The sequence below is a fragment of the Streptomyces sp. NPDC056161 genome (assembly GCF_042268025.1).
In the GTDB taxonomy this organism is placed as follows: domain Bacteria; phylum Actinomycetota; class Actinomycetes; order Streptomycetales; family Streptomycetaceae; genus Streptomyces.
Window position 1 is genome coordinate 1 of sequence record NZ_JBHJUV010000045.1, and the last position, 57,671, is coordinate 57,671.

The 57,671-nt window shown below is 70.5% G+C and carries 47 protein-coding genes, 2 tRNA genes and 2 pseudogenes (1 of these 51 running past the window's edge); 42 read left to right on the forward strand and 9 right to left on the reverse strand.

Annotation, left to right across the window (positions count from 1 at the left end):
• The first annotated feature begins 328 nt into the window (after positions 1-328).
• The 13 genes from rplU to ACFC09_RS33125 all read left to right on the forward strand — a co-directional run bounded on the left by rplU (position 329) and on the right by ACFC09_RS33125 (position 17,340).
• Complete coding sequence (rplU, locus tag ACFC09_RS33065; RefSeq protein WP_376534340.1) at positions 329-649, forward strand: 50S ribosomal protein L21; 321 nt, start codon at positions 329-331, stop codon at positions 647-649.
• 13 nt (positions 650-662) lie between these two features.
• A complete protein-coding gene (gene rpmA / locus ACFC09_RS33070) occupies positions 663-917 on the forward strand; it encodes a 50S ribosomal protein L27 (protein WP_023550764.1) in 255 nt (84 codons plus the stop codon).
• A gap of 169 nt (positions 918-1,086) precedes the next feature.
• A complete protein-coding gene (gene obgE, locus ACFC09_RS33075; protein ID WP_376534343.1) occupies positions 1,087-2,526 on the forward strand; it encodes a GTPase ObgE in 1,440 nt (479 codons plus the stop codon).
• A 399-nt stretch (positions 2,527-2,925) separates the two neighbouring features.
• Positions 2,926-4,476, forward strand: a complete 1,551-nt coding sequence (locus ACFC09_RS33080; RefSeq protein ID WP_376534345.1) for an alkaline phosphatase D family protein — start codon at positions 2,926-2,928, stop codon at positions 4,474-4,476.
• Between the two features lie 222 nt (positions 4,477-4,698).
• Positions 4,699-5,973 carry a hypothetical protein gene (locus ACFC09_RS33085; RefSeq protein ID WP_376534347.1) on the forward strand — a complete coding sequence of 425 codons (1,275 nt, stop codon included), beginning with the start codon at positions 4,699-4,701 and terminating at the stop codon, positions 5,971-5,973.
• A gap of 224 nt (positions 5,974-6,197) precedes the next feature.
• On the forward strand, positions 6,198-7,697 hold the full coding sequence (locus ACFC09_RS33090) for an SDR family NAD(P)-dependent oxidoreductase (protein ID WP_376534349.1): 1,500 nt from the start codon (positions 6,198-6,200) through the stop codon (positions 7,695-7,697).
• A gap of 166 nt (positions 7,698-7,863) precedes the next feature.
• Positions 7,864-9,945, forward strand: a complete 2,082-nt coding sequence (locus ACFC09_RS33095) for a hypothetical protein (protein WP_376534453.1) — start codon at positions 7,864-7,866, stop codon at positions 9,943-9,945.
• A 641-nt stretch (positions 9,946-10,586) separates the two neighbouring features.
• Positions 10,587-11,744: a glycosyltransferase family 2 protein gene (locus tag ACFC09_RS33100; RefSeq protein ID WP_376534455.1), complete on the forward strand. Its 1,158-nt coding sequence runs from the start codon at positions 10,587-10,589 to the stop codon at positions 11,742-11,744.
• Positions 11,745-12,275: 531 nt separating this feature from the next.
• Positions 12,276-13,382, forward strand: a complete 1,107-nt coding sequence (gene proB / locus ACFC09_RS33105; RefSeq protein ID WP_376534457.1) for a glutamate 5-kinase — start codon at positions 12,276-12,278, stop codon at positions 13,380-13,382.
• 146 nt (positions 13,383-13,528) lie between these two features.
• The gene (locus tag ACFC09_RS33110) at positions 13,529-13,957 is read left to right on the forward strand and encodes a hypothetical protein (RefSeq protein ID WP_376534351.1); all 429 of its coding nucleotides are present in this window, start codon (positions 13,529-13,531) and stop codon (positions 13,955-13,957) included.
• 61 nt (positions 13,958-14,018) lie between these two features.
• Positions 14,019-15,305 (forward strand): glutamate-5-semialdehyde dehydrogenase, encoded by a 1,287-nt coding sequence (locus ACFC09_RS33115; protein ID WP_376534353.1) that lies wholly within the window; start codon positions 14,019-14,021, stop codon positions 15,303-15,305.
• Positions 15,306-15,580: 275 nt separating this feature from the next.
• On the forward strand, positions 15,581-16,180 hold the full coding sequence (locus ACFC09_RS33120) for a hypothetical protein (protein WP_376534355.1): 600 nt from the start codon (positions 15,581-15,583) through the stop codon (positions 16,178-16,180).
• Positions 16,181-16,269: 89 nt separating this feature from the next.
• Positions 16,270-17,340, forward strand: a complete 1,071-nt coding sequence (locus ACFC09_RS33125) for a hypothetical protein (protein ID WP_376534357.1) — start codon at positions 16,270-16,272, stop codon at positions 17,338-17,340.
• Between the two features lie 256 nt (positions 17,341-17,596).
• On the opposite strand, the gene ACFC09_RS33130 is transcribed toward ACFC09_RS33125, so the two are convergent.
• A complete protein-coding gene (locus ACFC09_RS33130; protein ID WP_376534459.1) occupies positions 17,597-18,727 on the reverse strand; it encodes a M48 family metallopeptidase in 1,131 nt (376 codons plus the stop codon).
• A gap of 101 nt (positions 18,728-18,828) precedes the next feature.
• Here ACFC09_RS33130 and ACFC09_RS33135 point away from each other — a divergent pair, with 101 nt between their 5' ends.
• From ACFC09_RS33135 to ACFC09_RS33165, 7 genes are all read left to right on the forward strand, one after another.
• The gene (locus ACFC09_RS33135; protein WP_376534359.1) at positions 18,829-18,990 is read left to right on the forward strand and encodes a hypothetical protein; all 162 of its coding nucleotides are present in this window, start codon (positions 18,829-18,831) and stop codon (positions 18,988-18,990) included.
• A gap of 153 nt (positions 18,991-19,143) precedes the next feature.
• The gene (locus ACFC09_RS33140) at positions 19,144-19,308 is read left to right on the forward strand and encodes a hypothetical protein (RefSeq protein WP_376534361.1); all 165 of its coding nucleotides are present in this window, start codon (positions 19,144-19,146) and stop codon (positions 19,306-19,308) included.
• Between the two features lie 79 nt (positions 19,309-19,387).
• A complete protein-coding gene (nadD, locus tag ACFC09_RS33145) occupies positions 19,388-20,074 on the forward strand; it encodes a nicotinate-nucleotide adenylyltransferase (RefSeq protein WP_376534363.1) in 687 nt (228 codons plus the stop codon).
• A 16-nt stretch (positions 20,075-20,090) separates the two neighbouring features.
• Complete coding sequence (locus tag ACFC09_RS33150; RefSeq protein WP_376534365.1) at positions 20,091-21,800, forward strand: LCP family protein; 1,710 nt, start codon at positions 20,091-20,093, stop codon at positions 21,798-21,800.
• Between the two features lie 165 nt (positions 21,801-21,965).
• Positions 21,966-22,412 (forward strand): ribosome silencing factor, encoded by a 447-nt coding sequence (gene rsfS / locus ACFC09_RS33155; protein ID WP_376534367.1) that lies wholly within the window; start codon positions 21,966-21,968, stop codon positions 22,410-22,412.
• The gene (locus tag ACFC09_RS33160) at positions 22,403-23,077 is read left to right on the forward strand and encodes a histidine phosphatase family protein (protein ID WP_376534369.1); all 675 of its coding nucleotides are present in this window, start codon (positions 22,403-22,405) and stop codon (positions 23,075-23,077) included. The genes rsfS and ACFC09_RS33160 overlap by 10 nt, the downstream gene beginning before the upstream one ends.
• Before the next feature lie 113 nt (positions 23,078-23,190).
• Positions 23,191-23,263: transfer RNA gene (locus ACFC09_RS33165), tRNA-Ala, on the forward strand.
• 271 nt (positions 23,264-23,534) lie between these two features.
• Here ACFC09_RS33165 and ACFC09_RS33170 read toward each other — a convergent pair.
• Positions 23,535-23,630, reverse strand: a pseudogene (locus ACFC09_RS33170) (transcriptional regulator); the annotation flags it as partial.
• Positions 23,631-24,153: 523 nt separating this feature from the next.
• Here ACFC09_RS33170 and ACFC09_RS33175 point away from each other — a divergent pair.
• On the forward strand, positions 24,154-24,327 hold the full coding sequence (locus ACFC09_RS33175) for a hypothetical protein (RefSeq protein ID WP_376534371.1): 174 nt from the start codon (positions 24,154-24,156) through the stop codon (positions 24,325-24,327).
• A 3-nt stretch (positions 24,328-24,330) separates the two neighbouring features.
• Positions 24,331-24,564, forward strand: coding sequence for a hypothetical protein (locus ACFC09_RS33180; protein ID WP_376534373.1), 234 nt, complete (start codon positions 24,331-24,333; stop codon positions 24,562-24,564).
• Here the strand turns inward: ACFC09_RS33180 and ACFC09_RS33185 are convergent.
• Positions 24,543-25,769 (reverse strand): glycosyltransferase 87 family protein, encoded by a 1,227-nt coding sequence (locus tag ACFC09_RS33185; protein WP_376534375.1) that lies wholly within the window; start codon positions 25,767-25,769, stop codon positions 24,543-24,545. The two genes, ACFC09_RS33180 and ACFC09_RS33185, sit on opposite strands and share 22 nt — an antisense overlap.
• A gap of 138 nt (positions 25,770-25,907) precedes the next feature.
• Between ACFC09_RS33185 and ACFC09_RS33190 the strand changes: the two genes are divergently transcribed.
• The 6 genes from ACFC09_RS33190 to ACFC09_RS33215 all read left to right on the forward strand — a co-directional run bounded on the left by ACFC09_RS33190 (position 25,908) and on the right by ACFC09_RS33215 (position 35,958).
• A tRNA-Ala gene (locus ACFC09_RS33190) sits at positions 25,908-25,980 on the forward strand.
• Between the two features lie 607 nt (positions 25,981-26,587).
• A complete protein-coding gene (gene leuS / locus ACFC09_RS33195) occupies positions 26,588-29,518 on the forward strand; it encodes a leucine--tRNA ligase (RefSeq protein ID WP_376534377.1) in 2,931 nt (976 codons plus the stop codon).
• A 154-nt stretch (positions 29,519-29,672) separates the two neighbouring features.
• Positions 29,673-30,458 (forward strand): hypothetical protein, encoded by a 786-nt coding sequence (locus ACFC09_RS33200; RefSeq protein ID WP_376534379.1) that lies wholly within the window; start codon positions 29,673-29,675, stop codon positions 30,456-30,458.
• A gap of 73 nt (positions 30,459-30,531) precedes the next feature.
• Complete coding sequence (locus tag ACFC09_RS33205; protein ID WP_376534381.1) at positions 30,532-31,377, forward strand: DegV family protein; 846 nt, start codon at positions 30,532-30,534, stop codon at positions 31,375-31,377.
• Positions 31,378-32,113: 736 nt separating this feature from the next.
• The gene (locus ACFC09_RS33210) at positions 32,114-33,028 is read left to right on the forward strand and encodes a helix-hairpin-helix domain-containing protein (RefSeq protein ID WP_376534383.1); all 915 of its coding nucleotides are present in this window, start codon (positions 32,114-32,116) and stop codon (positions 33,026-33,028) included.
• A 221-nt stretch (positions 33,029-33,249) separates the two neighbouring features.
• Complete coding sequence (locus ACFC09_RS33215; RefSeq protein ID WP_376534385.1) at positions 33,250-35,958, forward strand: ComEC/Rec2 family competence protein; 2,709 nt, start codon at positions 33,250-33,252, stop codon at positions 35,956-35,958.
• A gap of 45 nt (positions 35,959-36,003) precedes the next feature.
• On the opposite strand, the gene ACFC09_RS33220 is transcribed toward ACFC09_RS33215, so the two are convergent.
• Complete coding sequence (locus ACFC09_RS33220) at positions 36,004-36,354, reverse strand: DoxX family protein (protein WP_376534387.1); 351 nt, start codon at positions 36,352-36,354, stop codon at positions 36,004-36,006.
• A gap of 119 nt (positions 36,355-36,473) precedes the next feature.
• Between ACFC09_RS33220 and ACFC09_RS33225 the strand changes: the two are divergent.
• The 5 genes and pseudogenes from ACFC09_RS33225 to ACFC09_RS33245 form a co-directional block, all read left to right on the forward strand.
• Positions 36,474-37,355 (forward strand): annotated as a pseudogene (locus tag ACFC09_RS33225) (LysR family transcriptional regulator); the annotation flags it as partial.
• A 539-nt stretch (positions 37,356-37,894) separates the two neighbouring features.
• A complete protein-coding gene (locus tag ACFC09_RS33230) occupies positions 37,895-38,776 on the forward strand; it encodes a YceI family protein (RefSeq protein WP_376534389.1) in 882 nt (293 codons plus the stop codon).
• 48 nt (positions 38,777-38,824) lie between these two features.
• Positions 38,825-39,070 carry a hypothetical protein gene (locus ACFC09_RS33235; RefSeq protein WP_376534391.1) on the forward strand — a complete coding sequence of 82 codons (246 nt, stop codon included), beginning with the start codon at positions 38,825-38,827 and terminating at the stop codon, positions 39,068-39,070.
• A 61-nt stretch (positions 39,071-39,131) separates the two neighbouring features.
• Positions 39,132-40,121, forward strand: coding sequence for a DNA polymerase III subunit delta (holA, locus tag ACFC09_RS33240; RefSeq protein ID WP_376534393.1), 990 nt, complete (start codon positions 39,132-39,134; stop codon positions 40,119-40,121).
• Positions 40,122-40,589: 468 nt separating this feature from the next.
• Positions 40,590-40,841, forward strand: a complete 252-nt coding sequence (locus ACFC09_RS33245) for a hypothetical protein (protein ID WP_376534395.1) — start codon at positions 40,590-40,592, stop codon at positions 40,839-40,841.
• A 55-nt stretch (positions 40,842-40,896) separates the two neighbouring features.
• Here ACFC09_RS33245 and ACFC09_RS33250 read toward each other — a convergent pair whose 3' ends face one another.
• Together ACFC09_RS33250 and ACFC09_RS33255 are read right to left on the reverse strand one after the other, a co-directional pair.
• Positions 40,897-41,013 carry a DUF397 domain-containing protein gene (locus ACFC09_RS33250; protein ID WP_376534461.1) on the reverse strand — a complete coding sequence of 39 codons (117 nt, stop codon included), beginning with the start codon at positions 41,011-41,013 and terminating at the stop codon, positions 40,897-40,899.
• Positions 41,014-41,030: 17 nt separating this feature from the next.
• Positions 41,031-42,179 carry a helix-turn-helix domain-containing protein gene (locus ACFC09_RS33255; RefSeq protein WP_376534397.1) on the reverse strand — a complete coding sequence of 383 codons (1,149 nt, stop codon included), beginning with the start codon at positions 42,177-42,179 and terminating at the stop codon, positions 41,031-41,033.
• A gap of 1,063 nt (positions 42,180-43,242) precedes the next feature.
• Here ACFC09_RS33255 and ACFC09_RS33260 point away from each other — a divergent pair.
• Both ACFC09_RS33260 and ACFC09_RS33265 read left to right on the forward strand, forming a co-directional pair.
• A complete protein-coding gene (locus tag ACFC09_RS33260) occupies positions 43,243-44,160 on the forward strand; it encodes a radical SAM protein (protein WP_376534399.1) in 918 nt (305 codons plus the stop codon).
• Between the two features lie 7 nt (positions 44,161-44,167).
• Complete coding sequence (locus ACFC09_RS33265; protein WP_376534401.1) at positions 44,168-44,986, forward strand: protein kinase; 819 nt, start codon at positions 44,168-44,170, stop codon at positions 44,984-44,986.
• Between the two features lie 365 nt (positions 44,987-45,351).
• On the opposite strand, the gene rpsT is transcribed toward ACFC09_RS33265, so the two are convergent.
• A complete protein-coding gene (gene rpsT, locus ACFC09_RS33270) occupies positions 45,352-45,618 on the reverse strand; it encodes a 30S ribosomal protein S20 (RefSeq protein ID WP_015660447.1) in 267 nt (88 codons plus the stop codon).
• A gap of 227 nt (positions 45,619-45,845) precedes the next feature.
• Between rpsT and lepA the strand changes: the two genes are divergently transcribed.
• The 5 genes from lepA (at position 45,846) to ACFC09_RS33295 (ending at position 54,280) form a co-directional block, all read left to right on the forward strand.
• Entirely contained in the window at positions 45,846-47,714 is a 1,869-nt protein-coding gene (gene lepA / locus ACFC09_RS33275; RefSeq protein ID WP_376534403.1) for a translation elongation factor 4, read from the forward strand.
• Positions 47,715-48,022: 308 nt separating this feature from the next.
• The gene (locus tag ACFC09_RS33280) at positions 48,023-49,897 is read left to right on the forward strand and encodes an AMP-dependent synthetase/ligase (protein WP_376534405.1); all 1,875 of its coding nucleotides are present in this window, start codon (positions 48,023-48,025) and stop codon (positions 49,895-49,897) included.
• Between the two features lie 254 nt (positions 49,898-50,151).
• Positions 50,152-52,149, forward strand: coding sequence for a SpoIIE family protein phosphatase (locus ACFC09_RS33285; protein WP_376534407.1), 1,998 nt, complete (start codon positions 50,152-50,154; stop codon positions 52,147-52,149).
• 220 nt (positions 52,150-52,369) lie between these two features.
• The gene (gene hemW / locus ACFC09_RS33290; RefSeq protein WP_376534409.1) at positions 52,370-53,602 is read left to right on the forward strand and encodes a radical SAM family heme chaperone HemW; all 1,233 of its coding nucleotides are present in this window, start codon (positions 52,370-52,372) and stop codon (positions 53,600-53,602) included.
• Between the two features lie 99 nt (positions 53,603-53,701).
• Entirely contained in the window at positions 53,702-54,280 is a 579-nt protein-coding gene (locus ACFC09_RS33295) for a Uma2 family endonuclease (protein WP_376534411.1), read from the forward strand.
• On the opposite strand, the gene ACFC09_RS33300 is transcribed toward ACFC09_RS33295, so the two are convergent.
• Together ACFC09_RS33300 and ACFC09_RS33305 are read right to left on the reverse strand one after the other, a co-directional pair.
• A complete protein-coding gene (locus ACFC09_RS33300) occupies positions 54,258-55,106 on the reverse strand; it encodes a DUF3097 domain-containing protein (protein ID WP_376534412.1) in 849 nt (282 codons plus the stop codon). The genes ACFC09_RS33295 and ACFC09_RS33300 overlap by 23 nt on opposite strands.
• 34 nt (positions 55,107-55,140) lie before the next feature.
• Positions 55,141-55,863, reverse strand: a complete 723-nt coding sequence (locus ACFC09_RS33305; RefSeq protein WP_376534414.1) for an MBL fold metallo-hydrolase — start codon at positions 55,861-55,863, stop codon at positions 55,141-55,143.
• 173 nt (positions 55,864-56,036) lie between these two features.
• Between ACFC09_RS33305 and hrcA the strand changes: the two genes are divergently transcribed.
• Entirely contained in the window at positions 56,037-57,053 is a 1,017-nt protein-coding gene (hrcA, locus tag ACFC09_RS33310) for a heat-inducible transcriptional repressor HrcA (protein ID WP_376534416.1), read from the forward strand.
• Positions 57,053-57,671: the 5' portion of a molecular chaperone DnaJ gene (gene dnaJ / locus ACFC09_RS33315; RefSeq protein ID WP_376534418.1), read on the forward strand. Its footprint extends 518 nt past the window's final position; only the first 619 of its 1,137 coding nucleotides appear in the window; it begins with the start codon at positions 57,053-57,055; its stop codon lies beyond the right edge, outside the window. Before hrcA ends, dnaJ begins: the two co-directional genes overlap by 1 nt.

Genomic DNA, 57,671 nt, shown 5'->3' on the forward strand with positions numbered 1-57,671 from the left:
CGCCGCCGGGGGGGGCGCCCCCCCCGGCGGGGGCCGCCCCCCGGCCCCGGGGCCCCGCGCCCGCCCCCGCCCCCCCCCCGCGGCTCACTCGTATCGGGGGCGGACCGGGGGCGTACCCGGGCCGGGTCAGGGCCCGGACCGGGCCCGGTTTGACCCCCTCGGTCAGCTCCCCGTAACCTTGACCGTCGGCGTGTCCGTTCACAGAGGCACGCCACATCCTCGTAAACCTCTTCCTCCCGGGCACAGGGTTGGCCGGGAGAGGTCGTCCATGGTGTTCCTGGGCGGCTGGCCTGCGAGGGTGCCGTCTCCGAGCGAAAGAGAGATCCGCGTGTACGCCATCGTGCGCAGCGGCGGTCGCCAGCACAAGGTTGCTGTCGGCGACGTCGTCGAGGTTGACAAGATTTCCACCGCCAAGGTTGGCGACACGGTCGAGCTCTCGACCCTGCTCGTTGTCGACGGCGACGCTGTGACCAGCGACCCGTGGGTGCTGGCCGGCATCAAGGTCCAGGCCGAGGTCGTGGACCACCACAAGGGCCAGAAGATCGACATTCTGCGCTACAAGAACAAGACCGGCTACCGTCGTCGCCAGGGCCACCGCCAGCAGTACACGGCGATCAAGGTCACCGCGATCCCCGCGGCTGCGAAGTAAGGACTGAGGAGACATGGCACACAAGAAGGGCGCATCGTCCACCCGGAACGGTCGCGACTCCAACGCCCAGCGGCTCGGCGTGAAGCGCTTCGGCGGTCAGGTCGTCAACGCGGGTGAGATCCTGGTCCGCCAGCGCGGTACCCACTTCCACCCGGGCGCCGGTGTCGGCCGCGGCGGCGACGACACGCTGTTCGCGCTGCAGGCCGGTGCGGTGGAGTTCGGTACCCACCGTGGCCGCAAGGTCGTGAACATCGTCCCGGTCGCCTGACCCAGGCTTCAGAGTCGCCTGACCCAGGCTTCCGACCGTACGTTTCGCGAGGCGGACCTCACTTCCCGGGCGGGAAGGCGGGTCCGCCTTTCGCGTGTTTCACGTGTCACCCAGCAATTCATCCGTACGTCCCCTGCCGCGGCCGGGGTATTACCAGGAGGCACCCACCATGACCACCTTCGTGGACCGCGTCGAGCTGCATGTCGCCGCGGGTAACGGAGGTCACGGCTGTGCCTCCGTCCACCGCGAGAAGTTCAAGCCGCTGGGCGGCCCGGACGGCGGCAACGGAGGGCGCGGCGGAGACGTGACCCTGACCGTCGACCAGTCCGTCACCACGCTGCTCGACTACCACCACTCCCCGCACCGCAAGGCCACCAACGGCAAGCCCGGCGAGGGCGGCAACCGCTCCGGCAAGGACGGCCTGGACCTGGTGCTGCCGGTGCCGGACGGCACCGTCGTGCTGGACAAGGCGGGCAACGTGCTCGCCGACCTGGTCGGGCACGGCACGTCGTACATCGCCGCGCAGGGCGGCCGGGGCGGGCTCGGCAACGCGGCGCTGGCCTCGGCCCGGCGCAAGGCGCCCGGTTTCGCGCTGCTCGGTGAGCCGGGCGACCTCCAGGACATCGTGCTGGAGCTGAAGACGGTCGCCGACGTGGCCCTCGTCGGCTACCCGAGTGCGGGCAAGTCGTCGCTGATCTCGGTGCTGAGCGCGGCCAAGCCGAAGATCGCCGACTACCCCTTCACCACCCTCGTACCGAACCTGGGTGTGGTGACCGCGGGCGCGACCGTCTACACCGTCGCGGACGTGCCGGGGCTGATCCCCGGTGCCAGCCAGGGCAAGGGGCTCGGCCTGGAGTTCCTGCGGCACGTGGAGCGGTGCAGCGTGCTGGTGCACGTGCTGGACACTGCCACCCTGGAGTCCGACCGCGACCCGGTCTCCGACCTCGACGTCATCGAGGAGGAGTTGCAGCAGTACGGCGGACTCGGCGACCGTCCCCGGATCGTCGTCCTCAACAAGGTCGACGTGCCGGACGGCAAGGAGCTGGCCGAACTGGTGCGACCCGACCTGGAGGCGCGCGGCTACCGGGTCTACGAGGTGTCGGCGGTGGCGCACATCGGTCTGAAGGAACTGTCGTACGCGCTGGGCGAGTTGGTCGGCGCGGCGCGGGCCGCGAAGCCGAAGGAGGAGGCGACGCGGATCGTCATCCGGCCGCAGGCCGTCGACGACGCGGGCTTCTCGGTGACGCTTGAGGACGACGGACTGTTCCGGGTGCGCGGCGAGAAGCCGGAACGCTGGGTCCGGCAGACCGACTTCACCAACGACGAGGCCGTCGGCTATCTCGCCGACCGGCTCAACCGGCTCGGTGTGGAAGACGAGTTGATGAAGGCGGGCGCCCGCGCCGGGGACGGCGTCGCCATCGGCCCCGAGGAGAACGCGGTCGTCTTCGACTGGGAGCCGTCGGTGTCGGCGGGCGCGGAGATGCTCGGGCGGCGCGGTGAGGACCACCGGTTCGAGGAGCAGCGGCCCGCCGTCCACCGGCGGCGTGAACGGCAGGTCGAACGCGACGAGGTCACCCGGGAGTTCGACGAGTTCGATCCGTTCGAGTGAGGCGGCTTCCCGGGTCGTTCGAGTGAGGCGGCTTCCCGGGTCCGTTCGCGTGCGGCGGTGGTCCGGGACCGTTCATGTGCGGTGAGGGCCCGGGTCCGTTCGTGTGCGGTGGGGAGTCCGGACCGCCCGGTCGGGGCGTTCCCAGCGGCCGGCCGGCCGGCGGGCTGGCGGGCTGTGTCGCTTGCCGGGAACGGTCGTGTAGGACGTCGTATCGGCCGTCGGACCCGTTGCGGCTCGTGGGGACGGGCCCGTGTGTCTCCCCCGGAGCCGCGGCGGGTCCCTTGTTGTCTGCCTGTTCGTCATGTGCGTGCACACCTCTGTTCAGGGCGCGGTCCGTCCGGCCGTGGGAGCTTCCGAAGGTCCGTGCCCAAGAGGTCACTGTGGCAAGGGAGTCAGCACATGACCGGAGCAGTTCCGCCCGACCGCCGCCGCTTCCTGACCGCCGGTGCCGCCGTGCTCGGCGCCGCGGCCTCCGCCCAACTGTGGCTGCCCACCCAGGCAGGCGCGGTCGGCACCCCGCTGCCCGACGGGGTGTTCGGCCTCGGCGTCTCCTCCGGCGACCCCCTGCCGGACGGCATCGTGCTGTGGACCCGACTCGCCCCGGACCCGCTGAACGGCGGCGGCATGCCCGACGCCACCGTCCCGGTCGAGTGGGAGATCGCCGAGGACGAGCGGTTCCGGCGGACCGTGCGCCGGGGCGTCGCCCTGGCCCGCCCCGCGTACGGGCACAGCGTCCACGTGGACGTGCGGGGCCTGCGCCCGGACCGCGCGTACTGGTACCGCTTCCGCACCGGCGGCCAACTCTCGCCCACCGGGCGCACCCGCACCGCGCCCGACCCGCACCGCGCGGGAGGTTCGCTCCGCGTGGCGCTGGCCTCCTGCCAGAACTGGCAGAACGGCTACTTCACCCCGTACGCCGACATGCTCGCCCAGGATCCCGACGTCGTGCTGTTCGTCGGCGACTACATCTACGAGTCGGCGCCGTCCGCGACGGCGGCGCGCCGGCACGAGGGCCAGGGCGAGCCGTACACCCTGGAGCAGTACCGCAACCGGTACGCCCAGTACCGCTCGGACCCGGATCTGGCCGCGATGCACGCGAACGCCCCCTGGGTGGTCACCTTCGACGACCACGAGGTCGACAACGACTTCGCGGGGGAGGTGCCGCAGGACCCGGACAAGCAGGCGCACGACGCCTTCACGGCCCGGCTGACCGCGGCCTACCAGGCGTACTACGAGCACATGCCGGTCCGCGCGACCGCGATCCCGAACGGCCCGCACATCCAGATGTACCGTCGGCTGGACTTCGGCCGGCTGGCCCGGTTCAACGTCCTGGACACCCGGCAGTTCCGCACCGACCAGGCCACCACCCAGGCCGGCGCCCAGGACCCGTCGGCGACGATGCTCGGCGCCGCCCAGAAGCGGTGGCTGCTCGACGGGCTGCACAGCTCCCCGGCCCGCTGGAACCTGATCGCGTCGCAGATCATGATGGCCGAGACGGATCTGCTGCCCGGCGACGGCAAGCTCTGGTACTACGACGCCTGGGACGGCTACCAGGCCGAACGAAACGCCCTGCTCAAGGAGTTCAGGTCGGTCCGCAACCCGGTGGTGCTCAGCGGCGACCGGCACCTGACGATGATCAGCGATCTGAAGGAGGACTTCGCCGACCCGGACTCGGCCGTCGTCGGCGCCGAGTTCGTCGGCACCTCCGTCTCCAGCAACGGCGACCAGGACCAGGCCGCCTTCCACGCCCAGTGGGACCCGCTGAAGGCGGACAACCCGCACTGGAAGGTGATCGACGCGCACCGCGGCTACCACCTCTTCGACATCGGCCGCGACGGCATCGACGCGCGGGTACGGGTCGTGGACACCGTGCTGGCCCCGCGGGCGAACCCGAGCACGCTGGCCACGCTGCGGGTGGAGGCGGACGAACCGGGCGTGCGTACGGTCTGACGGCCGGAGGGGGCCAGCCGCGTACGCACGGTCCGACGGACTCGGTGTGCGTGCGGTCCGACGGACCCGGTGTGTGTACGGTCCGACGGGCCGGGTGTGCGTATGGGCCGATAGGCCGGGTGTGTGTACGGTCCGACGGTTCACGGCAGCGCCCTGGGACTCACCGCAGTCCCAGCGCGTTCTCAGGTAAGTCTCAGGTAAGGCTCTTACTCTCCCTTGACCATGGAGACGGCCTGTACGAGAGACGACTTCCCGGTGAACGGGACCACCGACCGCGACGCACCGCGCCCGGACCGCGACGCACCGCGCCCGGACCGCGCCGACCGCGCCGGACCGCGCCCCGACCGCGCCCCCGCCCCGCTGCCGGCCGGCACCCGCCTGCTGCACATAGGCCCGCACAAAACCGGGACCACCGCCATCCAGGGCGCGTTGTTCGCCGCGAAGGAGACACTGCCGGACCACGGCGTCGTGTTCCCGGCGCACACCCGGCACCCCATGGAAGCCGCCCTGGCCGCCTGCGCCCGGCCTGGGATGATGGGCGACACCGTGCCCACCGAGCGGCACTGGACCCGGCTGGTCGGCCAGGTGCGGGCGGCCGGCCCGCGCACCTCGGTGGTGAGCAGCGAGTTCTTCGCCGACGCCGTGGACGAGGCGGCCATCGGACGGATCGTGGAGCAACTCGGCGGCGACCGGGTGCACGTCCTGGTCACCTTGCGCCCGCTGGTCAGGATCATGCCCTCGCAGTGGCAGCAGTACGTACAGAACGGCCTGCGCATGGGCTACCCGGACTGGCTGGAGCACATGCTCCGCAAACCGCCGTACGAGAAGCCCAATCCGAGTTTCTGGCGTCGCCACCGGCACGACCGGCTGGTCGAGCGCTGGGCCCGGGTGGTCGGCCCGGAGCGGATGACCGTCGTCGTGGTCGACGACGGTGACCGGGACGGGCTGATGCGCACCTTCGAGGCGCTGCTCGGGCTGCCGCAGAATCTCCTCCGGCCCGTTCCGGACACGGCGAATCGTTCCCTCACCTACGCCGAGACCGAAATGCTGCGGAGCCTCAACGTGGAATTCCGTGGTAATGGTCTGCCCGATGAAATTTATTCGCGACTTGTCCGTAACGGCGCGGTCATGCATATGAAGAACTCGTGCAGCCCCGGGCCGGATGACGTGAAGATCGTCACGCCCCGGTGGGCGGTCGAGGCGGCCGCCGGGGTCGGCGCCGAGATGGTGGAGCGGATCGTCGCGTCCGGCGTGCGCGTCCTCGGCGATCCGGCGCTGCTGTCCGCCGTGCCGACGCCGTCCGGCGATGGCCGGCGGGACGCGTGGATAGCGTCCGAGGTCGCGGCGCGGGCGCTGTACGGGGCGCTCGCCGCGGCCGCCGCGGCGCCGGTGCGGCACGGAGCGCAGGCCAAGGCGCGTACTGTGCATCAGACCACGTCGAAGGAGCTCGTCCGGGTGCTCGGGCACCGCTGTCTGCGGCGGCTGCGCCGACGCTGAGCCGACGGTGTGTCACCTTTACCAAATGCATAACTCTGTGGAGTTACTCACATGAATTCCGCGGGTTTCTTACTCGTTCTTACTCGGCGGGTCGCCCACCGCTGGTATCAGAAGGTGAATGGCAGGTAGCGCGCACATATGCAACGAAGGACGTTCACCTTGCACTTCGGTTACCCGAAGTGGGACCATTTCCGGGTTCCGATACGCCACAAGGTAGGTCACCTGTGTCCCAGCACATAGCCAAGCCCCGTACGACCGCAGTGATCCTGGCCGGCGGCACCGGCCAGCGGGTGGGTCTGTCGATCCCGAAGCAGTTGCTGAAGATCGCCGGCAAGGCGGTCATCGAGCACACCCTGACCACCTTCGAGCAGGCGGACTCGGTCGACGACGTCATCGTGCTGATGGCGCCGGGCTATGTGGCGGACGTGGAGAAGATCGTCGCCAAGGCGGGGTTCCGGAAGATCAAGGCGATCATCGAGGGCGGCTCCTCCCGCAACGAGACCACCGAGCGGGCCATCGCCGCCCTCGGGGCCGGCCTGGCCGAGGGCGAGGACCTCAATGTTCTCTTCCACGACGCGGTACGCCCCCTGCTGTCGCAGCGCGTCATCGACGACTGCGTGACCGCGCTGGAGCGCTACCAGGCCGTGGACGTGGCCATCCCGTCCGCGGACACCATCATCGTCACGCGCACCCACGGCGAGGACGGCGAGTTCATCACCGAGATCCCGGACCGCTCCCGGCTGCGCCGCGGCCAGACCCCGCAAGCCTTCAAGCTGTCCACGATCCGCCGGGCCTACGAGGTCGCCGCCGGGGACCCCAACTTCCAGGCCACCGACGACTGCTCGGTGGTGCTCAAGTACCTGCCCGACGTGCCGATCCACGTCGTGGCCGGTGACGAGTACAACATGAAGGTGACCCAGCCGGTCGACGTGTTCATCGCCGACAAGCTCTTCCAGCTCGGCTCCACCGCCGCCCCCGAACAGAAGGGCGCGGACGCGTACCGCGACCTGCTCACCGGCCGGACCGCCGTGATCTTCGGCGGCTCGTACGGCATCGGCAAGGACATCGCCGAACTCGCCCGGTCCTACGGCGCGCACGTCTACGCCCTGGGCCGGTCCACCACCGGTACGCACGTGGAGAACCCGGAGGACGTCGACGACGCGCTGTCCAAGGCGTACGCGGAGACCGGCCGGATCGACTACGTCGTCAACACCGCGGGCGTGCTGCGCATCGGCAAGCTCGCCGAGACCGACAACGCCACCATCGAGGAGGCGCTGCGGGTCAACTACCTGGCCCCGGTGCAGATCGCCCGCTCCGCCTACAAGTACCTGGCCGAGACCAAGGGCCAGCTGCTGCTGTACACCTCCAGCAGCTACACCCGAGGCCGGGCGGAGTACAGCCTCTACTCCTCGACCAAGGCCGCCATGGTCAACCTCACCCAGGCGCTGTCCGACGAGTGGGCCGGCGACGGGATCCGGGTCAACTGCATCAACCCGGAGCGCACCGCCACCCCGATGCGCACCCGGGCCTTCGGCCAGGAGCCCGCGGGCTCCCTGCTCTCCTCCGAGGCCGTGGCCGGCACCTCCCTCGACGTGCTGCTGTCCGAACTGACCGGCCACGTCATCGACGTCCGCCAGCAGGATCCGACGGCGGGCGCGAGCCGGGCCTCCGGCTTCGAGCAGGCACTGGCCGGCGTCCTGGACCGCCAGGACGGGGTGGCATAAACGACAGCAAATAGCCAACTGTAATTCAGGTCTCTGTGGCCCCGGAATCGCGGGCATATGCAGGGGCCTGAATGTATAAGACCGCAGATCGCCCGTAAGGTCTCATTCCGGCCGTTTTGTCAGTAAAAGGTACTCTGTGATATCCACCGCCATACGCGTCGCCCGGGTGGGCAGCGCGGCCGAGCTGGCCGCGGCGGTCCTCATGCTGCTGGGCTTCCCCTGTCTCATGGTGGCCGCGCTCGTCCCGAACGTGTACGCCTTCGCGGCCGCGGCCGCGGTGACCTACCTCGCGGACCACTACCTGCACCGCAGGGGCAGCTATCTGATCAGCCGTCTCAGCAAGGTCCGCGCCGGACTGTCGATCCGCTTCCTGATCCGGCAGCTCCTCCTGGTCCTGCTGCTGGCCCGGCTGTCCCTCGCGGACAACCTGATCTACTACGGCGCCATCGCCTGCTTCATCGCCTTCTTCGCCCTCCAGGCCCCGCACGGCGCGCTGGTCACCCTGATCCGCAACCGCCGCCGGCTGCCGGTCGCCACCCGCAACGTCGACCTGAAGTCGCGCATCCGCATCCCGGACGCCCCGCCGCAGGGCCTGCTCGACCGCTCCGCCGAGAAGATGCTCCACCTCGACCTCTTCGCGGTCGCCGGCATCCTGGTCGCCGCCGCGCTGGAAACGTCCTGGTACGGCTACGCGGGCATCGGCATCACGGTCCTCCTCGCCCTGCTCTACGTCCTCGCGCTCATGCCCTACGTGCGCGGCGGCAGGATCCCGCCGAACGCCGACAAGGTGCTCGCCGCCGTCGACGACTGGCTGGCCGGCTACAAGCCGCAGACCGTCCTCTACTTCTCCGGCTCCAAGGACTCCGCGTACCAGGTGAACATGTGGCTGGAGACCATGGAGCAACTGGACTCCCGGCCGCTGGTCCTGCTGCGCGAGCGGGTCATCCTGCAGAACCTCGCCCCGACCACGGTCCCCGTCGTCTGCGTGCCCGGCGGCGTCCACCTGATGAACCTCGACCTGTCCACGGTGCGCGTCGCGCTGTACGCCGCGAACGTCGGCAAGAACATCCACCTGCTGCGCGTACCGACCATGAAGCACGTCTTCATCGGCCACGGCGACAGCGACAAGATCGCCAGCGTCAACCCGTTCAGCAAGGTGTACGACGAGGTGTGGACCGCGGGCCGCGCGGGCCGCGACCGGTACGCCATCGCCGACGTCGGGGTCCGCGACGACGACATCGCCGAGGTCGGCCGCCCGCAGCTGGCACCCATCCGGACCCGGCAGGACGCGCCCGAGGACCGGATGCCGACCGTGCTGTACGCGCCCACCTGGGAGGGCTGGGACGACCACCCGGGCAACACCTCGATCCTGCTCGCCGGCGAGAACATCGTGCGCCGGCTGGTGCAGGCCGACCCGCCCGTCCGCGTCCTCTACAAGCCGCACCCCTTCACCGGCACCCGCAGCGCGCAGGCCAAGGCCGCCCACGAGCGGATCACCGCCCTGGTCGAGCAGGCCGCCGCGGAGCGCGCCGCGGACTCCGGGTTCGCCGCGGACCCGGCCGCGCAGGCGCAGGCCGGGGCCGAACTGACCCGTATCGAGGCCCGGCTCGCCGAACTGTCCGGCAGCGGCGGCGACAAGGGCGACGAAGCCGAGCAGTCCCGGGACGGCGTGGTCGACGTGACGGTGCACCAGGAGATCGCGGGGCTGCGGGCCGAGTGGAACACCGCCTACTGGCGTTCGTTCCCCGCGCACGAGCACCGCGTCATCACGGGCGCCGAGCCGCACCTGTACGACTGCTTCAACGTCTCCGACGCGATGGTCTCCGACATCTCCAGCGTGGTCTCCGACTTCATCGCGAGCGGCAAGCCGTACGCGGTCACGGACTCCGCCGGTCTCGGCGCCGAGGAGTTCAAGCGGCAGAACACGGCTGTGCGCGCCGCGGTGATCCTGTCCAACGGCGCCCAGGAGCTGGGCGGTCTGCTGGCCGCCGTGCGCGATCCCGCGGCCGACCCGCTGACCGCGGACCGCGCCGAGCTGAAGCGGTACCTGCTCGGTCCGGACGAGCCGAAGTCCATCGACCAGTTCAACACCGCGGTGGCCGAACTGGCCCGGAAGGCGGAGCGACGCAACCTCGGCCAGGAGACCCGGTCCGCGGCCGGCGGCACGGACGCGGGCGAGCTGGCCGATCTGGTGCCCGGTCAGCGGCTGTCGTCGGCCGGCGAGGCGGACGGTGTGACCGCCGGCTGACCTGAGGCGAAACTCCCACTCCCCGGGGGCGCACCGAGACGGTGCGCCCCCGTCCCGAACCGGTTCAGAGCAGGGCCTTGCAGCCCTTCCAGCCCGTCGCGATCTTCGTGGGCGCACCGAACGAGCCCCGGCCGTCGCCGTTCTGCCGCCACAGGTTCCCCGCGGTGTCCCGCGCCACCAGGCCGGCCTGCCGTCCGACGTGATGTCCCCGACGCCGACGACCGCGGTGTACGAGGCACCGGCCACGGACTGACCGCCCTACCGGCGCGGAAGGCGTCCACCGCCCGGCCGTCCCGATCGAGGGGCTCGTGTCGAGCCGCCCATTCCCGCGCCATTCAAGCGGCTTTCAGGTTTCCCGCCGCCCATTCCCGCCGTCCATTCCCGCCCCCATTCCCGGCATCGCCGAACAATTACTCCTGGCCGCGCATACTGTCCGATGTCGCCCGTCGGCGCCCTTGCCTGTCCCTTCGCTGTGTGACGTCCGCCACGGAATGTGGGCTGCCAGGCAACCGACAAGGCCGGATACCCGTCTAGCAAGTTGCGATTAAGGAGATACGGGGGGAATTTTCCATGGATGAGGGGGAAACGTGACCGTCGTGACGCAGCCTGATGTGAGCGTGGTCATCGGGGCGTACGAAGCGATGCCGTACCTCGTCGAATGTCTGGCGTCCGTCGAGGCGCAGACCATCGACCCGGGACGTATCGAGGTCATCGCGGTCGATGACGGCTCCACCGACGGCACGGGGGAGTATCTGGAGGAGTTCGCCGCCCGTACCGCCATCCCGGTCACGGTCATCCGGCAGGAGAACTCCGGCGGCCCCAGCGGCCCGCGCAACGTCGGCCTCGGCAAGGCGGCCGGCCGCTATGTGTTCTTCCTCGACGCCGACGACCGGCTCGGCCCCGAGGCCCTGGAGCGCATGGTCGCCATGGCCGACGAGAACGGCACCGACGTGGTCCTCGGCCGCGTCGAGGGCATCAACCGCACCCCGCCCAAGTCGATGTGGGGCAAGACGCTCGGCCGTACCGACGTCTACTCCTCCAACATCAAGTTCACGCTCAGCGCGCAGAAGCTGTTCCGCCGCGCGCTCCTCGACCGGCACGGGATGCGCTTCGACGAGTCCCTGTGGACCGGTGAGGACGCGCTGTTCACGATGGAGGCGTACCTGCGGGCCGACGGCGTCTCCGTGCTCGCCGACTACACCTGCTATTACCTGGTGGGCCGCGAGGACGGCAAGCACGTCACCAAGACCGGCGGCTACACGCTCCGCTTCGACTCGGCGCGTGCCCTGATGAACCTGATCGCCGAGATGGTCCCGGCGGGCACCCGGCGCGACACCCTGATGATCCGGCCCTTCCTGGTGACCCTGCTGCCGCAGTTCGGCCCCAAGTACCTGAAGGACAGCGAGGAGGTCAGGCGGCACAAGCTCGAACTGGCCAAGCCGCTGACGGACGCCTACTGGACCCCCGAGGTGGCCCGTCGGCTCAAGGTCCACGAGCGGCTGCGGCTGCACCTGGTGGCCATGGGGCGCTCGGACCTCCTGGCGGACGTCGTGGAGTTCGTCCGGGCGAAGCGGCAGGCCGCAGCCATCCTGGAGAGACGGGGCACCCGCGTCTACCTCGTCTACCCGCACTTCCGCTCCCGCGCGGCCCGCCTCCCCGACACCCTCTACCTCGCCGAGCCCCGCGAGGCCCGCGCCTTCCTGGGCTATCGCGAGGCCGCCGCGAACTCCCCCCTCCGGCGCGCCGTCCGCAAGATCCGCCGCACCTTGCCGCCGAGCGGCTTCGGCACGACGGCCTGAGACCGGTAGACCGGCCGGGCTCGCGGGAAGCGCCGGCCGGCCGGGGGAGGCGGTGGGCGGACCTCGGAAAGCGCCGGTCGGCGGGTCGGTCGGCCGACCGACCGGGCTTCGGGTCGGCGGGTGTCGGTGGCCGGGCGCCAGGTGACCGGGTCGGCCGAGGTCAGGTGGCGGAATGCTGGATGCCGGGTGACCGGGGTCGGCCGAGGTCAGGTGACCGAGTGCTGGATGTCGGATGACCGGCATCGGCCGACGCCAGGTGACCGGGACGGTCGGATGCCGGATGCCGGGCGGCGGGCGGCGGGCGGCGGGCGGTGGGCGGCGGGGTCGGTCGGACGTCGGTTGACGGGGCCGGCCAGCCCGCCCGGTGCGCCCCTTTTCGCCCCGTGCGAAGCGTGTTCGCATGATCACCCTGCGTCTGTCCGGGGAGTGGACCGGTGCGCGGCCCGGGATCCGCCTCGCGTAGATTGCCGGTCAGGGCAGCCGGACCTGAGCGAGGGGACAGAGGGCAAGGTGGCAAGGGCAAGGCAGGCCGTGGGCGAGGCCCGCAGGATCGTCGTCAAGGTGGGCTCCTCCTCGCTGACCACCGCCGAGGGCGGCCTGGACGCCGACCGCGTCGACGCACTCGTCGACGTCCTCGCCCGCAGCCGCAGCGGCGGAGAGCGCGAGGTCGTCCTGGTCTCCTCCGGCGCCATCGCCGCGGGCCTCGCGCCGCTGGGCCTGCGTCGCCGCCCCACCGACCTCGCCCGGCAGCAGGCGGCGGCCAGCGTCGGCCAGGGCCTGCTCGTCGCCCGCTACACCGCCTCCTTCGCCCGCTACGGCGTCCGGGTCGGCCAGGTCCTGCTCACCTCCGACGACATGAGCCGCCGCGTCCACCACCGCAACGCCTCCCGCACCCTCGACAAGCTCCTCGCGATGGGCGCCCTCCCCGTCGTGAACGAGAACGACACCGTCGCCACCGCCGAGATCCGGTTCGGCGACAACGACCGCCTCGCCGCCCTCGTGGCCCACCTCGTCCACGCCGACCTCCTGGTCCTGCTCTCCGACGTGGACGGCGTGTACGACGGCGACCCCGCACGGCCCGGGACCTCCCGGGTGGCGGAGGTACGCGGGCCCGCCGACCTCGAAGGAGTCGAGATCGGCAGCGCTGGCCGGGCCGGCGTCGGCACCGGCGGCATGGTCACCAAGGTCGAGGCCGCCCGGATCGCCGCCGCCGCCGGCATCCCCGTGGTGCTCACCAGCGCGATCCACGCCGCCGTCGCGCTGGCCGGCGGCGACACCGGCACCTACTTCCACCCCACCGGCAAGCGCTCCGCCGACCGGCTGCTGTGGCTCCAGCACGCCTCCACCCCGCAGGGCTCCCTGACCCTGGACGACGGTGCGGTGCAGGCGGTCGTACAGCGCCGCACCTCGCTGCTGCCCGCCGGGATCGCCGCCGTCGAGGGCGAGTTCAGCGCGGGCGATCCCGTGGAACTGCGCGACGGGCAGGGTCACGCGGTGGCCCGCGGACTCGTCAATTTCGACGCCAAGGAGATCCCCCAGTTGCTCGGACGTTCGACCCGGGAGCTGGCGCGCGAACTGGGCCGGGCGTACGAACGCGAGGTCGTACACAGGGACGATCTGGTGATCCTGCGACCGTAAACGGCGGCGATCCGACCGCCCCCGGTGGGGGACGTTCCGTAAAACCGCCACGCAAAGCCGATCGGCCTGCTCAACTTTGTCTCAGGGACCCGCCTGCAAGGCGCGGTCCGCGCGATCCGTACGAGCGCTGGGTGAAGGAGGCCGTCGTGAGTCGAGTGCGCCCTGGGGCCGCGGCGTCCCGTGGTGCTCTGACGAGTGTCGCGGCGGGGGAGTCCTACGAGGAGCCGAAGGACCTGCCGCGCCTGTGGCACGTCACCCTCAGCGTCTGCGGCGACGAGGTGCCCCTGAAGGAGCTGCGCCGCGGCCTCGAACAACTCGCCCATGACCACCCCTTCCTGCTGACCAGCAGATACGCGCCCGATCACGCCGAGATCCGCTACTGGGAGGAAGCCCGCGACCTGCACGACGCGGCGGCCGTGGCGCTGCGCCTGTGGGGCGAGCACCGCCAGACCGCGGGGCTGCCCCCGTGGGAGATCGTCGGCCTGGAGGTCATCGACCGCGAGACCTACCACCAGCGCATCTCGGAGGGCTACGGCCCGGCACCCGCCACCCCCGTAGGGGTTCATCCCTTTTGACCCCGTCTCGCGGTGTGGAACGAGCAGGGTCCGGGCCCGGACCGCGCACTACCCTTCCTTCATGACCACGCTCTCGCCGTACGACGCCATGTCCCCGGTCGTCCAGGCCGCCTACCGGGCCCAGGCCGCCGCCGCCGACCTCGCGCCGCTGCCGCGCGCCGTGAAGGACGACGCGCTGCTCGCCATCGCCGACGCCCTGGAGGTACGGACCAGCGAGATCGTCGAGGCCAACGCCAAGGACGTGGCCAAGGCCCGCGAGGCCGGCACCAGCGAGGCGATCATCGACCGGCTGACCCTCACCCCCGAGCGGGTGCGCGCCATCGCCGCCGACGTCCGGGACGTCGTCGCACTGCCCGACCCGGTCGGCGAGGTCGTGCGCGGCTCCACCCTCCCCAACGGCATCGATCTGCGCCAGGTCCGCGTCCCGCTCGGCGTGGTCGGCATCATCTACGAGGCCCGCCCGAACGTCACCGTCGACGCCGCCGCCCTCTGCCTGAAGTCCGGCAACGCGGTCCTGCTGCGCGGCTCGGCCTCCGCCTACGAGTCGAACACCGCCCTCGTCCGGGTGCTCAGGGACGCCGTCGGCGGGGCCGGACTGCCCGCCGACGCCGTGCAGCTGGTGCCCGGGGAGAGCCGTGAGAGCGTCCGCGAGCTGATGCGCGCCCGCGGCCTGGTCGACGTCCTCATCCCGCGCGGCGGCGCCTCCCTCATCCGGACGGTCGTCTCCGAGTCCACGGTGCCCGTCATCGAGACCGGCACCGGAAACTGCCACGTCTACGTCGATGCCGAGGCCGACCTCGACATGGCCGTCGAGATCCTGATCAACTCCAAGGCCCAGCGGGTCAGCGTCTGCAACGCCGCCGAGACCCTGCTCGTCCACCAGGACATCGCCGCCGCGTTCCTGCCGCGTGCCCTGGACGCCCTCGCCGAGGCCGGGGTCACCGTCCACGCCGACGAGCGCACCCTGGCCTGTGCCAAGGACTCCAAGGCGACCGTCGTCGAGGCCACCCCGGAGGACTGGGAGACCGAGTACCTCTCCCATGACATCGCCGTCGGGATCGTGGACTCGCTGGACCAGGCCGTCGGGCACATCCGGCTGTGGAGCTCCGGCCACACCGAGGCGATCGTCACCACCTCGCAGCAGGCCGCCCGCCGCTTCACCCAACTGGTCGACTCCACCACCGTCACCGTGAACGCCTCCACCCGCTTCACCGACGGCGGCCAGTTCGGCTTCGGCGCGGAGATCGGCATCTCCACGCAGAAGCTGCACGCCCGCGGCCCGATGGGCCTGCCGGAGCTGACCAGCACCAAGTACATCGTGACCGGCGACGGCCACGTACGCCGCTGACCGCGGAACCGGGCCTTGACCCGGCCCCGGCGGGGCCGCACCGGCGGCCCTGCGGGGCCCGGGGCATCGGCGGGCGGGGCCCGAGGCGTCGGGTGCGGCCGGCCCGGGGCATCCGGGGTGCGGCGGCCTCGGGACAGCGGGTCCGGAGCGCGTACTCGCGGGGATGTGCTCACGGAGCGTGAGCGGTCGCGTACCGGCGCCGCGCGGGCCGCGTGGGCCGGGGTGTCCGAGGGGCGTCTCAGCACGTGGATGAATTTCCATACCGTCTGCCCAAATTGACCCCTCAGGTCTACTCTGGATTCGTGCCGGAGGACGTGGGGGGCACGCCGTTCCCTGACGGCTGGGAGCCCGACGACGACCACGACCACGGGGTGTCGGACGAAGAGTTCGCCTCCGTGGTGTTCGACGAGGGCTTCGTACGGTCGGCAGTGGTGCACGAGCCGACCGCCGTCGAGCGCCTCCTTGCCGCCGCGCAGGCCAGAGCCGAGGCATCCGAGGCGGAGGCACGCCGCGCACACGCCAGAGGCGAGCGGTACGACGAGGCATACGGCCCCGACGGGCACGGTTTCGGCCATGACGGCGACCTCGACGACCCGGACGACCTCGACGCCCTGGAGGACCGCTACGGCCACCTGGGGTTCGGCAAGCACATCCGCTGGCACCGACCCGTCGCCTGGGTGCTCGCCGTGGTGATGGGCGTCGGCATGGTCGCCCTGGCCTTCGCGGCGGTCTACCGCGGCGCCTCCTCGGGCAACCGGGAGCACCAGGTGCCGGCACCCGCCTCCACCGGCCTCGAACAGGGCACGTCGGCTGCTCCCTCAGGGGCCGCCGAGTACTCCCCGCCGGCGGTCTCCGCGGTGCCCCGCACGCCCTGAGCGCCCGCGCACACCCCTGGTGAGAACCTGTCAGAACTTGTCGTGTACCAGGGCGTTTACCTGAGCCCCCTGAGACCTACTCTGAAAGTATGGGCGGGCCAGGAGACCCACCTGAGGGGACACCCAAGGGCGCTCCCGGTGGTGGAGAAGACGAATACCGATCCGTCGTGTTCGACGAGTCGTTCGTCCGCGCTGCACGCCTCCAGGAGTTCTCCGCACAGGAGCGCATGGCCGACCACGCACCCGCCGTGCGCCGTCGCCCGCCCCTGCGCCGCGGGCTGTCCCGGCAGGCCCTGATCCTCGTCATGCTGATCGCCGTCGCCTTCGGCACCGCGATCTACATGGGCGTACGCCACCCCTACGGCACACCCGACGCCCAGAAACCCGCCACCCCGCTGCGCATGACCGTCATCCCGCTCTCCCCGCAGGGCAAGGTACCCGGCGCGACCGACGCCGAATATCTGTACGATCACAGCCCCGCGGCGCAGTTCAGCGTCGGCGCCGAGGGGATACCGCTGCCCGTCACCCGGCGTACCGAGCACTTCTCCGACAGCCAGGTGCTGACCGCCCTGACCACGGCCAAGGACTACCTGGTCCACTCCTCGCTCTACCCCGAGGTGCTGGACTCCGGCCAGATCCAGCCCGCCCGCATGCTGGTCGACCCCGGCCAACTCGACCAGTTCGACCAGAGCTTCGAGCACCCCGCCGCGGACGGCAGGCACGCGCCCACCGGATGGCTGGTCCGCTTCGACCCCACCCGCGCCGAGCTGGCCGACCAGAAGATCCGGGTCCAGGGGTCGCTACAGGTCATCGAAGCGGATTCGGCCACCCTGGAGGTCAACGCCGACCACACCTTCGTCTACGCGCTGAGGCCCACCGGCTCCGGCGACAAGGCGCGGGTCTCCCTGTTCACGGTCCGGCGGGAGCTGACCTTCCGCTTCGACCAGGGCGACCTGCGCACCCGCCAGGTGCAGCTGATCACCTCTTCTGTCCAGGCGGGCCCGCTCTCCTGCGCCGAGGACTCCGCCGACCGGTTCCGCCCGCTCCTGGCCGGCCAGACCGCCAAGGCGGGTGGTCCGGCGGGCACGGACCCCTATGCGACGGACGGCACGACAGCCCTGTGCGGAACGCTGGCCACCGGGGCACAGCCGACACCATGACCCCGACGGCGAGGGGGAACCCGGGCCGCGACGGTGACGGGGGCGTCAGCGCGGTGGTTCCGGGGTCGTCAGGGTGGTGGTCACGAGCGCTGTCGGTGTGACGGTGGCGGGAGCCGTCGGCGTGGTGGTCACGCGGGCCGTCAGCGTGGTGGTCACGGGAGCCGTCGCCGTGACGGTGGCGGGAGCCGTTCCCGGGGCGGTGACGAGTGCCGTTGTGGGGGTGGTGGCGAGAGCTGTCGCCGTGGTGGCGGTGGGGTCAGCCGTCGCTCTCGCCGTCTCCGGGCGGTGTGTCCTTGGGCGGCGTGTCCCCGGGCGGAGTGTCCTTGGGCCGCTGGTCCTTCGGAGAGCTGGTGAAGCCGTCGAAGCCCCGCCGGACCCGGCTGCCCAGGTTCCCCGCCCCGCCCGCTATGTCCGAGACCAGCTTCATCAGCGGATCCCTGGAACTCTTCACGTCGTCGGCGTAACTGGCAGCCGACTCCTTGAACGAGTCGCTGACCGAGGCGTCCTTGTCCTCACCGCGTCGCGGATAGTGACCGTCCATGATCCGCTGGTAGTCGCGGGTCTCGGCCCACTTCTTCAGCTCGGCCGCGCGGACCGTGGTGAAGGGGTGGGAGCGCGGCAGCACGTTCAGGATCTTCAGTACCGAGTCGCGCAGGTCGCCGCCCGCCTCGTACTCCTCGGCCTGCTTCAGGAACGCGTCCACGTTCATCTCGTGCAGATGGTTGCCACCGGCTATCTTCATCAGGCCCCGCATCGAGGACCGCAGATCCTGCCCCACCAGGAGACCGGCCCGGTCCGCCGACAGCTCCGACTTGCGGAACCACTCCCGCAGCGCGGTCACGATCGCCATGATCGCGAGATTGCCCAGCGGAATCCAGGCCACCTTGAGCGCGAGGGTGGTCAGGAACAGCAGGATCGTGCGGTACACCGAGTGCCCCGACAGGGCGTGCCCCACCTCGTGGCCGACGACCGCCCGCATCTCCTCCTCGTCGAGCAGCTCGACCAGGCCGGTGGTGACGACGATGATCGGCTCGTCCAGACCGATGCACATCGCGTTCGGCTGCGGGTCCTGGTTCACGTACATCGCCGGGACCTTCTCCAGGTCCAGGATGTAGCAGGCGTCCCGCAGCATGTCGTTCAGATGCGCGAACTGCTGCTCCGAGACGCGCACCGAGTCGGACAGGAACAGCAGGCGCAGACTGCGCTCCGGAAGCAGCCCGCTGAGGGCCTTGAACACCGTGTCGAAGCCGCTCAGCCGCCGCAGCGCCACCAGGGCGCTGCGGTCGGCGGGGTGCTCGTACGCACGCGAGGAGATCCCGGGGAAGCGCCTGCGCTGCCTGCTCGGCACGTGCTCGTGCCCGTTGTGCTCATGGCCGCTGTCGGTCATGTCGTCCCCCATGTGCGTTGTGTGCCGATGAGCCCCCGAGGCAGGGCCCAGCCTAGGCGGAGATACCGTGGACGGGCAGTACAGCCGAAGGAGTCCACGTCATGGAGCACAACCCCGCAACCGCCCGGCTGGCCGAGGCCGCCGTCGCCGCACAACAACATGGGGCGGGGAATCTGCTCCGGATCGTCCTGGTGGTGATGGTTCTGGGCTGTGTGCTGACCGCGTGGTTCCTGCTGCGTGGGTACAAACAGAAGGACGACTGAGTCCCTGGGAAGGTTCCCCCGGCGTTCCCCGGTGAGCATCGGGGGGCGCCCTCCGCCGTGCCCAAGGTGGAGTCGGCGTGAGCGCCACAGCGGCGTCCCTTTACCATGAGCCGACATCTTTATCCCGCCCACACCGGATAGGTCCTGCCGAAGATGAGCTTCCACACCACTGCCGTCCAGTTGGTCACCGTCGCCGCCGAGGGCGAGGAGCGCGGCGGCAACCACCCCAGCCTCGACCCGCTCGTGACCGGTGGCAGCGCCTTCCTCGTCCTGCTTCTGCTGCTGTGGATCACCACCCGCTTCAACCGCGACCGCTGAGCCCGCCGGCCGGCCCCACGGCCGTATCCGGGGGTCTGGCGGGCGGGGCCCGGGGACCGGGCCGGTAGGGTCTGCACGCATGGGAGAGCAGGACATGCCTACCGGTCCGGCGTGCGACGCGGAGAACAGCACGGTGCGGACCCCGCAGCACAGGCCGGGCGGCGGCCCCGCGCACACCGGCAAGCGCCGTCTCGGTGTGATGGGCGGGACCTTCGACCCGATCCACCATGGGCACCTCGTGGCGGCCAGCGAGGTCGTCGCGCAGTTCCAGCTCGACGAGGTGGTGTTCGTGCCCACCGGCCAACCCTGGCAGAAGTCGCACCGGAAGGTCTCCCCGGCCGAGGACCGCTACCTGATGACGGTCATCGCGACCGCCGAGAACCCGCAGTTCTCGGTGAGCCGCATCGACATCGACCGCGGCGGCCCCACGTACACGGTGGACACCCTGCGCGACCTGCGCGCGCTCAATCCGGACACCGACCTCTTCTTCATCACCGGCGCCGACGCCCTCGCCCAACTGCTGACCTGGCGCGACACCGAGGAACTGTTCTCCCTCGCGCACTTCATCGGGGTGACCCGCCCCGGCCACCACCTGACCGACGCCGGGCTCCCGGAGGGCGGTGTCTCGCTCGTCGAAGTTCCCGCACTGGCCATCTCCTCCACAGACTGCCGTGGCAGAGTCGCCAAGGGGGATCCCATCTGGTACATGGTGCCGGACGGAGTCGTGCGCTACATCGCCAAGCGCGAGCTGTACCGCGGCGAGTGAGCCGAGAGGGGCACCGGTGAACGACCGAAACGACCCGGGGTACGGGAGCGACCAGTACGAACTCGTCGGCTATGACGAGTACGGACGGCCCGTGTACCGCCAGATCCCGGCCCAGCAGCCCCAGCAGCCGGCGTACGACCCGTACGCGCAGCAGGGCTACGGCTACGACCCGTACGCGACCGGACAGCAGCAGCGGCCCACGCCGACGTACGACCCGTACGACACCGGCCCGCAGCCCCAGGCCCCCTCCTACGGCTCCCAGGCCGGCTACGACCCGTACGGCACCGGCACGCACGCCACCGGCGGCACGGCGTCCCACGACGCCTACGGCTACGGGCAGGCGGCGAGCACCCAGCAGCCCCTGGTCGCCGAGCAGACCGCCCACATCCCGCAGCAGCCCGGCCCGGCCCAGGTGCCGGACGACGACGGCCCGGCCGCCCGTGAACGGGACTACCACACCGAGCAGTTCGCCTTCGTGGAGGAGCCGGACGGCGACTCCGAGGACGTCATCGACTGGCTGAAGTTCACGGAGAACCGCACCGAGCGCCGCGAGGAGGCCCGCCGCCGCGCCCGCAGCCGTGTCCTCGCCCTGGTCGTCGTCCTCGCCCTGGTCGTGGCCGGCGGCGTCGGTTACCTCTGGTACGCCGGAAAGCTGCCCGGCCTGCCCTCGTCGGGCGCCAAGGACGGCACCTCGACGGCGGTCGGCGACCAGAAGCGCGAGGTGATCGTCGTCCACCTGCACAACACCGCGAAGGGCGGCACCTCCACGGCGCTGCTCGTCGACAACAGCACCACCAAACAGGGCACCACCGTCCTGTTGCCCAACTCGCTCTCCCTGTCCGACGACTCCGGCGGCGTGACGACCCTCGCCAAATCGGTCGACGACGACGGCTCCGCCGGTACCCGCGACCAGCTCGACACCGTCCTCGGCACGAGCATCGAGGGCAGTTGGCGGCTCGACACCCCCTACCTGCAGAACCTCGTCGAACTCGTCGGCAACATCGACGTCGACACCAACGCCGACGTCCCCGACCCGGACAGCAAGAAGAAGGGCACCGCTCCCCTCGTCCACAAGGGCAAGGACCAGACCCTCAGCGGCAAGGCGGCCGTCGCCTACGCCACTTACCGCGCCACGGGCGAGTCCGACAACGCCCAGCTGGAGCGGTTCGGCCAGGTGCTCCAGGGCGTGCTGCGCAAGATGTCGTCCGACGCCGACGGCGCGACCGTCACCGTGCAGACGCTGGGGCAGATCATCGAGCCGCCGCTGTCCGACAAGAACCTCGGCGCCTTCCTCGCCAGGCTCGCCGACCTCGCCAAGGGCGGCGACTACAAGACGGCGCTGCTGCCCGTGCAGTCGGACGGCACACTGAGCGCCCAGACCAGCTCCGACGTCATCAAGAACATCCTCGGCGGCACCGCGAAAAGCCCCGACCAGGGTTCCGCCGTCCGGGTCTCCGTGCAGGACGCGACCGGCGTCAAGGGCGACTCGGACAAGGCCCGCGTGGTCCTCCTCAACGGCGGCTTCACCTTCCAGGACGGCGGCACCGACAGCACCGCCCAGGCCACGTCGAAGGTGCTCTACTCGGACACCTCCCACAAGGACGACGCCTCCGAGGTCGCCAAGACCCTGGGGCTGCCCGACAGCGCCGTGGCGAAGGGCACGGTCGGCTCGAACACCGACGTCTCGGTGGTCCTCGGCCAGGACTACAAGCCGTCGTCCTCCTGACGGACGGCACCGGAAGGCGGTGCGGGCACCCCAGGTGATCCGATAATCACGTGGGGTGCCCCGGACGGTCCGTGAGACCCTTGATGGCGAGTGACCGCCGACGAACTGTGCCGTGCGGGGGTCGCCCCACACTCCCGATCTCCGCCCCCGACCGAAAGCTACGTAGTGACCGCCACCGACCGTTCCCTCGAACTCGTCAACACCGCTGCCCAGGCAGCCGCCGACAAGCTCGCCCACGACGTCATCGCCTACGACGTGAGCGATGTCCTGTCGATCACGGACGCCTTCCTGTTGGCCTCCGCGCCCAACGACCGCCAGGTCAAGTCGATCGTCGACGAGATCGAGGAGCGGCTCCAGAAGGAGCTCGGCGTCAAACCGGTGCGCCGCGAAGGAGACCGTGAGGCCCGCTGGATCCTGCTGGACTACGTCGACATCGTCGTCCACGTCCAGCACAGCGAGGAGCGCATCTTCTACGCCCTGGAGCGGCTGTGGAAGGACTGCCCCGAGATCGAGCTGCCGGCCGACGCCAAGGCCACCCGGGGCAAGGCCGAGGAGTACGCCCGGCAGCAGGCCGCCGAGGACACGGCCGAAACACAGGGCGAATGGCGATGAGCGCCACCGGCGAGGTGACCGACCGTGTCGGCCGGGGGCGGCGCGTCATCCTGTGGCGGCACGGTCAGACCGCCTGGAACGTGGAGCGCCGCTTCCAGGGCACCACAGACGTCGAGCTGACCGCGGTCGGTATCGGCCAGGCCCGCCGCGCCGCCCGGCTGCTCGCCTCCCTGCGGCCCGACGCGATCGTCGCCTCGGACCTTCAACGGGCCACGGACACCGCCGCCGAGCTGTCCGCGCTCACCGGCCTCCACGTCACCCGGGACGAGGCGCTGCGCGAGACCTACGCGGGCGTCTGGCAGGGGCTGACGCACGAGGAGATCATCGCCCGCCACGGCGAGGAGTACGCCGCCTGGAAGCGCGGCGAGCCGGTCCGCCGCGGCGGCGGCGAACTGGAGACCGAGGTCGCCGACCGGGCGGCCCCGGTCGTGCTGCGGCACGCCGAGAAGCTGCCCGAGGACGGCACCCTCGTGGTGGTCAGCCACGGCGGCACCATCCGCACCACCATCGGGCGCCTCCTCGGCCTGGAGGCCCAGCACTGGGAGAGTCTCGGCGGTCTCTCCAACTGCTGCTGGTCCGTCCTCGGCGAGGGCGCCCGCGGCTGGCGCCTCCTGGAGCACAACGCGGGCACCCTCCCGGAGGCCGTCCTCGGCGACGACGACTGAGCCTGTCGGAGGGGGGACGTGGATTTCACTTTCCGGCAGGTCACAGGCTAAAGTTCTTCTTGTTCGCCCCGCCAAACGGGGCGGGACACCATGCGGCTCACTGCGTGGAACAAGGGGCTATAGCTCAGTTGGTAGAGCGCCTGCATGGCATGCAGGAGGTCAGGAGTTCAATTCTCCTTAGCTCCACTGATCGACACTCTGTTGAGTTGTCAAAGATCGGTGATGAGGATCCCGTCCCCTTCAGTGGGCGGGATTTTCTTCGTTCCATGGACAGATGATTTCGGCGCCCCCCCTCGTCCGTCGGCGGCACAGCCGCTGTCCGCACTCGCTCAGCGACGCTCTCCTCCCGCGCGCCTCGCCGCTCTCCGTACGCGGGCCACGATCCGGCACTCCGGCACTCCGGCATCCCGTCGAGCGACAGCGACTGCGACGTCATCCGCAGCTCACCGACCGCCCTGTGACGGAACGTCTTCACCCGTGGCCCCGGCGATGCCACGGCGGCGCTCGCCCACAACTCGGCGAGGTGCGGACCGGCCGCCGCGGGCGCGCCCATGAAAACGCGGCAAGCCCGGACCGGCGGCGTGCTCCCGCCCGCCCCGCCATCACCTCACGCGTCGTCATGCGCCGCGTCATTCCTTCCCCCGCCATCGCTCCCCGCCCTTCCTCGTCCTTCCGCCGTCGTACCCCACATCACATCGCCGGCGCCCGACTTGTCCGCTGCCGGCTGCCGACAGCACCGGCATCGGCGGCCTCTCGGCACCCGCACCGGCGTGTCACCAGGCTCGACGGCATGACGACGGCATCCCGGCTGAACCAGGTCCCGCATCCGTTTCGAGCCCTGAGGACAGTGAACTACCCGCCACTGACAATGGGCCCCGGCTGCCGCTCGCGCTCGTGCTCACAGCCCTTTTCGTGACGGTCTTCGACATCGTCATCACGAACGTCGTCCGCCGGCCAGGACGGCCGCGCCCGCTGCCGTGTCCGGACTGGTACTGAGGCGTCGCTGACCGTATTGGCCTGGCCGTGGCAGAATCAAACCGCCGGTAGGGGGCGCGGCCCGACGGGAGGGAGTAGCGATGCCTGCGAGCATCCTTGAGGAGGTCGGCCACCTCCTCGACGCGGCGTTGATACGGGACACGGCCACCCGGCTCGACTGCCCCTCCTGTGGTTCCGCGCATGTGGCCCAAGTCCTGGGCGACAACGGCGGAATCTCGTACGTGTGCACGGCCTGCGGCCACAGCTGGAGCTGATCGATGGGTGCACACCGGCGAAAGTGCGATTGGTGCGGGCACGGCACGCCGATCGTCCGAGACATGGAGCCGATCAACCCGGATTACCAGTACTGGTGCGAGGAATGCGCGCGGGCGCTGATCATAAAGGGCGACCCCATCGAGACGTACCGCGAACTGGAGGGTGAACCGATCTACGGCCGCCTCCTGGAGGAGCACTGCACCCTCAAGCGGTTCTACTCGTTCGTCACTGCCTGACCGGCGCCGGGCGTAGGCGACGATGTCCGCCCCAGGCGGTGTCCGGCGAGGACGAGGAACAGCAGACCGCACGCCCCGTAGAGGGCCGACAGCATCAACTCGGCGCCCCCTTGGTGCAGTTCGGGCCGTCCACTGCCGTGCGGCACCCACCACAGACCGTACGAACAGAACACGGCCGCGCAGGCCACGGCCGTCACTCGGTGGCCGTCGCACCACAGCACCACCACCAGGGGCACGCACCACACCCAGTGGTGCGACCACGACACGGGGCTGACCAGCAGCGCCGTCACCGCGCAGGCGACCACCGCCCAGGAGCGTCGCCCCCGCAGCTCCGCGGTGATCGCGAGCCACAGCCCGGCCACGGCCGTCAGGGCCGCCAGCAGCGCCCAGAGGCCGCCCGGCGCACCGGTGTGCAGCAGCCGGGCCAGAACGCCGCGCAGGGCCTGGTTGGCGGTGTCCTCGGCGTGCCCCACCCGGCCGGTGCGGAACACCATGTCGGTCCAGAAACGCCACGAGTCGTACGGCAGGACGGCCACCGCCAGCAGGGTCGCGCCGGTGAAAGCGACGACCGCCCCGCGCGCGTGCCTCAGCCACGGCCCCCCGTCGCCGCCCCTGAGGCGCGCCACGACGCCGGTGGCGACCAGGAAGACCACGAACAGCGCGGGTGTCAGCTTGACGGCGGCGGCCAGCCCGAGAGCGGCGCCCGCCCAGCGGTTCGGGCCGCCGGCGGAGCGGCGCGAGAGGTCCCACAGCACCAGGACGGCGAGCAGCAGATTGATCTGTCCGTAGCGCAGCGTCGTCCAGACCGGTTCGCACCACACGGCCGCCGCGGCGATCCACCAGACGCTCTCCACGCGCGCGTGCCCGACGAGTCCCAGCGACAGCCGTACCAGCACCACCAGGAGGACCAGGTTTCCCAGCGTGGCCAGGACGCGCAGCTGGGCGGACTCCAGCAGGGTCAGCGGCGTGAACACCAGGGCCGCGAACGGCGGGTACGTGGTGGGCAGCCCTACCTTGGTCGCCCGCAGGGCGTACAGATCGCCTCCCGCGCGAACGGTCGCTCCCTCGGCCCGGTACACCAGCAGGTCGATCATCGACACGTGTGCGGCGCACTGCGCGATCCAGAACGCGGCCAAGGAGACCAGGCACGCCCCCAGGGCGACCGGCACGCGACGGCGGGTTCCGGAGGGCGCGATCACGATCATGAAGGGCGACAATAGCTGCCGTACCGCCGCAGAAAGGAAACGATTTGGTGGTGCACCCCGTCGACCGTGTAATGTTGGCGTCGCCGCCAGGGAGATCGGGCGGCACGGTCGGCAAGCGGCTTGGCCGCGTGACCGCGAGGGGCTATAGCTCAGTTGGTAGAGCGCCTGCATGGCATGCAGGAGGTCAGGAGTTCAATTCTCCTTAGCTCCACAGAACGAGAAAGCGGATCATCCGAATGGATGGTTCGCTTTCTGCGTATGCGGGGTCCGTTCGTGCGGCGGCCCGTTCGGGTGCGGCCGGCGGGCCACCCGGGCCCGGACGACCCCGCCGTTCACGTGCTCGGCGGCCCAGGCCGCGTCGACCACGGCCCTGGGAGGGGCCGGAAGGTTGGCGCGGGACGTCCCGCGGCCCCGGCGCGGCGTCCAGTCCACGTAGATCTTCTGGGATCTTCTGGGGTGGATCCCACTGCCGCACTCCGAGCGGCGTCGAACCCATCAGTACGAGGTTTGAGTCATTGCGTGGCGCCAAAGGACGACGCGAGTGTTGCGACGCCCCTTGGCGGGTGTTACGCGAAGTAACAACTTCATGTGGTTCAGTGCTCGTCGTGTCGACCAGGCGTACGGAAGCCCGTCGCGGCTCGCTCAAGGGCTGCGGTAGTCTGTCGCCATGCGTGCCGTACGCCTTCTGCTTAGCGGGCCGCGCTGATCAGTCCCGACCGCCGGTGAATCCCGTGGTCGGCATCGGCGCGGCGTCCCCTCCTGTGTGAGGGGATTTTTCGTTTCCGCAGGCAGAGACGACCTATGGAGCTTTGAGGATCATGAGCGAGACGAACCCCGCCGCTTCCGCCACGTCGGCGGAGGTGGCGCCGAACCGCTACACGGCTGCCATGGCCGCTGACATCGAGGCACGCTGGCAGGACTTCTGGGACGCCGAGGGCACGTACGCCGCGCCGAACCCCAAGGGTGACCTGGCCGGCGATCCCGCGACGGTCGCCGAGCCCAAGAAGTTCATCATGGACATGTTCCCGTACCCCTCCGGTGCGGGCCTGCACGTCGGTCACCCCCTGGGCTACATCGCCACCGACGTCTTCGCCCGGTTCCAGCGGATGACCGGCCACAACGTCCTGCACACCCTGGGCTTCGACGCCTTCGGCCTGCCCGCGGAGCAGTACGCCGTGCAGACCGGCACGCACCCGCGCGTGTCCACCGAGGCCAACATCGAGAACATGAAGTCCCAGCTGCGCCGGCTGGGACTGGGCCACGACAAGCGCCGGTCCTTCGCCACGATCGACCCGGACTACTACAAGTGGACCCAGTGGATCTTCCTGCAGATCTTCAACTCCTGGTACGACGACGAAGCCGCCAAGGCCCGCCCGATCTCCCAGCTGATCGCCCAGTTCGAGTCCGGTGAGCGGGCCGTACCGGGCCACACGCGCGCGTGGCACGAGCTGACCGCCGCCGAGCGCGCCGACGTCCTGGGTGACTTCCGCCTGGCCTACGCCTCCGACGCGCCCGTCAACTGGTGCCCCGGCCTGGGCACCGTGCTGGCCAACGAGGAGGTCACCGCCGACGGCCGCTCCGAGCGCGGCAACTTCCCGGTCTTCAAGGCCAAGCTGCGGCAGTGGAACATGCGCATCACCGCGTACGCCGACCGGCTGCTGACGGACCTGGAGGAGCTGGACTGGCCCGAGGCCATCAAGCTGCAGCAGCGCAACTGGATCGGCCGCTCCGAGGGCGCCCGCGTCGACTTCCCGATCGACGGCGAGCACATCACGATCTTCACCACCCGCCAGGACACCCTGTTCGGCGCGACGTACATGGTGCTGGCCCCCGAGCACCCGCTGGTCGAGAAGTTCACCCCGGCGGCCTGGCCCGAGGGGACCCACGCCGTGTGGACCGGCGGCCACACCACGCCCGCCGACGCCGTCGCCGCCTACCGCGCGCAGGCCGCCGCCAAGTCGGACGTGGAACGCCAGGCCGAGGCCAAGGACAAGACAGGTGTCTTCACCGGCGCCTTCGCCACCAACCCGGTCAACGGCGAGAAGATCCCCGTCTTCATCGCCGACTACGTACTGATGGGCTACGGCACCGGCGCGATCATGGCCGTCCCGGCTCACGACACCCGTGACTTCGCCTTCGCGCGCGCCTTCGAGCTGCCGATCCGGTGCGTCGTCGAGCCGTCCGACGGCCGCGACACCGACCCGTCCACCTGGGACGACGCCTTCGCCTCGTACGACGCGAAGATCGTCAACTCCTCCGGTGAGGACGTGAAGCTGGACGGCCTGGGCGTCGCCGACGCCAAGGCGCGCATCACCGAGTGGCTGGAGCGCAAGGGCATCGGCGAGGGCACCGTCAACTTCCGGCTGCGTGACTGGCTGTTCAGCCGCCAGCGCTACTGGGGCGAGCCCTTCCCGATCGTCTACGACGAGGACGGCACCGCCCACGCGCTGCCCGAGTCGATGCTGCCCCTGGCGCTGCCCGAGGTCGAGGACTACTCGCCGCGCACCTTCGACCCGGACGACGCCGACACCCGGCCCGAGACGCCGCTGTCGCGCAACGCGGACTGGGTCAACGTCACCCTGGACCTGGGCGACGGGCCGAAGAAGTACCGCCGCGAGACCAACACCATGCCCAACTGGGCCGGTTCCTGCTGGTACGAGCTGCGCTACCTGGACCCGCACAACGACCGGAAACTGGTCGACCCCGAGATCGAGCGGTACTGGATGGGCCCGCGCGAGGGCATGCCGCACGGCGGCGTCGACCTGTACGTCGGCGGCGCCGAGCACGCCGTACTGCACCTGCTGTACGCCCGCTTCTGGTCCAAGGTCCTGTACGACCTGGGGCACGTCTCCTCCGCGGAGCCGTTCCACAAGCTGTTCAACCAGGGCATGATCCAGGCGTACGTCTACCGCGACAGCCGCGGCATCGCGGTGCCCGCCGCCGAGGTGGAGGAGCGCGACGGCGCCTACTACTACCAGGGCGAGAAGGTCACCCGTCTGCTGGGCAAGATGGGCAAGTCCCTGAAGAACGCGGTGACGCCCGACGAGATCTGCGCCGAGTACGGGGCCGACACGCTGCGCCTGTACGAGATGGCGATGGGGCCCCTGGACGTGTCCCGGCCGTGGGACACGCGCGCGGTGGTCGGCCAGTTCCGCCTGTTGCAGCGGCTGTGGCGCAACATCGTCGACGAGACGACCGGGGAGGTCACCGTCTCCGACGCGGAACCCGACGAGGAGACGCTGCGCGCCCTGCACAAGACGATCGACGGCGTCCGGCAGGACCTGGAGGGCCTGCGCTTCAACACCGCCATCGCCAAGGTCACGGAGCTGAACAACCACCTGACCAAGGTGTACGGAGGAGGGGCCGCGGGAGCGTCGGCTGAGGCCGGTGGCGGGCGGCGGACCGGCACGGTGCCGCGGTCGGTCGCCGAGGCGCTGGTCCTGATGGTCGCGCCGCTGGCCCCGCACATCGCCGAGGAACTGTGGCACCGGCTGGGGCGCATCGACACCGTCGTCCACCGGGACTTCCCGGTCGCCGACCCGGCGTACGTCGTCGACGAGACCGTGACCTGCGTCGTCCAGGTCAAGGGCAAGGTCAAGGCCCGTCTGGAGGTTCCGCCGGGCATCTCCGAGCAGGAACTGGAGAAGGCGGCACTGGCCGACGAGAAGGTCGTCGCCGCACTGGAGGGTGCCGCCATCCGCAAGGTGATCGTGCGGGCGCCGAAGCTGGTGAACATCGTCCCGGCGTAAGCGCGGGGACGGCTGGGACGCATGCGCGGGGACGCCGCCTCCGGGGCGTCCCCTACGGGCAGGTTCGGGGTTTTTCTGGAACCCCGGGCCTGCCTGTTGCGTTTACCGTGGAGGAGCGGGGCGGGTCGCGTCGCGAGGTCGGAGGAGGAGCGTCGTGGAAGCAGTGATCGCAGTGTTCGCCGTGCTCTTTCTGCTCTGCGTCCTTCTGGGCGGGTATGTCACGATCAAGGCGATCGGCGCGGCCAAACGGGGCATCGACCGTACGGTCACACAGGCCCGTCGCACGGTCGAGGACCACACGTTGCGTGCGAAGTCCTTCGCCCAGCCGGGCCCGGTCGGCGAGGTGGCCAAGCTCCGGCTCGACCTGCGCACCTCGATGCGGGCCACGCAGGACACGCTGCGCGCGGGCGTGGCGGAGGACACGGCGCTGCGGGAATCGCTCGGTCTCTTCGAGCGGCTGAGCGCGCACGGGCAGGAACTGGACCACGAACTCAAGCGCCTGGAGTCGGAGCCGGACCGGGCCACGCTCGCCGCGCGCCTGCCCGAACTGCGCCGGCGCACCGAGCGGATCACCCAGTCCGCGGACGCGCTGCGGTGGGCCGCCCTCGACCGCGCGCAGCGCTTCGGTGAAGACGACCTGGACGCGCTGAGCGCGCAGATCGACGTCGAGGCGGGCGCGCTGCGGCACTGGCAGCGCGACGAGCCGACACCTCCCGCGGCTTCTCCGACCCAGCCCGGACAGCAGCCGGGACCCGCGTCGTCCGCGTCGCCCCCATGGCCCGAAGTCCCCGCAGGCGACGGCTCGAACGGCCCGCAGACCTGGTCCCGGTCCGAGCGATCCGAACCCGCGGGGGAACAACCCCGCCCGGCCATCAAACCGCCCGGCGGGCGTCCGGCCTACCCGTGGCAGAAGAAGCCACGGCCCGAGAGCACCACCTGATCTCACCGGCACCCGGCGCAGGTGTGAGGGGGCGGGCTGCGATGCGGGCTATACGCCAGGTAACCTCCAGCTCATGTCCCGCCATGTCGCGATCGTCACCGATTCAACGGCCTACCTGCCGCCCCGGACGATGGAGCGGCATGGCATCACCGCGGTACCCCTGACCGTGGTCCTCGGCGACCAGGCGCTCGAAGAGGGCACCGAGATCTCGACCCGTTCCCTGGCCCAGGCACTGCAGAAACGGCGCCCCGTCACCACCTCCCGCCCCAGCCCGTCGATGTTCGCGGAGACCTACCGCGCGGTGGCCGAGTCCGGCGCCACGGGCATCGTCTCGCTGCACCTCTCCGCCGAGTTGTCGGGTACGTACGACGCCGCAGTCGTCGCGGCCCGTGAGGCTCCGGTGCCGGTCCGGGTGGTGGACACCGGGATGGTCGCGATGGCTCTCGGTTTCTGCGCGCTCGCCGCCGCCGGGACGGCGGAGTCGGGCGGCACGATGGACGAGGCCGTCACCGCGGCCGAGAAACGGGCCGCGGGCACCTCCGCCTACTTCTACGTCGACACGCTCGACTATCTGCGCCGCGGCGGCCGCATCGGCGCCGCGGCGGCCCTGTTGGGCTCCGCCCTCGCCGTGAAACCGCTGCTGCAACTGGAAGGCGGCCGCATCGAGCTGCTGGAGAAGGTGCGTACGGCGTCGAAGGCGATCGCCCGCCTGGAGGAGATCGTCGTCGAGCGGGTGGGCGGCGCCGAGGCCGACATCGCCGTCCACCATCTCGCCGCACCCGATCGGGCTTCGGCCCTCGCCGAACGGCTGCGAGCACGGGTACCTGGGCTGGCCGACCTGCACGTCAGCGAGGTCGGAGCGGTGATCGGCGCGCACACCGGGCCCGGGTTGCTCGGCGCCGTCGTCTCGCCGAGGTGACGGGCATGCGCGGGGGACGGCCAACCCGTGACTCCTGTAGCTGTAGCTGTAGCTGTAGCTGTAGCTGTAGCTGTAGCCGGCCGTGCCGTGCACTCGTGTGGGTGATGGGGTTTTCCACAACCGGCGGGTAATCCCCGGGAATTGAGCAAGATCATCGCGAACCGTCGGGATGCCCGATCCTCGTCGCATGTCACTTCGATCACACTCACGCATCACGACCCCGACCAGCGGACCGGGCCGCGGTCCCGCCTCCGACGGCCGCACCCGGCAGCGGCGTCCACCTGTTCACCGCTACGCCCGCCGACGGCACGCACGGGCGGAGGAACTGCGCCGCCGCGCGGAAATCCTCTTCGGCGAACGCGCTGAGGTAGGCCGGACATGGAAGGAACGCGGGGAGCCGGACGAAGGCCGACAGCCGGGTGAACCCCGTGGATCTGGTGAACCCCGTGGATCGGATGAACGGCGGGGATCGGTTGAACGCCAGAAGCCGGTTGTCAGCCAGAAGGCGCTCGCACGCATGGAGCCGGGCGCGCGCCGCGGATCGGGCGCGCGCAGCGAGTCCGGCGGGTGCCGGGAGCCAATTGCGCCTCGGGAGTCGGGCCATGGACCGCCGGTTGCACGGTCTCGTGTTCCTCCGCCGACGCTGACCGGCAGGGTGTGCGCAACAGCACCCGGCATGAATCCGGCGCGGCCGGCGGCCATGCCCGCGCCGCCGAAGCCCGATGCCATGACTGGGGTGAACATCCTACGAGCGGACGACCCGGGTGACCCGGGTGACCCGGATGACCGGGATGACCGGGATCATGCAGGCCGCTGGCATGGCCCGGACGATCCGGGTGACTCGGACGACCTGGACGAGTCGGCCACACCGGGCTGGCGGGAGCGCATCGGGATTGCCCTGCGGGAGCGGATGCCGGTGTGGTTGCAGGCCAGGTGCGGACTGGAGCGACGGGGTGTGATCGCGCTCTCGGTGTTGCTCGCCGTGGCCGCAGTGTTCGCCGTGCAGCACTTCTGGACCGGTCGCACCCAGTCCGTACGCGCACCGGAAGTGGTAAGGGCGCAGACGCCGTTCGCTGTAGAGGCCAAGGGCGCGGAGGGCGGGCGGGGTGAGGAGAGTGAGGCGGGTGGGAGGGCCGGTGCGGGCGGAAGTCCGGGGCCGGGGGCTTTGGCCGGAGCTGTGCAGGGGGCCGTGGGCGCGGAGATCGTGGTCGACGTCAGCGGGAAGGTCCGCAAGCCCGGAATCCATCGGCTGCCTGCGGGTTCACGGGTCGTCGACGCCCTGAGCGCGGCGGGCGGAGTGCGTCCGGGCACGGACACCGACGGCCTCAACCGGGCTCGTTTCCTGGTGGACGGTGAGCAGATCGTCGTCGGCGCTCCGGGGGCGGCGGCCGGACCCGGATTCGGCGGGGCGACCGGATCGGATCCGGCGGGCATCGCGCCGGGAGCGGGTGCCCCGGCGGCCCCGGTCCCGCTGAACACGGCCACCGTGGACCAACTCGACGCCCTGCCCGGGGTGGGCCCCGTGCTGGCCCGGCACATCATCGAGTACCGCACCCAGCACGGCGGATTCCGCTCCGTCGACGAACTCCGCGAGGTCAACGGCATCGGCGACCGGCGCTTCGCCGACCTGAGGAATCTGGTGCTGCCATGAACCGCGAGCCCAGCGCCCTGAATCCCGCCGCTCCTGAGCCCGCCGCTCCTGAGCCCGCCGCTCCTGAGCCCGCTGCTCCTGAGCCCGCTGCTCTTGAACCCACTGCTCCTCAGCCCACGGCTCCTCAACCCACCGCCCCTCAACCCACCGCCCCTCAGGCGACCACCTCTGAACTCACTGCCTCTGAGGCCACTGCCTCTCGGCGTACCGCCCTTGGGCCCATGCTGTCCGATGCCACGGTGTCCGGAGGCGCCGATGGCCGACCCGTCACCGCCGCCATCTCCATGAACACACCGTCCACCCGCCCCGCCGTGCACGCGGCCTCCGGGCGCCGACTCGGCGACGCGCACCCCCGCCAGGAGGGGCCGACGGATCTGCGTCTCGTGCCGCCCGCGCTGGCGGCCTGGGTGACGGCGGCGGTCACGTTGGACACCCCACCGCCATGGACTGCCGGAGTCGCGGTCGGAGCGCTGATCGTGGCGCTCGTGCTGCTGCTGACCCGTAGCGGCCGGGTCGGCCCTCGCCGCGCGACAGGGCAGGCGAACGGCCCGCCCGTGGATTCCCCGCCGCCGGCGAGCCCGCCCGCCTGGTTCACCTGGCCCCGGACCTCGGTAGCCGCCGTACTGCTGTGCGTGGCCGCGGCGGCCGTGTCCGGCGGACTGCACGGGGCGGACACCCACCGGGGACCGGTGCCGGAGCTGGCCCGCCGCTATGCCACGGTGACCGCGGAGGTCCGGCTCGGCTCCGACCCCTGGCTCAGCAGACCACGGGTGCGAGGCGACCACACCGCCCCGGCCGCCGTGCTGGCCTACGCCGAGGTACGGCGCGTGGAGCGGACCGATGGGACGGCGATGACGACCCGGGCACCCGTGCTGATGATCGTGGACGCGGACGTCCCGGCACCGGCGCGCCCGGATGCCCCGGCAACGGTGCGTCCGGACGTTCCGGGGCCCGGACGTGCCTCCGAAGGCGGCCCGCGCCGTGCGCGTTCGGCTTGGCTCGGTCTGTTGCCCTCGACCCGGTTGCGAGTGAGTGCGCGGCTGGCCCCCGTGCTGGCGGACGGCGACGGGCTGGCCGCCGTGCTACGGGTCACGGAGGCTCAGGCGCCGGAGATCGTGGACGAACCGAACGGGCCGCAGCGACTGGCGGGCCGGCTGCGGGCCGGGCTGCGTACGGCGACCGAGGGACTGTCCGCCGACGCGCGGGCGCTGCTGCCCGGACTGGTCGTCGGGGACACCTCTCGCATCACCCCCGAGTTGGACGAGGCATTCAAGGAGACGGATCTGGCCCACACGCTGGCCGTCTCCGGAAGCAATCTCACCATCCTGCTCATCCTGCTCGTCGGACCGCCCGGCCTGGCGGCGCACGCCGAACGCCGCGGACTCGCGCCGCGCCTCGGGCTCTCACTGCGGAGCACGGCACTGCTCGCGGGGACGCTCACGCTCGGTTTCGTCGTCGTGTGCCGCCCCGATCCGAGCGTGCTGCGGGCGGCGGCCTGCGGAGCCGTGGCGCTGGTGGCCCTGGCCACCGGACGCCGCCGGTCCCTGGTCCCCGCGCTGGCGACGGCCGTACTGCTGCTGGTCCTCTACGATCCGTGGCTGGCCCGCAGCTACGGTTTCCTGCTGTCGGTGCTGGCGACCGGTGCGTTGCTGGTGCTCGCGCCGGGATGGAGCGCATCGCTGCGCAGACGCGGGGTGCCGCGGCGGGTGGCGGAGGCATTGGCCGCGGCCGCCGCGGCGCAGGCCGTGTGTGCGCCGGTCGTCGCCGTGCTGTCGGCGCGGGTGAGCCTGGTGGCGGTGCCGTGCAACCTGCTCGCCGAGATCGCCGTCGCGCCCGCCACGGTGCTGGGATTCGCGGCGCTGGCCACCGCGCCGCTGGCGATGCCCGTGGCCAAGGCGCTCGCCTGGTGTGCGAGTTGGCCGGCCGACTGGATCGCGCGGGTCGCCCGGACCGGGGCCGCGCTGCCCGGTGGGGGAGTGGACTGGCCGGGCAACTGGACGGGGGCGCTGCTGCTCGCCGCGGTCACGGTGACCGTCGTGCTGGTCGGACGGCGGCTGCTGCGGCACCCGTGGTGGTGCGGGGTCTGCGTACTGCTGCTCCTGCTGTTGGTGATACGGCCGGTGCCGCTCACCCGGGTGATCACGGGCTGGCCGCCGTCCGGCTGGAAGTACGCGATGTGTGACGTCGGGCAGGGAGACGCGACGGTTCTCGCGGTGGGCGAGGGCAGCGGGGTGGTCGTGGACGCGGGACCCGATCCGAAACTGGTCGACCGCTGCCTGCGGGACCTCGGCATCACCCGTGTCCCGCTCCTGCTGATCACCCATTTCCACGCCGACCATGTCGCGGGACTGCCCGGTGTGCTGCGCGGGCGCTCGGTGGCCGCGATCGAGACGACCGGCTTCGAAGAACCCGCGGAGCAGGTGGAGTTCGTGAGGAGGGAGGCGGCTCGGCGGCATGTCCCGGTGGCCCGCGCCGTCGCCGGAGAACGGCGGCGCACCGGTCCGCTCACCTGGCAGGTGCTGTGGCCGCCGCCGGGCCGGGGACCGGAACCGGACGGTCCGAACGATGCGAGCGTGGCGTTGCTCGTCCGGTCGGCCGGGCTGCGACTGCTGCTGCTCGGCGACTTGGAACCGCCGGCCCAGCAGGCGCTGTCGAGGTCTCCGGCGGCGGCCGGGCTGGCCCGGGTGGACGTGCTCAAGGTCGCTCACCACGGCTCGGCCTACCAGGACCCCGAGCTGATACGGCTGGTGGCACCGCGGGTGGCGCTGGTCTCGTGCGGCGTGGACAACCCGTACGGCCATCCGGCGCCCAGCACCGTGGCGGCGCTGCGGGCGGCGGGGGCGGTGGTGCTGCGCACGGACCGGGACGGTTCGCTCGCGGTCGCCGGATCGGGCGAGTCGGGTGGGGAACTGCGGGTGACGCGCGAGTGAGGACTGGACACCCCGTGAGCTGTGCCCGGCGCAAGCGGTCGACGGTCATCGCGTGGTGGCGAGGACGAGGGAGGCGGTGGCGAGGCCGAGGTAGCCGACCGGGAAGGCGATGTTGTGGTACACGCGCCTGCGGACGTGTGCCGCGACGGCGCCCAGGAAGAACAGGACGAGTCCCACCGCGGCCGCGACGCCGAGGGGCCGGGCGCCCAGGAGCCCGAGCAGGAGTCCGGCGGCCCCGGCTGCCTTGGCCGTGGCGAGCCAGGGGAGCCAGGCCCGCGGCAGCCCCACCTCGGCCGAGTTGGCGAGGACGAATCCGGCCCGCAGCAGGTCCGCGACGGCGATCCCGGCGTTGGCCACGACGGTGACGACGGTGACGATCAGATAGGCGGTGATCATGAGCCTCCCCTTTCGGCCGGGTGCATCGCGCGCGGGTGCGGGTAGCTGCCCACGCATCTGCGAAAAGCCTTGCCGATCCCCCGTTTGGCGTCCAATACCTGCATCTATAACCTGAAAGCATGGATGTGGACACCCGGCTGCTGCGTTCCTTCGTCGCCGTGGCGGAGACGGGGAGTCTGACCCGTGCGGCAGAGCAGCTGTTCCTCTCCCAGCCGGCGCTGACCAAGCAGATCAAGCAGTTGGAGGGCAGGCTCGGGGTACGGCTGTTCACCCGGTCCCGGTCCGGGATGGCCCTCACCGAACCGGGCCGGGCCCTGGCGGAGCGGGCGCCCGCCCTGCTGGCCGACTGGGACCGGTTGCTGCGGGAGACGAAGGGGACGGCCGCACGGGCGGCCCGTGTGCTGCGGGTGGGCTTCCTGGCCAGCGCCGCCAACGAGGCGACCCAGCGCATCGTCACGGAGTTCGGCCGGCGCCGGCCGGGCTGGCGGGCCGACATGCGACAGGCCGCGTGGTCGAACCCGACGGCCGGGCTCGCCGATGGCGACGCCGATGTCGCCCTGCTGCGGTTGCCCTTCCCCGGCCAGGAGACCCTGCGGGTGGCGGTGCTGTTCAGCGAGCCACGCTGGATCGCGCTCCCGGCGGGACACCGTTTCGCCGCGCGTGACCGGATTGCGTTCCGGGACCTGTGGGACGAACCGTTCGTGGCGGCCTCACCCGAATCGGGGGCCTGGCGGGACTACTGGCTGGCCGCGGGTGAACGCGAGGGCCACCCGGTCCGCGTCGGCGCCGTCACCGACCTGCCCGACGACTGGTTGAGCGCGATCGCCAACGGCTACGGCATCGCCCTCGCCCCCGAATCCGCCGCCCGCTACTACGCCCGGCCCGGCATCGTCTACCGACCTGTCAGCGGTGTCAGCCCCAGCCGGGTCGGTGTCGCGTGGGCGCCCGCCGGCGACTCCAACCCTGTGGTTCAGGACTTCGTCAGGTCCTGTCTGACCGCCGGTTCCCCGCAGGCCGGGACCGGGACGCAGGCTGGGACGGAGACCGGGACCGGGACGCAGGCTGAGGCAGAGTCCGCACTCGGAGCCAAGGCCGAGCCCGAGCCCGAGCCCGAGCCCGAGTCCGAGCCCGGCGCCAAGGCCAAGCCCGAGCCCGGCACCAAGTCCAAGCCCGGCGCATGATTGTGCATCCGGTGGATGCGCGCGGAGCCAAGGCGGGTGGCCGGACGCGGACGGAGACGCGGCTGCGGACGCGGATATGGATGTGGAAGCGGATGCAGGGGCTTTCGGCAGCGCGGACGATGTCCGTGGCCCGGGTCCCGATTCCCCGCAACGCCGCAGACATTCCTGTGTGTTGACTGTGTGAAATTGGAATCCGTCCGACCAATCCATCCACAGACGGTAAGTCGCTGCTACTCGTACGTAGTCCCATCACATGTGCTGGATTCCTTTGATGTGGGCCCGTGTTGCCTCGAATACCGCATCGGTGATCGAATGCATCTTCGGTAGCAGGAGATGTCGAGGAGCACGGGGGGTCGTAGATGTTCGGCCGATTGCTGGGAAATCGTATGAACCGGGCACATCGGGCAAATCCGCTCGCGGCGATCCATACCCCACCCGACGCCGGGGTGCTCAGCTGCCGGGTGCTCGACCCGGTCAACGAGCCGGTTGCGCACGCGGAGTTCGCGGTCAGTGACGCCATGGGGCGCACGCTGGTCACCGGCGGCACCGACCCCTACGGGTCGTTCATGACGACGGTGCCGGCCGGCGAGTACCGGCTTGCGGTCTCCGCCGACGGCTACACGCCCTACCGGGCGACCACGCTGGTCGGTGAGAACTCGCTGGCCTCGCTGGGTGATGTGACCCTCCAGGTCGCCGCGCCGCCGGACCTGCCGGTGCCGGGTGACTGGGAGATCGAGCCCACGCATTCCTCGATCGCCTTCACCGCGCGGCATATCGGGCTGGCCCGGATCCACGGACGGTTCAACACCTTCGCCGGGGCGGTGCGGATCGCCGATTCGGTGGAGCAGTCCGCGATGCACGTGGTGATCGACGCGGCGTCCATCGACACGAACGTACAGATGCGTGACGACCACCTGCGTTCGGCGGACTTCCTGGACGTGCAGCGCTTTCCGACGCTGGAGTTCTACAGCGAGCGGTGCGTGCACCGGGGTGGCAGCCGGTGGGCCGTCACCGGCGCGCTCTCGCTGCACGGGGTGACGCGTACGGTCACGCTCGACACGGAGTACCTCGGACTCGGCAACGGCATGGAGGGCGAGACGCGCGCGGCCTGCCGGGCCACCACGGAACTGCACCGGGACGACTTCACCGTGAGCTGGCAGACGATGCTGGCCCGGGGCATCGCAGTGGTCGGACCGAGCATCCAGATCGACCTCGACGTGCAACTGGTGCCCAAGAGCTGACATCCGGGCCGGTCGTCCGGCACCGCCGCGTCACCGGACAATGGCTCCGTGAGCGATGTGAGACATGTGCTGGTGCTGCCCGACCGCGATGCCGCGCACGAGGTGGCGGAAGCGCTCGGGGAGCGGTTCGGCGTCGTCGAGGAGCCGCGGCTGGTGCGCGACGCGCTGGCCGGTGAGGACGATGCCGAGGACGCCCAGTGGCTCGTCGTCCTGCGGGACGAGGAGCAACGGCTGGACCCGGCGGAACTGGACGCGCTGGCGGGGGAGTGGGAGGGCTGGCGGGAGGAGCCCTAGCGAGTGCTCCCGCGTCGGCTCGCCGCCCCCGTTGTCAGTGGCCCGTGCGATGCTTGTCGCGATGGCCAGGAAGACCGCTCATGACGACCCTCTCGCCCCGGTGACGCTTGCCGTGGGCCAGGAGGACCTCCTGCTCGACCGTGCCGTTCAGGAGGTGGTGGCCGCCGCCAGGGCCGCCGACGCCGACACGGACGTACGCGACCTGACACCGGACCAGCTCCAGCCCGGCACGCTCGCCGAGCTGACCAGCCCGTCGCTCTTCGCGGAGCGCAAGGTGGTGGTCGTACGCAACGCGCAGGATCTTTCGGCCGACACCGTCAAGGACGTGAAGACCTATCTCGGGGCGCCGGCCGAGGAGATCACGCTCGTGCTGCTGCACGCGGGGGGCGCCAAGGGCAAGGGGCTGCTCGACGCCGCGCGCAAGGCGGGGGCGCGGGAGGTGGCCTGCCCGAAGATGACCAAGCCGGCGGACCGGCTCGCCTTCCTGCGGAGCGAGTTCCGCACGCTCGGCCGGTCGGCGACGCCCGAGGCGTGCCAGGCGCTGGTCGACGCGATAGGGAGCGATCTGCGGGAGCTGGCGTCCGCGGTGGCGCAACTGGTCGCGGACATCGAGGGGACGATCGACGAGGCGGTCGTCGGGCGGTACTACACGGGCCGTGCCGAGGCGTCGAGCTTCACGGTGGCGGACCGGGCCGTCGAGGGGAGGACGGCGGAGGCGTTGGAGGCGCTGCGCTGGTCGCTGGCGACCGGGGTCGCGCCCGTGCTGATCACCAGTGCGCTGGCGCAGGGCGTGCGGGCGATCGGGAAGCTGTCGTCGGCGCGCGGCGGGCGGCCCGCCGACCTCGCCCGGGAGCTGGGGATGCCGCCGTGGAAGATCGACCGGGTGCGGCAGCAGATGCGGGGGTGGACGCCCGACGGAGTGGCGGCGGCCCTGCGGGCCGTGGCCGAGGCGGACGCCGGAGTGAAGGGGGGCGGCGACGATCCCGAGTACGCACTGGAGAAGGCCGTCGTGACCATCGCGCGTGCGGCGCGGTCGCGGGGCCGGGGATGATCGGCGGTCTGAAGCGCGGGCCGGGGCGATGACCGGCGTGCCTGACGCGCGGGGCCGGCCCCGGACGGATCGAAAGCCGACCGAAGCGGACCTCACAGACCTCAGAGACCTCAGACCTCACGGACCTCAGGGGCCTCAGAGACCGCAAACGGTTCCTCAAGCGGGCCTGGAGACAACCTTGAAGCGGACCCGAAACGTGGCTTGCACGGAGTCGAAATTGTGCGGAGCCGAAATTGTGCGGAGCCGCAAACGGGCCCTGAGCAGACCCGTAAACGTGGCCTGAGCGGAGTCGGAAACACGGCCCGAGCAGACCCGGAGACATCGAAAGTCCCGGCGTCCGCCCTGGGGAAGGGCGAGCACCGGGACCTCCGGTGAAAGCTGTCGAGCCCGGTCCTTGACGTCACGTCGGCGCAGGCCCGCGATCTCGCCGCCGCCCTCATCCGCGCGGCGGATGAGGCAGAAGGCACGTTGCCAAGCCTGACCGTGGCGAACGCCCGCAACCTTGTCCGCGACGCGTGGATCCCGGGCAACCGCCCTGATGAGTTCAGTGGGTCGCTGGATGTGCTGGTCCACGTCGTCCAGTCGGAGACGCGAGAGGCGGTGGCCCGGGACCTGGAGGCCATGGATGGCACCAACGCCGGCATGAGCCTCACCCGATCCCACGCCGTGACCGTCGCGCGTCGAGGACTGAGGCCGGAGGACACGCAGCACGGCAGCTGACCACACAACAGAGCCCCTACCGGATCACCCGGTGGGGGCTCTTTGCGTTTCCGTGCTACGCCAGGGTGCCGCCCTTCACGGCGCCCAGGAAGCCGCTCCAGGCGTCGTCACCGAAGACGACCGCCGGGCCGGCGGGGACCTTGTTGTCACGGACAGGGAGGGCCGCGGGGATGGCCCCGCGCGTTGGCTTTACTCGATCGTCTTTAGACCCTGGTACGCCTCCCGAAGGTCTGCGCTCTCGGGGAGCTGACGAGACTCAATAGCCTTGACGACTTCCAACGCGCGCCAGTGATTGGAAGGAACTACCCTCCCAGACAGAAGGGCCTTCTGTGTCGAATCGCATGCTTCGTCTAGCCGGTCTTCCTTTAGGAGAACTAAAGCCAAATCGATATTTGCGGAGGCCACACGCCGTGGCCACTGGCTTACGTCGTCACTCGGGGTCAGCCTCTTGATTACTTCTCTAGCGTACGGCTCTGCCGCTGAATCCCCGAGCCATGCGAGTGTCGTAGCTGTGTAAGACAGAGCCTTTCCTGGGTCATAGCGGTAATGATGCTCTGGCCTATCGGGGACACCTAAAGCGGCTGATAGAGACTGTACCCGTTCAATGGCCGAGTAGGTGTCTTTCCCGTTGCCTAGCCGTGCGCTTGCTCGGCCTTCTTGGGCTGTCGACTGAATGACTACGGAGCTGCCGGCGGGAGCTATCTCCTGGGCGGCACGGGAGAGCTCGACGGCATGAACGTAATCCCCATCGGTGAGGACCCTCCAAGCTTCGGTCTCATAGCACCACGCCTCAATCTCACGGTGTCCGGCTTCCCTGGCAAGCGTTGAGGCTGTCTCCAGCCGTGCCGTAGCGGCATCGTCTTGCATAAGGTCGATATGGACTGTCGCCCCGAGCAGGGAAAGCCAGCCCCCGACGACAAGCAGCCGACGATGCTCTGAAAGGGTATTCCGGCCGTCGAGCAACTTTCCGACATAGGCAGAGTGCTTGCGTACCTGTTTTAGCAAATCTTCTGGCCTGGCTTTGGGGTAGGCCATAGCCAAATCGTCAAATACATGCTCAAGGCGCTCAAGGGTGGCGTTTCCTACGTCACTTGCCTGGACACGTCGCACAAGCTCCCATGCGTCCGTCTCGTCGTCATGCGTGCCACTGTCTTCCACGGACAGAGAGAGTCCGAGGTATTCGTTAATAGCCAGGGTCAACTCAGCAGAGGGGGCCTGTTTCCCGTTTAGTACCCGACTAAGATATGCGACGTCGTAATGGAGTTCCTTAGCCGCACCCCTCAGACTCTTCCCCTGTGCCTTGAGTGCGCTTCGTACTTCAGACCCGAAGTCGACCATGGTCCAGCTCCCGTTGACTGTTGACCCCCATCGTAGTCAACACTGGTCAACTGTCCCAGGAGGGCACGGAATCGGTTGAGTCGGCAGACACAACAGAGGACCCCCGCGACCGTGTGACCGGTCCGGGGGCGTGGCCACCAACCAACATGGGGTTGACGACAGTACCCAAAGCTACAGGCCAGGTCGACGAACGCACCGACGCGCTACAGAACGAGTACGGGACGTACGCACCCAAGGGTGAGAAGTGCCGCAGGTGCGCCCAGCCATTCAGCAGCCTTGAGCTTGTACGACGCGTGCAGCCGACCGGCGCACCATCGGGCCGGCCGTATGCGCACCTTGAGTGCCCCGCTGAGGCCACGTCGTGACGGGCATGAGTGGTCGTCAGAACGCCTTACCGGCCCCGGAGCTGGTCATCCTTGCTGATGGTCCCGTAGCACCTCACGCAGCCGCTGAAGCCCCTTGGCGGGAGGCGTACGGCGGCATCCTCGACCCTGCAAGCGGCGTTGTGAAGTTCGCGCGCGGAGCACTGCCCAAAAAGGACTGGGGGGACGATGCTGACGTCGATTGATCTCCATACCCGGCGCCCTGGTCTCGTGGACCCCGACACGTGCCCTGTCTGTGCCCAACTCCGTGACGTCATGGAAGCGGCAATGACCTTGCGGATTGGGAAACTGGCCAGACCGCTGGTAGAGGCACTGCGGGCGCACATGATCTATGGCCACCCGGATGACCCCCGGACTCTCAGCGAGGGACAGAGCAGTGAAGCGGCTACGTGATCACGTGCTCGCGTTCGCGGGCCCTCTCTTGCTGGCCACTGTCGCCGGATCGTGTGGGTTCGTGCTCGGCGTAGCCCTGGCCCATCCGTAAAGCCTGGACGAAGGAAGACACCGGCCTCTCAGGCCCCACAGACCCGCGGACCAGGCGACTGTTGCGTCCGGCCCGCGGTGGGCGCGACGGGAGTGCAGTGCCGTTGAGGTCGGCCCGCTGTACTCCCGTCAGCGTCCTGAAAATCCCCGTCCGTCTCCCCTGTCGCGGACGGCAACGACGAACGAGAGGTAAGCGAATGACCGTCATCACAGAAGCCCCGACTCTCCAGGCGGCTGGCACTCCACGATTCCTGTGGCTCGACCTGACCCGGAAGTGCCAACTCTCCTGCACACACTGCTACAACGAGTCAGGGCCCGAGGGCACGCACGGCACGATGACCGGCGACGACTGGCGTCGAGTGCTCGACCAGGCACATGCGGCCGGCGTGACCGGCGTTCAGTTAACCGGGGGTGAGGTGACGATGCACCCGGAGGCTCCCGCCCTCGTCGAGTACGCGCGGCGGCTTGGCCTGAAAGTCGAGATCTACAGCAATCTTGTACACGTGACCCCCGAGTGGTGGGGCGTGATCCTGCGCACCGGGGCCAGTCTCGCTACGTCGTACTACTCCCACCGGGCTGACGACCACAACGCCGTCACCAGCCGACCGACGCACACTCGGACCCGCGCGAACGTCGAATGGGCCGTGAAGGCGGGGATCCCGATCCGGGTATCGGTCATCCGGAGTCAGCCGGACCAGGACATCACGGAGACCGTGAACGAACTGCGGGCTCTCGGCGTCCGGCGTATCCGCAGTGACCACATGCGCCCCTTCGGACGCGCGGCAGCCGGGCAGGAGCCATGCACTGACGGCCTGTGCGGACGGTGCGGTGACGGTCGGGCATCCATCGGCCCGGACGGTACGGTGTCCCCGTGCGTGTTCTCCACGTGGCTAAGGATGGGCAACATCCAGCGTGCTTCATTGAGCAGCATCCTCGGCGGCTCCGAGACAGCACAGGCCAACGCGACGATTCGTGCGAGTCGCGACCTCGGCGTCACGTATGGCTGTAGCCCTGATAGCTCTTGCGGGCCCGACAACGAAGAGTCTGACGGCGACGACAACGACGACGAGTGCTCGCCCGGATTCCCGGGGACCGAATGCAGTCCGAGGAATTGAACGGAACATGGACACCACCAGTCTTCCCGAGTCAGCAATCCTTCCCCTGATCCGCGAGCGCACGGGACCGGTTGCAGAGGTCCGGCGGACCGAACGCGGCTTCAGTTCGGATCTGACAGCGCTTGTCGACTGCATGAAGGGCCCGTTCTTCGTCAAGGCCATGCGCAACCGCCCCGGCGGCCGACGGAAGTCCCTTATCCGGGAAAGGCAGATCAGCGCCTGCCTCGGGCACATCTCGCCACCCTTGCTGTGGGACGTGGAAGACGGCGACTGGTTGGTTCTGGGCTTCGATGTGGTCGACGGCCGGTCGTCCGACTTCACTCCCGGATCGCCTGATCTCCCCCTGGTCGTCGAGGCGGTCAATCAGATCAGCCGGTTGCCCCTTCCCCAGGTGGCACAGGGCTGGACCGAGACCCGATGGGATCGCTTCGCCGGCTTCGGCCCGGAGGCGGAGCTGTTCCGCGGTAACTCGCTTCTCCACACGGACATCAATCCGAGCAACATGATGGTGGAGAATGGTCGCGTACGCGTTGTGGACTGGGCGTGGCCGACCAGGGGAGCCGCATTCATCGACCCCGCACTTCTTATCCTCCAGCTCATCTCTGCCGGGCACACTCCGGCAGAGGCGGAGGGATGGGTGTCTGAGTTGCCCGCCTGGCACAGGGCCGATCCCGTGGCAATCGATGCCTTCGCCGCAGCCAACCTGCGGATGTCCGTTGCGTTCTCCGAGCGGAAGCCGGATGAGGACTGGCTGAAGTTCATGGTCACTGCATGCCGGTCGTGGACCGACCACAGAGGAGTCACCCCAAGCGTCGGCAGCGCCTGACTCTGAACCCCTCGTCCCCTCCTCCGTTCAGGGGACGAGAACCGCCGGACGAATGCCCTGTGGAGAGGGGTCGGACGGCACAGAGCCCCGCTCGCTTCCTTCCCCCGTGGGAGGCGGGCGGGGCTTCGTTGTTGACTGAGGTCAGACACAGCAACGCCCCCAGAGTGGGTCTGGGGGCGCTGTCGCAGCGTGGCGTACTGCGGAGTCTGTCCGTGAGTCGAGGTAGAGGGCTCGACATCCCTCACGGTGGGTACTGAACTCGCCACGGCTTGCGAACGCAGGCCGCGAACGGGCTCCGGGTGCCGGCCGGGAGCGGATGAGAGAGGGCCCGCTCTGGTCCGTCCGGCGGTCAAGTCGGAACTGACTCAGCCCTTGAGGGACGCGACCTTGGAGGCCAGGGCCGACTTCTTGTTGGCGGCCTGGTTCTTGTGGATGACGCCCTTGGAGACGGCCTTGTCGAGCTGGCGCGCAGCGGCGCGCTGGTACTCGGTCGCCTTCTCGACGTCACCCGCGGCAGCGGCCTCGCGGGCCTTGCGGATCGCGGTCTTCAGGGAGGACTTGACGGCCTTGTTGCGCAGCCGGGCCTTCTCGTTGGTCTTGATCCGCTTGATCTGGGACTTGATGTTCGCCACGAATGAGCCTTTTCAGGTTCTGGTACGGGCCCCTGGGGTCCCGCGCCGGTGATCTTCTGAGATGTACCCCGCGCCGAGCAGGCACGAGGCACAGCCACTCACGGTACCAGTGGCCCCGCGGCCAGCCCAAACCTCTCCCTGGTGCCCGCCCGTGGGACCATGGAGGCTACGTATCGATCCGACCCGAGACCGTTACCCTGCGGATACCTCAAGAATCAGGACCCTGCGTGCCCGCGACCCCTAAAAATGTGCCCGAGCCGAGCCGTACCGACCCGGCTCTGATCCGGAATTTCTGCATCATCGCGCACATCGACCACGGCAAGTCCACGCTTGCCGACCGGATGCTCCAGCTGACCGGCGTGGTCGAGCAGCGCCAGATGCGCGCTCAGTACCTCGACCGCATGGACATCGAGCGTGAGCGCGGCATCACGATCAAGTCCCAGGCGGTGCGTCTGCCGTGGGCTCCCACCCACGACCCGGGCAACACGCACATCCTCAACATGATCGACACCCCCGGGCACGTCGACTTCACCTACGAGGTCTCGCGATCGCTCGCCGCCTGCGAGGGGACCGTCCTCCTCGTGGACGCCGCCCAGGGCATCGAGGCGCAGACCCTCGCCAACCTCTACCTGGCGATGGAGAACGACCTCACCATCATCCCGGTGCTGAACAAGATCGACCTGCCGGCCGCGCAGCCGGAGAAGTTCGCCGAGGAGCTGGCCAACCTGGTCGGCTGCGAGCCCGGCGACGTGCTCAAGGTCTCCGCCAAGACGGGGCTCGGTGTCGACGCGCTGCTCGACCGCGTCGTCGAGGAGATCCCGGGCCCGGTCGGCGTCAAGGACGCCCCGGCGCGCGCGATGATCTTCGACTCCGTCTACGACTCCTACCGCGGGGTCGTGACGTACGTCCGGGTCGTGGACGGCCAGCTCAACAAGCGCGAGCGGATCCGGATGATGTCCACCGGCGCCACGCACGAGCTGCTGGAGATCGGCGTCAGCTCGCCCGAGATGCTGTCGGCCGACGGCCTCGGCGTGGGCGAGGTGGGGTACCTGATCACCGGCGTGAAGGACGTCCGCCAGTCCAAGGTCGGTGACACGATCACCAGCCAGGCCAAGGGCGCCACCGAGGCGCTGGGCGGCTACAAGGACCCGAAGCCGATGGTCTTCTCGGGCCTGTATCCGCTGGACGGCTCCGACTACCCCGACCTGCGCGAAGCGCTCGACAAGCTCCAGCTCAACGACGCCGCGCTGGTCTACGAGCCGGAGACCTCCGCCGCGCTGGGCTTCGGCTTCCGTGTCGGCTTCCTCGGCCTGCTGCACCTGGACGTGATCCGGGAGCGGCTGGAGCGCGAGTTCGGCCTCGACCTGATCGCCACCGCCCCCAACGTGGTCTACCGCGTGATCATGGAGGACGGCACCGAGCACGTCGTGACCAACCCGAGCGAGTTCCCCGAGGGCAAGATCGAGGAGGTGTACGAGCCGGTCGTACGGGCCACGATCCTCGCGCCCACCGAGTTCATCGGCGCGATCATGGAGCTGTGCCAGACCCGGCGCGGCACCCTGCTCGGCATGGACTACCTGTCCGAGGACCGCGTCGAGATCCGCTACACCCTGCCGCTCGCGGAGATCGTCTTCGACTTCTTCGACCAGCTGAAGTCCAAGACCCGCGGCTACGCCTCGCTCGACTACGAGCCCACGGGCGAGCAGAACAGCTCCCTGGTCAAGGTCGACATCCTGCTGCACGGCGACAAGGTCGACGCCTTCTCCGCGATCACCCACAAGGACCAGGCGTACGCGTACGGCGTGCGGCTCGTCGCCAAGCTCCGGGAGCTGATCCCGCGGCAGAACTTCGAGGTGCCGGTGCAGGCGGCCATCGGCTCCCGGGTGATCGCCCGCGAGACCATCCGCGCCATCCGCAAGGACGTCCTCGCCAAGTGCTACGGCGGTGACATCTCCCGGAAGCGCAAGCTGCTGGAGAAGCAGAAGGAAGGCAAGAAGCGGATGAAGATGGTGGGTTCCGTGGAGGTTCCCCAGGAGGCGTTCATCGCCGTGCTGTCCAGCGATGACAGCGCGGGGTCGAGCAAAGCCAAGAAGTAACGCCGGTCACTCCGGGTTACCCGTCGGTATCCCGGCAAACCGGGCGTAACAGGGGCTCGTCGCGAGAAAGTGCGGCGGGCCTCTACGCATGCGTAGGGTCGCTGACGGTAGGAAGTGACAGGCCGCCGCCCCTTACGTGTCGGCTGGGCGGGCTCTACTCTGATCCCTGCTCGATAGTTACTCGTGGGTTAACTCGTGGGTTGAACCTCGTGGGTTGAACAACGCCGGGCGGCGGCCCGGAGAGCCGCCCCGCGGGTGCACCCCAGCCGCACTGAGCCAGCCGCATCGTCGCGGGCCCGGAGGATGTCGTGAGCGACACACAGACACTGATCGAGAACCGTCCGCCGTCCGTGGCGAACCTGTTCCTGGACCGCGTCGCGGCCACACCGGACGCCGAGGCGTACCGCTACCCGGTGCCCCCCTCGTCCGGTCAGGGCCCGGACGACTGGAAGTCGCTCAGCTGGGCACAGGCGGCCGAGCGGGTCTACGCGATCGCCGCCGGACTCATCGAACTGGGCGTGCGGCCCGAGGAGCGGGTCGCGCTCGCCTCCTCGACCCGGGTCGAGTGGATCCTGGCCGACCTCGGCATCCTGTGCGCGGGCGCCGCCACCACGACCGTCTACCCGCAGACCAACGCCGACGAGTCGGCGTTCATCCTCTCCGACTCCGGGAGCCGGGTGCTGATCGCCGAGGACGCGGCCCAGCTCGCCAAGGCGCAGGAGAAGCGCGCCGAGCTGCCCGACCTCACCCAGGTGGTGGTGCTCGACCCGGCCGGCGTCGAGACCGGCGACGGCGTGCTCAGCCTGGCCGAGCTGGAGGAGCGCGGCGCCGCCCACCTGGAGAAGCACCCCGAGCTGATCAAGGACCGGGTGGCGGCGATCACCAAGGACCAGCTGGCCACGCTCATCTACACCTCCGGCACCACCGGCCGCCCCAAGGGCGTGCGGCTGCCGCACGACAACTGGTCGTACATGGCGAAGGCGATCGCCGCGACCGATCTGCTCGGCCCCGAGGACGTGCAGTACCTGTGGCTGCCGCTGGCGCACGTCTTCGGCAAGGTGCTCACCTCCGGCCACATCGAGATCGGCCACGTCACCGCCGTGGACGGCCGCGTCGACAAGATCATCGAGAATCTTCCGGTCGTCCGGCCGACCTACATGGCCGCCGTGCCGCGCATCTTCGAGAAGGTCTACAACGGCGTCGCGGCCAAGGCCCGCGAGGGCGGCGCGGCCAAGTTCCGGATCTTCCAGTGGGCCGCCGAGATCGCCCGCGAGTACGCCAAGGCCAGCCAGGACAGCTTCCGGCGCACCGGCACCGCCTCCGCGCCGTTCGGCCTGACCGCCAAGCACAAGGTCGCCGACGCGCTCGTCTACGCCAAGCTCCGCGAGGCATTCGGCGGCAGGCTGCGCGCCTGCGTCTCCGGCTCGGCCGCGCTCGCGCCGGAGATCGGCTACTTCTTCGCGGGCGCCGGCATCCACATCCTGGAGGGCTACGGCCTCACCGAGTCCTCCGCGGCCTCCTTCGTCAACCCCGGCGAGGCGTACCGCACCGGCACGGTCGGCAAGCCGCTGGCCGGCTGCGAGGTGCGCATCGCGGACGACGGCGAGGTCCTGCTGCGCGGCCCCGGCATCATGCAGGGCTACCACAGGCTGCCGGAGAAGACCGCCGAGGTGCTGGAGTCCGACGGCTGGTTCCACACCGGCGACATCGGCGAGCTGTCGGCCGACGGCTATCTGCGCATCACCGACCGCAAGAAGGACCTCATCAAGACGTCCGGCGGCAAGTACATCGCGCCGGCCGAGGTCGAGGGCCGGTTCAAGGCGGTCTGCCCGTACGTCTCCAACATCCTCGTGCACGGCGCGGACCGGAACTTCTGCACCGCGCTCATCGCCCTCGACGAGGCCGCCATCGTGGAGTGGGCGAAGGAGAACGGCCTGGCGGGCAGGACGTACGCCGACATCGTGGCCGCGCCCGCGACGGTCGCCCTCATCGACGGGTACGTCAAGGAGCTCAACCAGGGACTGCAACGGTGGGAGACCATCAAGAAGTTCCGGCTGCTCCCGCGCGACCTGGACGTGGAACACGGTGAGGTCACGCCGAGCCTGAAGCTGAAGCGGCCCGTCGTCGAACGGCAGTACAAGCACCTGCTCGACGAGATGTACGCGGGCACCCGCGAGGCGTAGGGCGCCGCCGCGACCAGGGGAAAGGAAGGGGTGGGGCGCCCGGCGTCCCGCCCCCGTCCCGTCCCTCATCCCGCCCCCCCTTCCCGGTTGTCCCGGATCCTGTCCGTCTTCGAACACACCCGTAGCGCCCCATAGCACTGTTCTCACCCATGGCGGCCCACTTCGGTAACTCCGCGCTTATGGGTACGGCCGGTCTGTCACCCTGTCGGCAACGACCGAGGGCCTAATCGTCCGAAACGCTCGGGGAGCTGGCAATGGGGGCCATACCGACGCAACGGGAGACCGTGTTCCGTGGCTTCGAGCCGTCCGCGCGTCCGTCCGCGCATCCGGCCGAGCATCCGGCTGAGCAGCCGTCCGCGCATCCGGCCGACCGTCCGTGCGAGTCGCCGTCCGAGCAGCCGTCCGAGCAGCCGGCCGGGCGCGGCGGGGCGGACCGGCGTGGCCGGGCGCACGCGACGCTGCCCGGCAGCCCGCTCGCGGCCGGCTCCGCCCGCGCGCTGGTGAGCAGGGCGTTCACCGAGTGGGCCGAACTCGGCCTGGTGAGACACGAGCGGCTGGCCGACGACGTCATGATCGTGGTCAGCGAACTCGTCACCAACGCCGTCGTCCACGCGGGCACCGACGTCGAACTGGTCTGCCGGCTGGAGGAGGACGGCGCCGTCGTCATCGAGGTCGGCGACCACCACCCCTCGCGCGCCCCACGCGACAACGGCGCCGAAACGCCGTACGAGATCCCGGAGTACGGCCGCGGCCTGCGCCTCGTGGCCACGCTCGCCGAGTCCTGGGGCGTCACCTACCGCACCGGCGCCAAGACGGTGTGGGCGCGGCTGACGCCCGAGGACGGGCCGCTCGCCGACGGACGTGAGACGTACGCCGGGGAGCGTGCGCTGGCCGTCGCCGAGGTCCTGGCGCCCGAGCCGCACCGGGCCGAGCGGGACCGGGACTGGCTCGGCCGCGGCGCGCTGTCCTTCCTGGCCGAGGCGTCCGACCTGCTCGCCGGGCAGCTCGACGAGAACCTGGTCGCCGCGCTCACCGGCCAGCTGATCGTGCCGCGGCTCGCCGACTGGTGCGCGGTGTGGCTGGAGGACGAGTCGACCGTGCGGGGCGGCTGGGCGGACGGCACCGGCCTCGCCGGACCGCGGCTCGCCCGGGTCTGGCACGAGAGCGAGAACCGGATCGAGGAACTGCGCCGGACCCTGGAGAAGGACCCGCCGTGCCCCCGGGACGGCCTGCGCTCCGGACCCGAGCCCTACCCCTGGCCGGGCGCCGCGCTCGGCCCGCGCGCCGCGCACGGCGCGGCGCTCGCCTACCGGCTGATCGCGGGCGGCCGCCCGCTGGGCACGCTGGTCATCGGCCGGTGCGGCCTCACCCGCTTCCCGGACGAGATCACCGGTCTCGTCGAGGACCTCGCCCGCCGGGTGGCCCTCGCCATCGGCGCGGCCCGCCAGTACGCCCGGCAGGCCACGATCAGCGCCGTCCTGCAACGCGGGCTGCTGCCCGGCGCGGTCGCCGAGATCCCGGGGCTGCGCAGCGCGCTCGTCTACGAGCCATGCGACCAGGGCGGACCGAGCGGCGACTTCTACGACCTGTTCCCGGCCGGCGACGGCCGCTGGTGCTTCGCGATCGGCGACGTCCAGGGCAAGGGCCCCGAGGCGGCCGTGGTGATCGGCCTGGCCCGGCCCTGGCTGCGGCTGCTGGCCCGCGAGGGCTACCGGGTCGCCGACGTACTCGACCGCCTCAACCAGCTCCTCCTCGACGACGCGACGGAGGCCGCGGACGCGGCGGCCCGCGCGCTGGTGGCGGCCGGCGGCCGTCCCGTGGCCCCCGGTGACGGCCCCCAGACCCGGTTCCTGTCCCTCCTCTACGGCGAACTCGTCCCCTTCGACGGCGGTGTCCGCTGCACCCTCGCCTCCGCCGGCCATCCGCTGCCGCTGGTGCTCGGGCCCGACGGCGGGGTCCGTACGGCGGCGCATCCGCAGACCCTGCTCGGTGTCGTCGAGGACGCCACGTACACCAGCGAGACCATCGAGCTGGGGGTGGGCGACAGCCTGCTGTGCGTCACCGACGGGGTCACCGAGCGCCGGTGCGGATCCCGCCAGTTCGACGACGGTGACGGGCTCGCCCTGGCGCTGGCCGGCTGCGCCGGGCTCAGCGCCGAGCTGATCGCGGACCGGATCAGGCGCCTGGTGCACGACTTCGGCGTCCGGCCGCCGGAGGACGACCTGGCCCTGCTGGTGCTCCAGGCGGAGTGACCGGGCCCGGCCCATGAGCCGCCCCGGCCCGTGAGCTTGGATCCAGCCCCTGAGTTTGGGTCCGGCCCGCGAGTTTGGGTCCGGCCCGCGAGTTTGGGCCCGGCCCCTGAGCCTGGGTCCGGGCCCGCGAGCCCGGGTCCGACCCACGAGCCGACCCGGGCCACCGCCGTCCTGGCACGGGACGACCCGGCCCGGACACCGGTACGGGACAATGGACCACATGCCTTCCGCACTCCCCGACGGCGAGCCCGTCCCCGCCGACGGCGCGCTGCCCGCCTCCGCGCTCGACGGTGCCGCCGACCGCCCCCTCGGGTTCTACCTGCACGTCCCGTACTGCGCGACCCGCTGCGGATACTGCGACTTCAACACCTACACCGCCGGCGAACTGCGCGGCACCGGCGGGGTGCTCGCCTCCCGGGACAACTACGCGGACACCCTGACCGACGAGATCCGCCTGGCCCGCAAGGTGCTCGGCGACGACCCGCGCGAGGTCCGCACGGTCTTCGTCGGCGGCGGCACGCCGACCCTGCTGCCCGCGGCCGACCTGGTACGGATGCTGGGCGCGATCCGCGCCGAGTTCGGCCTCGCGCCGGACGCGGAGATCACGACCGAGGCGAACCCCGAGACGGTCGACCCGGCCTACCTCACGGCCCTGCGGGAGGGCGGCTTCACCCGGATCTCCTTCGGCATGCAGAGCGCGCGGCGGCACGTGCTGGACGTCCTCGACCGCACCCACACCCCCGGCCGCCCCGAGGCGTGCGTGGCCGAGGCACGCGCGGCCGGCTTCGAGCACGTCAACCTGGACCTGATCTACGGCACGCCCGGCGAGTCCGACGACGACTGGCGGGCCTCCCTGGAGGCGGCGCTCGGCGCGGGCCCCGACCACATCAGCGCGTACGCCCTCATCGTCGAGGAGGGCACCCAGCTCGCCCGCCGCATCCGCCGCGGCGAGGTCCCGATGACCGACGACGACGTCCACGCGGACCGCTACCTGATCGCGGAGGAGATCCTGACCGCGGCCGGTCTCGACTGGTACGAGGTCTCCAACTGGGCCGCCTCCGCCGCGGCCCGCTGCCTGCACAACGAGCTGTACTGGCGCGGCGCCGACTGGTGGGGCGCGGGACCCGGCGCGCACTCCCACGTGGGCGGCGTGCGCTGGTGGAACGTGAAGCATCCAGGGGCGTACGCGGCGGCCCTGGCGGCGGGCCGCACCCCGGGCGCCGGACGGGAGATCCTGTCCGACGAGGATCGCCGGGTGGAGCGGATCCTGCTGGAACTGCGGCTGCGCGAGGGCGTCCCGCTGGACCTGCTGCGCCCCGACGGCCTCGCGGCGGCACGGCGGGCACGGGCGGACGGGCTGCTGGAGACCGGCCCTTACGACGAGGGGCGGGCCGCGCTGACGCTGCGGGGGCGGTTGCTGGCGGACGCGGTGGTACGGGACCTGGTGGACTGATCACCCCGCGGGTGAATCGGTGCGGAACGCGGGTTCGGTCCCTAACCTGGTTCGTAGGCTGCCGTGAAAAGTACGCGGCGGATGTGGAGGGCCACGGAGATGACCGCTGTGGACGAGCGCGGGATGACCCAGTACTTCGAGGAGCTTGAGCCTCCCGAGGGCGTCAAGGTCGAGCTTCTCCGGGGGGTAATCGTGATGATGGCCAGCCCTGATCTGGTGCACAACCTGATCGTGCTGCATACGGAGAGGCAGATCCCGCTCGACCGCTGGTACCCCCTCCAGACCCAGGACGTCGGCATCGTCGACGAGGCGAGCGAGCCCGTACCGGATCTCGCGATCGTGGCGCGTGACGCCCTGCCCGGTTCGGGCCGTCTGCTGCCCTCCGATCTGGTCACGATGGTCGTGGAGGTCGTCTCCAAGAGCAGCATTCACCAGGATTACGTGATCAAGCGCTCAATCTATGCGGCCGGAAGGATCTCCGCCTACCTCGTCCTGGACCCGATCATGGCGCACTGCGTGCTGCTGACGAAACCCGCGGGCGAGGGCGAGGACGCCGATTATCGGAGCCAGGAGATCGTGAAGTTCGGGGACCCGCTGCCGCTGAAGGTTCTGGGTCTCGAACTGGACACGCACGACTTCGGCACATTTCCCGGCGTCAGGCCCCATCGCTATCCGTGACGAAGTCGATCAGTTCCTCGACCCTGCCCAGGAGTTGCGGCTCCAGATCCTTGTACGACCGCACCCGCGACAGGATCCCCTGCCAGGCCGCCCCCGTGTTCTCCGGCCACCCCAGCGCCCGGCACACCCCCGTCTTCCAGTCCTGCCCGCGCGGTACTTTCGGCCACCCGGCGATGCCCAGGGCGGACGGCTTCACCGCCTCCCAGATGTCGATGTAGGGGTGCCCGACCACGAGCGCGTGCTCGCTCGTCACCGCCTGTGCGATCCGCCACTCCTTCGTGCCGGGGACCAGGTGGTCCACCAGGACGCCGAGCCGCGCGTCCGGTCCCGGCGCGAACGAGGCCACGAGGGACGGCAGGTCGTCCACGCCCTCCAGGTACTCCACCACCACGCCCTCGATGCGCAGGTCGTCACCCCACACCTTCTCGACCAGTTCCGCGTCGTGCCGGCCCTCGACGTAGATCCGCCCCGCGCGGGCCACCCGCGCGCGGGCGCCGGGGACGGCGACCGAACCGGACGCCGTACGGGCGGGCCGTGCCAAAGCCGCCGCCGACGGACGCACCAGGGTCACCACCCGGCCCTCCAGCAGGAAGCCGCCCGGCTGGAGCGGGAAGACGCGGTGCTTGCCGAAGCGGTCCTCCAGGGTCACCGTGCCCGCCTCGCAGCGGATCACCGCACCGCAGAAGCCGGTGCCGGGCTCCTCCACCACGAGACCGGGCTCGGCCGGGACCTCGGGCACGGGCCGGGACTTCTTCCAGGGCGGGGTCAGATCCGGTGAGTACGTGCGGGGGCGCGGGCCGGAAGGGCCCGAGGCGGGTGGGCGCATTCGGATGACGATAGGAGAAAGCGCGGACGGGCGATCACGACACGCCGAACCGCGCGGCCAGCGCGTCCCGCTGCGCGCGGACGAACCCCGCGTCCACCACCGCTCCGTGACCGGGCACGTACAACGCGTCCGCGCCGCCCAGGGCGAGCAGCCGGTCCAGGGCCGCGGGCCAGCGGGACGGCACGGCGTCCGGGCCCGCCTGCGGCTCGCCGGACTCCTCCACCAGATCGCCGCAGAAGACCACCGCCGGCTCGCCCGGGACCAGTACCGCCAGGTCATGGGCCGTGTGGCCGGGGCCCACGACCGCCAGTACCGCCCGCCGGCCGCCGCCCAGGTCCAGCGGCCACTCGCCCCGGACCAGGTGGCGGGGGCGGACCAGGGCGGCCGCCGCCTCGGCGGCGAGCGCCGCGTCCAGGCCGTTGTCGACCGCGTCCCGGCGCAGTGCGTCCCGCTCATGGGTGAACACCGCGTCCACACCGGCGGCCGCGTACACCTCCGCGTCCGGGAACGCCGGGGCGCCGAAGACATGATCGAAGTGGGGGTGGGTGAGCGCGAGATGCGTCACACGGTGACCGGCGAGTTCCCCGGCCCGTGCCCGCAGCCGCGCCCCCTCCGCCAGGCCGGACCCGGCGTCCACCATGAGCGCCGTGCCCTCTCCGAGGACCAGTCCGGCGGTGCAGTCCCACCCCGGCAGCCGGCACCGGCCCACCCCGGCGGCCACCCGCTCCCAGCCCGCCTCTTCCCAAGTCGCCCTCATACGGCGACGCTAGCGTCCGGGAGTCCCCGGGTACGAACGGACGTGACCAGCCTTGCCCGGGGCGTACCCCACGGCCGTACACTGGCCCCGGGGACGCTGGCACTCCCCTGCACAGAGTGCCAGGCGAAAGACCCGAAAGGCCGCGGGGACGACTTTCTGGAGGTGGGCGCGAGATGCTGAGTGAACGCAGACTCCAGGTGCTGCGCGCCATCGTCCAGGACTATGTCGGCACCGAGGAGCCGGTGGGTTCGAAGGCCCTCACCGAGCGGCACAACCTCGGTGTCTCCCCGGCCACGGTCCGCAACGACATGGCGGTGCTGGAGGACGAGGGGTTCATCGCCCAGCCGCACACCAGCGCCGGGCGGATCCCCACCGACAGGGGCTACCGGCTGTTCGTGGACAAGCTCGCGGGCGTCAAGCCGATGACCGGGCCCGAGCGGCGCGCCATCCAGAACTTCCTGGACGGCGCCGTCGACCTCGACGACGTGGTGGCCCGGACCGTGCGGCTGCTCGCGCAGCTGACCCGGCAGGTCGCGGTCGTGCAGTACCCGTCCCTGACCCGTTCGACCGTGCGGCACGTGGAACTGCTCGCGCTCGCCCCCGCGCGCGTGATGCTCGTGCTGATCACGGACACCGGCCGGGTCGAGCAGCGGATGATCGACTGCCCGGCGCCGTTCGGCGAGACGTCCCTGGCGGATCTGCGCGCGCGGCTCAACAGCCGTGTCGCGGGCCGTCGTTTCTCGGACGTGCCGAACCTGGTCGAGGACCTGCCGGACGCCTTCGAGGCCGAGGACCGCGGTACGGTCTCGACGGTGCTCTCCACCCTCCTGGAGACGCTCGTCGAGGAGAACGAGGAGCGGCTGATGATCGGCGGCACCGCCAATCTGACCCGCTTCGGACATGACTTCCCCCTCACCATCCGGCCCGTCCTGGAGGCGCTGGAGGAGCAGGTCGTGCTCCTCAAGCTGCTGGGCGAGGCGAAGGATCCGGGCGTGACCGTGCGCATCGGCCACGAGATCGCCCACGAGGGACTCAACTCCACGTCCGTGGTGTCGGTCGGCTACGGTTCGGGCGGCGAGGCAGTAGCCAAGCTCGGCGTGGTCGGACCGACCCGCATGGACTACCCGGGAACGATGGGAGCGGTACGCGCAGTGGCACGGTACGTCGGACAGATCCTGGCGGAGTCGTAGTGGCCACGGACTACTACGCCGTTCTCGGCGTGCGCCGCGACGCGTCGCAGGAAGAGATCAAGAAAGCCTTCCGACGGCTCGCACGCGAGCTGCACCCGGATGTCAACCCCGATCCGAAGACGCAGGAGCGGTTCAAGGAGATCAACGCCGCTTACGAGGTGCTGTCGGACCCGCAGAAGAAGCAGGTCTACGACCTCGGCGGGGACCCGCTCTCGCAGTCCGGCGGGGCCGGCGCGGGCGGCTTCGGGGCCGGTGGCTTCGGCAACTTCTCCGACATCATGGACGCGTTCTTCGGCACGGCGTCGCAGCGCGGGCCGCGCTCGCGCACCCGCCGCGGCCAGGACGCGATGATCCGGATCGAGGTCGAGCTGGACGAGGCGGCCTTCGGCACGACGAAGGACATCCAGGTCGACACGGCCGTCGTCTGCAAGACCTGCAACGGCGAGGGCGCGGCGCCGGGCACCACCGCCCAGACGTGTGACATGTGCCGCGGGCGCGGCGAGGTGTCGCAGGTGACCCGGTCCTTCCTGGGCCAGGTCATGACCTCGCGCCCGTGCCCGCAGTGCCAGGGCTTCGGCACGGTCGTGCCGACCCCGTGCCCGGAGTGCGCGGGCGACG

Coding starts and splice junctions, on each gene's coding strand:
- rpmA (WP_023550764.1), top strand. CDS start 663: ATGGCACACAAGAAGGGCGCATCGTCCACCCGGAACGGTCGCGACTCC.
- obgE (WP_376534343.1), top strand. CDS start 1,087: ATGACCACCTTCGTGGACCGCGTCGAGCTGCATGTCGCCGCGGGTAAC.
- ACFC09_RS33080 (WP_376534345.1), top strand. CDS start 2,926: ATGACCGGAGCAGTTCCGCCCGACCGCCGCCGCTTCCTGACCGCCGGT.
- ACFC09_RS33085 (WP_376534347.1), top strand. CDS start 4,699: ATGGAGACGGCCTGTACGAGAGACGACTTCCCGGTGAACGGGACCACC.
- ACFC09_RS33100 (WP_376534455.1), top strand. CDS start 10,587: ATGCCGTACCTCGTCGAATGTCTGGCGTCCGTCGAGGCGCAGACCATC.
- ACFC09_RS33115 (WP_376534353.1), top strand. CDS start 14,019: ATGACCACGCTCTCGCCGTACGACGCCATGTCCCCGGTCGTCCAGGCC.
- ACFC09_RS33125 (WP_376534357.1), top strand. CDS start 16,270: ATGGGCGGGCCAGGAGACCCACCTGAGGGGACACCCAAGGGCGCTCCC.
- ACFC09_RS33130 (WP_376534459.1), bottom strand. CDS start 18,727: ATGACCGACAGCGGCCATGAGCACAACGGGCACGAGCACGTGCCGAGC.
- ACFC09_RS33135 (WP_376534359.1), top strand. CDS start 18,829: ATGGAGCACAACCCCGCAACCGCCCGGCTGGCCGAGGCCGCCGTCGCC.
- ACFC09_RS33140 (WP_376534361.1), top strand. CDS start 19,144: ATGAGCTTCCACACCACTGCCGTCCAGTTGGTCACCGTCGCCGCCGAG.
- nadD (WP_376534363.1), top strand. CDS start 19,388: ATGGGAGAGCAGGACATGCCTACCGGTCCGGCGTGCGACGCGGAGAAC.
- ACFC09_RS33160 (WP_376534369.1), top strand. CDS start 22,403: ATGGCGATGAGCGCCACCGGCGAGGTGACCGACCGTGTCGGCCGGGGG.
- ACFC09_RS33175 (WP_376534371.1), top strand. CDS start 24,154: ATGCCTGCGAGCATCCTTGAGGAGGTCGGCCACCTCCTCGACGCGGCG.
- ACFC09_RS33180 (WP_376534373.1), top strand. CDS start 24,331: ATGGGTGCACACCGGCGAAAGTGCGATTGGTGCGGGCACGGCACGCCG.
- ACFC09_RS33185 (WP_376534375.1), bottom strand. CDS start 25,769: ATGATCGTGATCGCGCCCTCCGGAACCCGCCGTCGCGTGCCGGTCGCC.
- leuS (WP_376534377.1), top strand. CDS start 26,588: ATGAGCGAGACGAACCCCGCCGCTTCCGCCACGTCGGCGGAGGTGGCG.
- ACFC09_RS33205 (WP_376534381.1), top strand. CDS start 30,532: ATGTCCCGCCATGTCGCGATCGTCACCGATTCAACGGCCTACCTGCCG.
- ACFC09_RS33215 (WP_376534385.1), top strand. CDS start 33,250: ATGCTGTCCGATGCCACGGTGTCCGGAGGCGCCGATGGCCGACCCGTC.
- ACFC09_RS33220 (WP_376534387.1), bottom strand. CDS start 36,354: ATGATCACCGCCTATCTGATCGTCACCGTCGTCACCGTCGTGGCCAAC.
- ACFC09_RS33230 (WP_376534389.1), top strand. CDS start 37,895: ATGTTCGGCCGATTGCTGGGAAATCGTATGAACCGGGCACATCGGGCA.
- holA (WP_376534393.1), top strand. CDS start 39,132: ATGGCCAGGAAGACCGCTCATGACGACCCTCTCGCCCCGGTGACGCTT.
- ACFC09_RS33255 (WP_376534397.1), bottom strand. CDS start 42,179: ATGGTCGACTTCGGGTCTGAAGTACGAAGCGCACTCAAGGCACAGGGG.
- ACFC09_RS33260 (WP_376534399.1), top strand. CDS start 43,243: ATGACCGTCATCACAGAAGCCCCGACTCTCCAGGCGGCTGGCACTCCA.
- ACFC09_RS33265 (WP_376534401.1), top strand. CDS start 44,168: ATGGACACCACCAGTCTTCCCGAGTCAGCAATCCTTCCCCTGATCCGC.
- ACFC09_RS33285 (WP_376534407.1), top strand. CDS start 50,152: ATGGGGGCCATACCGACGCAACGGGAGACCGTGTTCCGTGGCTTCGAG.
- hemW (WP_376534409.1), top strand. CDS start 52,370: ATGCCTTCCGCACTCCCCGACGGCGAGCCCGTCCCCGCCGACGGCGCG.
- ACFC09_RS33295 (WP_376534411.1), top strand. CDS start 53,702: ATGACCGCTGTGGACGAGCGCGGGATGACCCAGTACTTCGAGGAGCTT.
- ACFC09_RS33300 (WP_376534412.1), bottom strand. CDS start 55,106: ATGCGCCCACCCGCCTCGGGCCCTTCCGGCCCGCGCCCCCGCACGTAC.
- ACFC09_RS33305 (WP_376534414.1), bottom strand. CDS start 55,863: ATGAGGGCGACTTGGGAAGAGGCGGGCTGGGAGCGGGTGGCCGCCGGG.
- hrcA (WP_376534416.1), top strand. CDS start 56,037: ATGCTGAGTGAACGCAGACTCCAGGTGCTGCGCGCCATCGTCCAGGAC.